The 42,608-nt window shown below is 62.1% G+C and carries 38 protein-coding genes and 1 riboswitch; of the genes, 17 read left to right on the top strand and 21 right to left on the bottom strand.

Annotated features, from left to right (window positions below; genetic code table 11):
- Positions 1-111: 111 nt before the first annotated feature.
- Together QM609_RS11075 and QM609_RS11070 are read left to right on the top strand one after the other, a co-directional pair.
- Positions 112-639 carry a carboxymuconolactone decarboxylase family protein gene (locus tag QM609_RS11075; protein WP_003941136.1) on the top strand — a complete coding sequence of 176 codons (528 nt, stop codon included), beginning with the start codon at positions 112-114 and terminating at the stop codon, positions 637-639.
- Positions 623-1,945, top strand: a complete 1,323-nt coding sequence (locus QM609_RS11070) for an MFS transporter (RefSeq protein ID WP_187781777.1) — start codon at positions 623-625, stop codon at positions 1,943-1,945. The genes QM609_RS11075 and QM609_RS11070 overlap by 17 nt, the downstream gene beginning before the upstream one ends.
- A 79-nt stretch (positions 1,946-2,024) precedes the next feature.
- Here QM609_RS11070 and QM609_RS11065 read toward each other — a convergent pair whose 3' ends face one another.
- A complete protein-coding gene (locus QM609_RS11065; RefSeq protein ID WP_050655999.1) occupies positions 2,025-2,303 on the bottom strand; it encodes a YHS domain-containing protein in 279 nt (92 codons plus the stop codon).
- Between the two features lie 272 nt (positions 2,304-2,575).
- Here QM609_RS11065 and QM609_RS11060 point away from each other — a divergent pair, with 272 nt between their 5' ends.
- Positions 2,576-3,535 carry a DMT family transporter gene (locus QM609_RS11060; protein ID WP_050656000.1) on the top strand — a complete coding sequence of 320 codons (960 nt, stop codon included), beginning with the start codon at positions 2,576-2,578 and terminating at the stop codon, positions 3,533-3,535.
- On the opposite strand, the gene QM609_RS11055 is transcribed toward QM609_RS11060, so the two are convergent.
- Complete coding sequence (locus tag QM609_RS11055; RefSeq protein WP_050656006.1) at positions 3,525-4,199, bottom strand: TetR/AcrR family transcriptional regulator; 675 nt, start codon at positions 4,197-4,199, stop codon at positions 3,525-3,527. The genes QM609_RS11060 and QM609_RS11055 overlap by 11 nt on opposite strands.
- A gap of 158 nt (positions 4,200-4,357) precedes the next feature.
- Here QM609_RS11055 and QM609_RS11050 point away from each other — a divergent pair, with 158 nt between their 5' ends.
- A complete protein-coding gene (locus QM609_RS11050) occupies positions 4,358-5,860 on the top strand; it encodes an MFS transporter (protein WP_050655929.1) in 1,503 nt (500 codons plus the stop codon).
- A gap of 355 nt (positions 5,861-6,215) precedes the next feature.
- Here QM609_RS11050 and QM609_RS11045 read toward each other — a convergent pair whose 3' ends face one another.
- Both QM609_RS11045 and QM609_RS11040 read right to left on the bottom strand, forming a co-directional pair.
- A complete protein-coding gene (locus QM609_RS11045; RefSeq protein ID WP_076948553.1) occupies positions 6,216-7,823 on the bottom strand; it encodes an ABC transporter substrate-binding protein in 1,608 nt (535 codons plus the stop codon).
- Positions 7,824-7,957: 134 nt separating this feature from the next.
- Entirely contained in the window at positions 7,958-8,536 is a 579-nt protein-coding gene (locus tag QM609_RS11040; RefSeq protein ID WP_050655927.1) for a CGNR zinc finger domain-containing protein, read from the bottom strand.
- Positions 8,537-8,599: 63 nt separating this feature from the next.
- Between QM609_RS11040 and QM609_RS11035 the strand changes: the two genes are divergently transcribed.
- Both QM609_RS11035 and QM609_RS11030 read left to right on the top strand, forming a co-directional pair.
- On the top strand, positions 8,600-8,977 hold the full coding sequence (locus QM609_RS11035; RefSeq protein ID WP_050655926.1) for a hypothetical protein: 378 nt from the start codon (positions 8,600-8,602) through the stop codon (positions 8,975-8,977).
- A gap of 93 nt (positions 8,978-9,070) precedes the next feature.
- On the top strand, positions 9,071-9,415 hold the full coding sequence (locus QM609_RS11030; protein WP_050655925.1) for a PH domain-containing protein: 345 nt from the start codon (positions 9,071-9,073) through the stop codon (positions 9,413-9,415).
- On the opposite strand, the gene QM609_RS11025 is transcribed toward QM609_RS11030, so the two are convergent.
- Both QM609_RS11025 and QM609_RS11020 read right to left on the bottom strand, forming a co-directional pair.
- Positions 9,416-10,627, bottom strand: a complete 1,212-nt coding sequence (locus QM609_RS11025) for a saccharopine dehydrogenase family protein (protein ID WP_050655924.1) — start codon at positions 10,625-10,627, stop codon at positions 9,416-9,418.
- Entirely contained in the window at positions 10,620-11,618 is a 999-nt protein-coding gene (locus tag QM609_RS11020) for an alpha/beta hydrolase family protein (RefSeq protein WP_042450570.1), read from the bottom strand. Before QM609_RS11020 ends, QM609_RS11025 begins: the two co-directional genes overlap by 8 nt.
- Before the next feature lie 143 nt (positions 11,619-11,761).
- On the opposite strand from QM609_RS11020, the gene QM609_RS11015 reads away from it, so the two are divergent.
- On the top strand, positions 11,762-12,640 hold the full coding sequence (locus QM609_RS11015; RefSeq protein WP_050655932.1) for a phage repressor protein: 879 nt from the start codon (positions 11,762-11,764) through the stop codon (positions 12,638-12,640).
- Here the strand turns inward: QM609_RS11015 and QM609_RS11010 are convergent.
- From QM609_RS11010 to QM609_RS10975, 8 genes are all read right to left on the bottom strand, one after another.
- Positions 12,619-13,233, bottom strand: a complete 615-nt coding sequence (locus tag QM609_RS11010) for an LLM class oxidoreductase (RefSeq protein ID WP_050655923.1) — start codon at positions 13,231-13,233, stop codon at positions 12,619-12,621. The two genes, QM609_RS11015 and QM609_RS11010, sit on opposite strands and share 22 nt — an antisense overlap.
- A 210-nt stretch (positions 13,234-13,443) precedes the next feature.
- A complete protein-coding gene (locus tag QM609_RS11005) occupies positions 13,444-14,769 on the bottom strand; it encodes an aminotransferase class V-fold PLP-dependent enzyme (RefSeq protein ID WP_050655922.1) in 1,326 nt (441 codons plus the stop codon).
- Between the two features lie 53 nt (positions 14,770-14,822).
- A riboswitch (SAM riboswitch) is annotated at positions 14,823-14,937 on the bottom strand.
- Positions 14,938-14,997: 60 nt separating this feature from the next.
- Positions 14,998-16,533: a PucR family transcriptional regulator gene (locus tag QM609_RS11000; protein ID WP_050655921.1), complete on the bottom strand. Its 1,536-nt coding sequence runs from the start codon at positions 16,531-16,533 to the stop codon at positions 14,998-15,000.
- Positions 16,530-17,588: a DUF917 domain-containing protein gene (locus QM609_RS10995; RefSeq protein WP_283337277.1), complete on the bottom strand. Its 1,059-nt coding sequence runs from the start codon at positions 17,586-17,588 to the stop codon at positions 16,530-16,532. The genes QM609_RS11000 and QM609_RS10995 overlap by 4 nt, the downstream gene beginning before the upstream one ends.
- 6 nt (positions 17,589-17,594) lie before the next feature.
- Positions 17,595-18,704 (bottom strand): S-methyl thiohydantoin desulfurase family protein, encoded by a 1,110-nt coding sequence (locus QM609_RS10990; RefSeq protein ID WP_050655919.1) that lies wholly within the window; start codon positions 18,702-18,704, stop codon positions 17,595-17,597.
- Complete coding sequence (locus QM609_RS10985) at positions 18,701-20,281, bottom strand: hydantoinase/oxoprolinase N-terminal domain-containing protein (protein WP_007727140.1); 1,581 nt, start codon at positions 20,279-20,281, stop codon at positions 18,701-18,703. Before QM609_RS10985 ends, QM609_RS10990 begins: the two co-directional genes overlap by 4 nt.
- 30 nt (positions 20,282-20,311) lie before the next feature.
- Positions 20,312-21,679 (bottom strand): purine-cytosine permease family protein, encoded by a 1,368-nt coding sequence (locus QM609_RS10980; protein ID WP_050655918.1) that lies wholly within the window; start codon positions 21,677-21,679, stop codon positions 20,312-20,314.
- A gap of 151 nt (positions 21,680-21,830) precedes the next feature.
- Positions 21,831-22,562, bottom strand: coding sequence for an SDR family oxidoreductase (locus QM609_RS10975; protein ID WP_042922757.1), 732 nt, complete (start codon positions 22,560-22,562; stop codon positions 21,831-21,833).
- Between the two features lie 244 nt (positions 22,563-22,806).
- Here QM609_RS10975 and QM609_RS10970 point away from each other — a divergent pair, with 244 nt between their 5' ends.
- Positions 22,807-22,947, top strand: coding sequence for a hypothetical protein (locus QM609_RS10970; protein WP_003941170.1), 141 nt, complete (start codon positions 22,807-22,809; stop codon positions 22,945-22,947).
- Here QM609_RS10970 and QM609_RS10965 read toward each other — a convergent pair.
- Entirely contained in the window at positions 22,935-23,261 is a 327-nt protein-coding gene (locus QM609_RS10965) for a hypothetical protein (protein ID WP_039972778.1), read from the bottom strand. The genes QM609_RS10970 and QM609_RS10965 overlap by 13 nt on opposite strands.
- A 39-nt stretch (positions 23,262-23,300) precedes the next feature.
- Here QM609_RS10965 and QM609_RS10960 point away from each other — a divergent pair, with 39 nt between their 5' ends.
- The 7 genes from QM609_RS10960 (at position 23,301) to QM609_RS10935 (ending at position 33,562) form a co-directional block, all read left to right on the top strand.
- Entirely contained in the window at positions 23,301-23,705 is a 405-nt protein-coding gene (locus tag QM609_RS10960; RefSeq protein WP_050655917.1) for a hypothetical protein, read from the top strand.
- A 404-nt stretch (positions 23,706-24,109) separates the two neighbouring features.
- On the top strand, positions 24,110-25,627 hold the full coding sequence (locus QM609_RS10955) for a BCCT family transporter (RefSeq protein WP_502942718.1): 1,518 nt from the start codon (positions 24,110-24,112) through the stop codon (positions 25,625-25,627).
- Positions 25,528-25,986, top strand: a complete 459-nt coding sequence (locus QM609_RS29265; protein ID WP_502942717.1) for a BCCT family transporter — start codon at positions 25,528-25,530, stop codon at positions 25,984-25,986. Before QM609_RS10955 ends, QM609_RS29265 begins: the two co-directional genes overlap by 100 nt.
- A gap of 122 nt (positions 25,987-26,108) precedes the next feature.
- A complete protein-coding gene (locus tag QM609_RS10950; protein WP_054187857.1) occupies positions 26,109-30,002 on the top strand; it encodes a Pls/PosA family non-ribosomal peptide synthetase in 3,894 nt (1,297 codons plus the stop codon).
- An 11-nt stretch (positions 30,003-30,013) separates the two neighbouring features.
- Complete coding sequence (locus QM609_RS10945; RefSeq protein WP_054187926.1) at positions 30,014-31,315, top strand: M1 family metallopeptidase; 1,302 nt, start codon at positions 30,014-30,016, stop codon at positions 31,313-31,315.
- 148 nt (positions 31,316-31,463) lie between these two features.
- Positions 31,464-31,979: a DUF1449 family protein gene (locus QM609_RS10940; RefSeq protein ID WP_054187856.1), complete on the top strand. Its 516-nt coding sequence runs from the start codon at positions 31,464-31,466 to the stop codon at positions 31,977-31,979.
- A gap of 11 nt (positions 31,980-31,990) precedes the next feature.
- Positions 31,991-33,562 (top strand): flotillin family protein, encoded by a 1,572-nt coding sequence (locus tag QM609_RS10935; RefSeq protein WP_050655914.1) that lies wholly within the window; start codon positions 31,991-31,993, stop codon positions 33,560-33,562.
- Between the two features lie 45 nt (positions 33,563-33,607).
- On the opposite strand, the gene QM609_RS10930 is transcribed toward QM609_RS10935, so the two are convergent.
- Both QM609_RS10930 and QM609_RS10925 read right to left on the bottom strand, forming a co-directional pair.
- Complete coding sequence (locus QM609_RS10930) at positions 33,608-34,882, bottom strand: MFS transporter (protein WP_054187855.1); 1,275 nt, start codon at positions 34,880-34,882, stop codon at positions 33,608-33,610.
- A complete protein-coding gene (locus tag QM609_RS10925) occupies positions 34,882-35,526 on the bottom strand; it encodes a GntR family transcriptional regulator (protein WP_007727164.1) in 645 nt (214 codons plus the stop codon). Before QM609_RS10925 ends, QM609_RS10930 begins: the two co-directional genes overlap by 1 nt.
- Positions 35,527-35,701: 175 nt before the next feature.
- Here QM609_RS10925 and QM609_RS10920 point away from each other — a divergent pair, with 175 nt between their 5' ends.
- Positions 35,702-36,823 carry a GGDEF domain-containing protein gene (locus QM609_RS10920; protein ID WP_054187854.1) on the top strand — a complete coding sequence of 374 codons (1,122 nt, stop codon included), beginning with the start codon at positions 35,702-35,704 and terminating at the stop codon, positions 36,821-36,823.
- A gap of 14 nt (positions 36,824-36,837) precedes the next feature.
- Here the strand turns inward: QM609_RS10920 and QM609_RS10915 are convergent, their stop codons facing one another.
- From QM609_RS10915 to QM609_RS10900, 4 genes are all read right to left on the bottom strand, one after another.
- On the bottom strand, positions 36,838-37,635 hold the full coding sequence (locus tag QM609_RS10915) for an SDR family NAD(P)-dependent oxidoreductase (protein ID WP_054187853.1): 798 nt from the start codon (positions 37,633-37,635) through the stop codon (positions 36,838-36,840).
- A 77-nt stretch (positions 37,636-37,712) separates the two neighbouring features.
- Entirely contained in the window at positions 37,713-38,411 is a 699-nt protein-coding gene (locus tag QM609_RS10910) for a class F sortase (protein WP_064688680.1), read from the bottom strand.
- A gap of 129 nt (positions 38,412-38,540) precedes the next feature.
- Positions 38,541-39,986: a hypothetical protein gene (locus tag QM609_RS10905; protein WP_228232416.1), complete on the bottom strand. Its 1,446-nt coding sequence runs from the start codon at positions 39,984-39,986 to the stop codon at positions 38,541-38,543.
- Positions 39,987-40,606: 620 nt separating this feature from the next.
- Positions 40,607-41,065 carry a carboxymuconolactone decarboxylase family protein gene (locus tag QM609_RS10900; RefSeq protein ID WP_007727180.1) on the bottom strand — a complete coding sequence of 153 codons (459 nt, stop codon included), beginning with the start codon at positions 41,063-41,065 and terminating at the stop codon, positions 40,607-40,609.
- Positions 41,066-41,112: 47 nt separating this feature from the next.
- Between QM609_RS10900 and pdxR the strand changes: the two genes are divergently transcribed.
- Complete coding sequence (pdxR, locus tag QM609_RS10895) at positions 41,113-42,507, top strand: MocR-like pyridoxine biosynthesis transcription factor PdxR (RefSeq protein WP_082239044.1); 1,395 nt, start codon at positions 41,113-41,115, stop codon at positions 42,505-42,507.
- Positions 42,508-42,608: the final 101 nt, after the last annotated feature.

Below are 42,608 nucleotides of genomic sequence, written 5' to 3'. Positions count from 1 at the left end.
ACGCTCCTCGACCCTTACAACCACCCTAAAATTCTTCCCAACCTCGGGTGGGGGGTGGGGCGGCCGTTCCCCGGCCCAACCCACCACCGGCGGAACCACCTAGGACTTGCCATGTCGCGCCTTGCATCTCTCACTCCCACCACCGCTGTCGGGGCATCGAAAGACCTTCTCGCCGAACTCGTCAACCGTCACGGACAGGTCGGTGACATGGTCGCGGCGATGGCTCATTCGCCCGCTGTGCTGGGCGGCTATCTGCAACTCAGCCAAGCAATGAAGCGAGCGAAACTGAGCCGCAAGATCACCGAGCGAATCTCTATCGCCGTGCAGGTCCAGCAAGGTTGCGCTGTTTGCCTCGAAGCCCACGTGGCCGCCGCGCACGCCAACGGCGTCGAGGCGGACGAGATCGAGCGTGCCCGCGCGGGCACCTCGGCCGATCCCGCCATCGCGGCAATGATCGACCTCGGGCTTCGCGTCTATCGGGAGCCTGCCTCGATTTCAGACGAACACATCACGGGCCTTCGAGCGCACGGCTACGGTGATCGCGAGATCGCCGACGTAGTCGGAATCGTCGCCCTCAATGTCCTGACCGGAGCTTTCAATCTTGTCGCGGGAGTGAAACCAAATGAACCGGATCGCTAACTCCGCACCGGAACGGAACAGCCTGCGTCTGTTCTTGATTCGCGACTATCGCCTGCTCTTCAGCGCCCAGATCATCGCGCTGTTCGGCACCGGGTTGGCGACGGTTGCGCTGGGTCTACTCGCCTACGAACTCGCCGGACCGAGCGCCGGAGCCGTGCTGGCCACCGCGCTGACGATCAAGATGTCCCTGTACGTCGTGATCGCTCCACTCGCGGCGGCGTACGTAGACCGGTTGCCGAGACGGGCTTTCCTCGTTGTCCTCGACGCCATTCGCGCAGCGGTCGTGATCGCATTGCCCTTCGTCAGCGAGATCTGGCACATCTACGTGCTGGTGGGCGTTCTCCAAGCTGCGTCGGCAGCGTTCACTCCCACGTTCCAAGCGGTCATCCCTGACATCGTGACCGACGAGGCCGATTTCACCCGCGCGCTGTCGGCATCGCAGGTCGCTTACACGATGGAAAGCCTGCTCAGCCCTGTTCTTGCCGCAGTCGCTCTGTCCTTCATGACATTCAACCTGTTGTTCGTCGCCATCTCCGTGGGCTTTGCCGTCTCGGCACTGCTCGTGCTGGCCACCCGAATCCCCAACGCTCGCCGAAGTACTCACCGCAAGGCGTGGGATCGGATCGCGTCGGGGGTGCAGATCTTCGTGACCACGCCGCGACTGCGCGGCATCATGGCACTCAATCTCGTGGTGGCAGCAGCCGGATCGATCGTGGTGGTCAACACCGTCAACTACGTCCGCGACGAGCTCGGTGGAACCCAATCCGACGTGGCGTGGATGCTTGCCGCGTCAGGCACCGGCACGTTGGTGACCGCGCTTCTTCTTCCACGCGTTCTCGACAGAACCGCTGAACGTACCGTGATGACAGCAGGTTCCGTTGTCCTGGTCGTCAGCGCCGGCGCGGCAGCAGCCCTCGCCGTGGCCGGTGTATTCACGTGGATGCTCACTGCCGCAGTGTGGGCGCTCGTCGGCGCCGGGATGGCCATGATCGTCACTCCGACCGGAAAGGTACTTCGGCGCTCCGTCGAACCCGCAGGTATACCGGAGGTGTTCGCAGCCCAGTTCTCCCTGTCGCACCTTGCCTGGCTTGTCACCTATCCGATCGCCGGATGGGTTGGTTCGAGCGCGGGATTTGCGGTCACCTGGAGCATCCTTGCAGCGCTTGCCGCAGTGGGAGCCGTTGCAGGATTTGCACTTTGGCCTCGGGAGACGGTTGCTGAATTGCCCGTCCAAGCGACGTACGAAACCACGCGAGGCGAATGCACCTTGGCGGCTACCCAGTGCGCGTGCGCTCGCACCGTCTGATGTCGACGGTCTGCCCGAACCCCGATTGGGCCTCAACGAAAGTGGTGGTGCAGCCATCGCCTGCACCACCACTTTTCGCTCAGCTCACGTCGGCATACTTCCTGGGATTTGCGTCGAACCGAGGACCACATCCCTTGCAGCAGAACCAGTACCGATTACCTTCGAAGTCACGAAACAGGCCTTCCGCTTCGGCACGCACCTTCTCGATCACGCTGCCGGGCATGACCCGACATTCGACAAGTTCACTACTGCCAGCGGTGAGTAGGTCTTTCCCACCGGTCGGCATCGCCGAACCGACAGCGCTGACATCGCCTTTGGCGTCAGACTTCGGGGTGTTGCCACAGCCACAACTGCTCATTGGGATTCCTGTTCTTTTGCGGGACGGATGCGGCCCGCAAAGCGAGCCCGATACAACCGCCAATATACCCCCTATAGGTATATTTGACTGAGCCTAATGGTGCGTTCAGTTGACACATCGCCGTATAAACCATTGCGGGAGAATGAATAATGCGTCACCAGTCTCGGATCACCTGCAGCATCACGACACAGTCAACCCTATACCTACTGGGGGTATAGGGTAGGTCAGGCATCAACCAACCATGTCCGCGTGGTCGTCGACGAAGAGGAGCAATGAAGAACTGGAAAGCAATCGGCAGCAGCCGATTCGCCGTAGTTGGAGCTTTGCTGTCGGTCGGCATGCTCTGGGGAAGCTCGTTCCCCCTGGTTGCTGTGGCAGCACCAACTCTCGGCGCCGTCGGCACGACGCACGGCCGCTTCATTGTTGCAGCGTTGGTTCTCGCGCTGATAACTGCTTCCAGCAGATCGACCTGGCGCGCGGTCGGTCATCGGTTTCCTGCATTCATACTGCTGGCTGCCCTCAACGTCGCTGGGCCCCTGACGCTTGTCGCAACTGCGATCGTCGGCCTCAACTCGTCGACGGCGTCGATCCTGAACGCCACGACTCCGATGTTCACCGTATTCGTCGCCGCTTTCTGGCTTCGACAAAAGATCACCTGGCGAAAACTCTCGGGGGTCGCGATCGGCATCGGCGGCGTCTCGGTGCTTGTCGGCGGAATTCCGTCAGCGATCGACAGTCGCGCAATGCTGGCCATTGGCGCATCTTTGACCGCGACGCTGCTGTACGCAGTCGGAGGTGTCTACGCACGAAAGTCGTTCCAGGACACTCCACCCCTGACGCTGGCCCTCGGCCAGCAACTTGCCGCGGTCGCCCTCTTGATGCCCGTGTCCGCCGTCGCGCCCCCGCCAGGGCCCATAACCGTCGGTCCACTCATCGCCGTGGCAGCCCTGGGGCTGGGGGCTACCGCCGGTGGCTACCTGGTCTACTTCTGGATAATTCGTCAGGCGGGTCCAGTCGCGGCATCGGCCGTCACTCTTCTCGTTCCGATTTCGGCATCAGCCATCGGAGTGCTGTGGTTGAACGAGCCTGTTACCTTCGCGCTCGTCGGCGGGCTCGTCGTCATTCTTGCCGGAGTCGGCTTGCTCCTGGATCTTCCACCGACGCGAGATCCATCCCGCAGGGTTGCCCCGGGGCGGGCGGCTAGCGCGGACAAACGGCCGGTCAGCGGCTGATCGGAGCCGTCCAAAGCCCGACCAGCGCGTCGACGAGGTCGGTCGTGAAGTCCTCCCATGACGTGACCGCGTCCGGCCCCTCTTCGGCAAGCGTGCGCTCACGTTCGGCGAACATGTGCACGATCGCATTGCGTCCGATGTCCGCGCGGGCGCGTCGAACACTCATCGGCATGTCGGCCAGACAGTCAGAGAGTCCCCGAAGCGTCTCCTGCAGGGTGGGCGAGGCCAGCACCTCGTCGTAGACGATTTTCCGCAGGACCGGGTCGGTGAGAATCTGTGCACTGAACCGCGCGTACCAAGTCGGGCCACCCATTTCGGCGTAGTGATCGGTCGACGCCCGAACCAGACACGAAATCCAGTCACGAACGTTTGTGGACCCTTCGATCTCACACAGCAGTGCGCCACGCTTCTTCTCGACCTGCTGGGAATGCTTGTTCACGATCGCGCGGACCAGATCGGTCTTGGTCCCGAAGTGATATCCGACGGCAGCATTGTTGCCCTGACCTGCCGCCTCGCTCACCTGACGGTTCGAAACCGCGAAGACTCCATGTTCTGCGAACAACTGCTCGGCGACGGCGAGAATGCGGTCTCGGGTTGCAGCAGAGCGCGCGGAATTTGCGGCGCCGCCGACATCGGCCGACGCGTCCTCAGTCCTCGTAGTCATGGACACCATCATCCTCGACCATCCGAAGCTGCTCGGCACCGGAGATATTCGTCACGATCGGAGACACAGCCTTCCGTTAAGTCAGTCACTTGATTTAACTTTAGTTCAAGCAACTGACTTAAACCATTATTCGTTCTTCCTCCGATGGAGTTACCGCAATGTCGTCAACCACTTCACCACCACCGACAACGCCGCCACAGACAACGAAGTCGCCAGCCACCACCGCAGTGGTGGCTGTTCTGGCGTTTTCCGGCATCGTCGTCTCGCTCATGCAGACGCTGGTGATCCCGATCATCCCGCATCTGCCCGAGTACCTGAACGCGCCGGCGTCCGATACCGCGTGGGCTGTGACCGCCACGCTGCTCGCAGCTGCCGTCGCCGTCCCGACCATGGGCCGCTTGGGCGACATGTTCGGCAAACGGCGTCTACTCCTGATCAGCATGGCGCTGTTGGTAACCGGTTCGGTGGTCGGAGCACTCAGTTCGAGCGTTATCCCCCTCGTTGCCGGCCGAATCCTGCAGGGCCTTGCTGCCGGCGTCATTCCGCTGGGCATCAGTGTGATGCGCGACGTGCTTCCGCCCAAGAAGCTCGCCGGCGCTGTTGCGATGATGAGCGCTTCACTGGGAGTCGGTGGCGCTCTAGGTCTTCCGATCGCGGCTTTGATCGCCGAGTACGCCGACTGGCACGTCCTGTTCTGGGCGTCAGCCGTGCTCGGCGCTCTTGCGGCCGTTCTTGTTGTCGTCCTGGTCCCCGAATCGACGGTTCGCACAGGTGGCACGTTCGACTTCGGCGGGGCAATCTCGCTCTCAGCCGCCCTCATCGCTCTACTACTGGCCATTTCCAAGGGTGGCGACTGGGGTTGGACGAGCACGCTCACGCTTTCCCTGTTCGGCGCCGCGATCCTGATATTCGGATTCTGGGCTTGGTGGGAACTACGCACCCCCAAGCCGCTGGTGGATCTACGCGTATCCATCCGCCGCCAGGTGCTCTTCACCAACCTCGCATCGATCGTGTTCGGGTTCGCGATGTTCGCCGCCAGCATGGTCTTTCCCCAGGTAGTCCAGTTGCCTGAAGTCACTGGTTACGGCCTAGGCGGTTCGATGCTCACCGCGGGTCTGGTCATGGCTCCCTCCGGCATCATCATGATGCTGATCTCTCCGCTGTCCTCACGTATCACCAATTCGCACGGCCCCAAGGTGACGCTCATGCTCGGCGCCGTTGTCGTCGCAATCGGTTACGGCATAGGCATTTTCGCCATGCACTCGATTTGGGAACTGATCGTGATCGCCGTGATCATCGGCGCCGGTACCGGTATGGCTTACGGCGCGATGCCCGCTCTCATCATGGGGGCTGTTCCTCCGTCCGAGACCGGTGCAGCCAACAGCTTCAACACCCTGATGCGCTCCCTCGGTACATCATTCGCCAGCGCCATCGCGGGTGTCGTCATCGCCCAGATGACCATGTCCATCGGTGGGGCAACGCTGCCGTCGGAGAACGCTTTCCGCGTCGTCATGGCCCTCGCTGCCGGATCCGCCGTCGTCGCACTCGTCCTGGCCGGTTTCCTCCCTCGGTTCAAGGGCTCCAACTCCCGCAAGGAGATTGGTAGCCAGCACACCGATACGTCCCCGACCACGTCGAAGGAATCCGTTCCGACACACTGAGCCAGCGCGCAATACACACTGCGCTGTACACACAGCCCGGCCCCGGCGGAGTCCAACTCCGTCGGGGCCGACGCGTTTCACACATTTTGCTGTTGATACACCTGCGGACGACAGTTTCGTGACATGCTCCGTTGAGATGGGTGCTCGTTCGATACTCGGGGAAAGGATGCCGCGATCGCCGCTCCTCGTGCTGACGTAGCCCTTGCTGTCGCCGCCGCTGCCGTCCTGGGCATAGGCGTCGGTGTCCTTCTTGCCGATGTCGTCGCCGGCCTGGCTGCAGGTGCGGGTGCTGCGGTGGTATTTCGGTTTGCTCTTCGGATGATCAATACCCGAAAGTGAGCGTTTGCCGAGGGTCCTACTTCAGGACACGGATCGCCGAGCCCGGAAGGATTCCGCTCGATGGCGGATAGATCGACGTTGCCCCGTTGAAGAACATGTGAGCGGGAGTCGTGGATACCGGCAGCAGGTCGACGTCCTTGAACAATGCCCGCTCACTTTCCTCCCAGACCTTGCAGGACTCGTCACCGGGAAGAAGCGAAGCCTCAGTGGACAATTCGATGTACTTCTTGTTGTCGAGGGAAGCGAAGTTCACTCCTTCAGGCTTCGGTGGGCCGGTGAAGTACTTCGCAAAGATACTCGGCGTATCGCTCCCCAGCGTCAAACCGATGGAAACGTCCCACGACGACAGGTCGATGGTGCTGAATGTGTTGGCGATGACAAAACTGTAGTCGCCGCCGGTCAGTTTCACTCTCGCGCCCAGTCCTTCCCACTGTGTTGCCACGTATTCCGCGGCGGCAGAGTTCGTATCGCGTGAGTTGTTGAAAATCACGTTGAGGGCAAGCGGTCGACCGTCCTTCGTCAGGATGCCGTCGGGACCCGCCTTCCAACCTGCGTCGGACAGCGTTTTCTTTGCTGCATCGACGTCGAAATCGGGGATCGTCCCTTCGACACTGTTGTAGTCGCAGGCAAGGGGTTCCGAAACCGCGAGGGCGCGTGCGCGGGTTCCTTTACCGCCGGTGGTGATCTCGGTGTAGTCGTCCAGGTCTACTGCCTGCACGAGGGCCTGCCGCACAGCACGGTCTGCCGTGGGTAGGGCCGCGAAATGATTGAAGATGAACTCGCCGGACAACGTGGTGTAGGTCTTCGAATCCAGACCCGCGGCCAAGACTCGTTCCTCGTCCGAACCGGTGACCGCTGCGGCATTCACTCCGCCGGTGAGAACAAGATTCGCCGTCGTACTGGGATCGGTGACAATCTTGATCGTCACTGTCTTCGGCACTCCGAGAGTGTCGGAAGTGGTCTCGCCGTTCGGACTCCAGGTGTAACCGTCGCGGCGTTCCATCGTGATGTGATCGTTCGGAACAACTTCGGTGACCTTGAACAGACCCGTTCCGTTGCTACTCGAACGGATGCTGGCCGGGTCTTCGAGCGTCGCAGCGCACGGAAGCCGCAACGCGCCGATTCGAGAGAGCAGGAAGGGCGCTGGCTCGGCGGTAGTCACCGTCAGTTCGTCACCGTCCGCTGAGGCCGAAGTCGACATCGGCACAGTGGATCCGCGTAGCGGTGAAGCGTTTTCAGGATCCATGACCCAGTTGATGTCATCGGCCGCGGTCTGTGCGGTGAAGGAAGTGCCGTCGGCACAAGTGATGCCCTTCTTGAGCACGAACTTCAGCGTGTTCCCTTCTTCACTCCAGCTCTCCGCCAGATAGGGACGCACAGTGCGTGTTTGCGCGTCGATGTCGATCAACGAATCGTACGAGTACGCGTTCACGATCTGAGTCGACGTAAGGTTGGTGATCAGAGGGTGCAGATTTCCGGGATCGGCGTTGATGACAGTCGTGAAACTGCCGTCCTTTGCATACTCACCGACTGAACCTCCGGGACTGGATGCGCCGCCACACCCGGCCAGGGTGAAAACGCCAACGCTGATAACTGCTGTCGCGGAGACAGAACGGGCTTTCATACGAGCCGCCATCTACTAGGAGTTGCCATGGCGACAATCGTGCGGGACTGACGTGGTCTGTATCTCGTTGAAGTTCCCCATACAGTCGGCCGTACTCTGTTCGATTGTCACTATCGACCGGGCAAGCGCAGACGCTAAGTACGACGCTGCCGTTGACGGTGATTCGCGACGTTGATTCGGTTGCCGCACAACGCCGGCATGCAGTATCGGCGTCGCCCTCCCCTGCTCGTATCGACAAACACCCCGTTGCACGTCGGCGATGCGCATGGACGGAATCGTTCGTACCCCAATGTGCGCAGAGTCCCCAGCAACGAGTATCCGATCAACAACGTGAGTTCACCCGCGAGATCGATTGTGTTGTCCGGTACTGCATTCCACCGATAGCCGTTCTGGGAATCTGGCGTAAGTCGAACGTGATGCGGGACGGCCTGGAGAAGTTGATGAGTGCGATCGACTAGTTCGCCGGCAGTCGGAGCATCGAGAACCGAACGAATTTCCTCTCTGAGCCCCTGAACGTCCGCAAGTTCACCGCTGGTCGGCCCGCGTCCGTTGGTGAGCGCATCCGGCGAGAGTCCATGTTCGTCCAGTAGATCGTGAAGCGTCTGGGAGTCTGGCAACGCGTCACCAGCCTCCACCCACACTCGGGGTGAGGTGTTGACCAGGTCCGTCGCAAACGACGCACCGGATACGTAATCGTCTAAAACTACTTGCATCCCTTACCTCCCTGCTTTACCGTAATTGAATAACCTAACTTTACACCTTACGGAGGCGACGGGATGGAACACTGCGCAGACCACGGACTGCCCGAGATACTCCTCGACACCCACAACCGATTACGCCGCGCCGGCACCGTGGCGTCGGGGACACCCGTCGTTGCAGCCGATCTCTACTGGTCGATCGGAGCGCTCGCCCAATGCCTGACCGCGATGGACGAGGTCATTTCACAACTGGGAATCAACGCCCGAAAGCAGTTGCGAGCTGGAAAGTTCGATGTCGAGAGCGGACCGTTCGAAGGACAACCCGACGCTGCCCTGCTCACCGCAGTTCTTGCGCTCGCCCGAGCATCGAGCAGTTGTGAACCAGTTCAGACGGCAATCGGCAATGCCCAGATCGCGGTGAGCGATCTCGTCGTCTCAAGGCCCACCAGCGCTTGACGCCCGCGCTCGCAGCCTGTCCCAATAGAGACTGTATGGTTGGTTTTCAGGCAGCCATCGAGAGCATCGACCAGCAGGAACCGGGTTATCACTGTGAGTGCAGGAACATCGACAATCTACGAGGACCGAACCGTCCGGATCGACGATCAGGGCGTCACGATCCGCCACTACTACTTCCCGTTTGTCAGCAACTTCGTCCCGTACTCGCAGATCGAATCCGTCGACCTCGGAGTCATGTCATGGCTGAGCGGACGCCTACGAATCTGGGGAACAACAGATTTCAGCTCGTGGTACAGCCTGGATCTTTCACGCCCGTGGAAGGAGACCGCGGTGGTACTCACTCTCGCCGGCCACGGATCGCCTTCGTTCAGCCCCAAGGACGCCGATCGCGTCGAGACCGAAATCCGCAGTCGCATCGGATCACACGCCGCGAACTGACTAGCGGAACTCGGATTCGACGGTGACGATCTCACTCCAGTCGGTTCGATCGAACAACCGCGCCAGCGCAGTGAACAGAACTTCCGGGTCGACGACGCTCTCGGGTGAGTGCACACCGATCCGATCCGAAATCGTTCCGTCGGCGAGCCGGGACACCACCTGAGCAAGGCCGAGCGCCAAGGGGATTCCGGTTGCACCGGCCATGTCCGACAGCAACTCCGACACCGGTGAATCGTCTGCAATCCGGGCCACGACGCGCATCTCTCGACCTTCGAGCGCCCCTGTCGCCGAGGCGAAGAACAACGGCAAGGATCCGTGGCCGGCGCGCGTGAGCATTCGAGGCGCAGCACGGATCATCCGTCCGAGCGAAGGCTTGCCCAATTCTTCAGCGGCCGAGTCGAGATCGATTCTCCCCTTGTCGATGTCGGCGCGGAGAACGTCGAGAAACGCCACGGTTTCCGGTGTGATGACCATCAGATTTGCCGAATGCCCCGCAGGATTGATGGTCCGATGAAACATCACCGACTCCGGATGCCCGACCACGTAAGCGTTCCCCCGACGTCCGCCGGGCAGTTCGAGTGCGATGGAACGCAACGGTTCTTCGTTGACGATTCGCCCCGCACGAACCACCGGAACCTGGCCGCTGATCTGCTGCATCCAGTGAACGGCGGCTGCACTCAATGTGTCCACCGACTCGTCCTCGCCCTCGACATCAACCGGCCAGGCTGTATACAGATCGTCGACCACGTCCAATCGCGAGACTGCCATCGCGGCCAGGAGGTTACTCATCCCGGGACTTGCGCCCATGCCGACTACCGCACAGATTCCGGCTCCCCTCGCGGCACAGTCCAATTCCAGCATTTCGACGGCCGGCTCCCAGTCGTCGCAGATGTCGAGATAGTGAGTCCCGGTCCCGATCGCTGCCTGGAGAATGCCGACGCCGAAACGGAAAAACGGTCCGACCGTATTGACGACCACGTCTGCGCCGTCAAGCAATTCACGTAGCGTGCGACCGTCCGTGACGTCGATGCTGCGCGCCTCGACTTCCGCTGACGCCTGCGCCAGTTCAACTGAAAGACGCTTCGCAGCATCGATATCGCGATCCGCGACTACTACCTTGCCGATTCCCGGCAATGTTGCGGCCAGACGAACTGCTGCCGAGCCCATGGCACCGGCACCACCCAGTGCGACAACCGTGATTCCGTCAGCCATGAATTCCCTCCAAAAATGCAGTCTGATCCGCTAGATAGCCGGGAGCGAAGATCGAACGGGGAGCAAGGACGGCCACCAGAGCGGACCTCACTTCCGAGTCTTCGAGATCCTTGTCCACGATCGAATGCGTAGCGTCGGGGTACTTCTTGACCACCAATTGCCCTGGAGTGTCCAACAATTCGCGATACACCCTTTCGGTATCAGCCACGTCGACGTTGACGTCTTGTCCGCCGATGATCAAGAGCACCGGAACCTTCACGGTTTCGAGATCGGCTCGCGCATCCGAGAGGTAGTTCTTTCGGATGAAGTTCCACCGGTCTTCGGTGAGACCGTCGGCCTCGCCGGAGGCCACGAGATCGTCGAACGATGCATCACGGGCCAACTGATCCAAGTTCTTCGCACGATCGACCCGCGCTTTCTCGAACTCGTCGGCCGACGCATTTCTCTCGGAAAGTTCGGCTAGGGTATTGAATTCGCCTTGTTGGAGCCAGTTGATCGCGGGACCCACGGCAATGACGAACGCTACGTCCGGGTCGAGGTTCACCACCTTGGGCATCACCCACCCTGCCTGGCTTGCACCCCACAGACCGATCCGAGACGGATCGATATCCGAACGTCCCCGCGCCCACTCGATTGCCGCTTCCGTTTCTGCCGCGCGATCGTCCATGCTCTGGTCGAGCCAATTGCCCGGTGCCCCATTCACCCCCGGCTTGTCCCAGGAGAGTGACGCGTACCCCGCCTTTGCGAACGCCTCCCACACCGGTCGATAGAACGTCTCATGTGTTGCATCGACCGGGCCGTCTCCGTGGACGAAAACCACGAGCCCGAAGGGACCGTCACCGTGTTCGGGCAGTGCAAGGACTCCCTGGAGCGGCACCGATCCCCCGGTGATCGTCACTTTTTCCTCACGGATGTCATAGGTGTTCTGGTACAGCGTCCAGCCCACCAGAGTCGCGATCAGAACAACGACCACCGCCAGGGAAGTAACCATCCACCTGCGTAAACGAGGCTTACTCTTGCCCTCGCTCATCGATTCCGCTGCCATCTTCCCGCCCTAACGTACGAATTTGAAACGATCGTATTGCATTCGATAGTACAGTTGTGGGCGAAGATGTCGAGAAGCGAGGAAAGGACATGGCGATGACCGACAGGGACGTCGATGTACCCACGAGGATCTTGATCGAGGGACTACTGCGCACGGACGGAACTGTCGACGGGCACACCCTCTATGCCACCGCCGACGCCCTCGGCAAAACTGATCAACAGGTTCGGCTGTGCATCAAGCGGTTGGTCACCGAGGGGAAGTTCACTCAGGAAGGTCGCGGGCGGCAGGCCACGCTACGAGCAACGCCGAAAGCCCTGCGCGAGATGGAACCCGACGTCGAATTCGTTCGGCTGGCCTATCGACAAGACCGCGACACTGTGACGCCGTGGGACGGGTATTGGCACCTGGCCGGATTCGCAATTCCGGAGTCGTCACGGAAAGCGCGAGATGCGCTGCGCACCAGGGTCGTTTACCTCGGCGGCGCGCTCGTCCAGGGCGGTCTGTACGTCTCGCCGCACGCCTGGGAACCGTATATTCGCGATGCGGCCGCCGAACTCGACGTCGAACAGCACCTGTCTTCTCTCACCACCCGAGATCTGAAAGTGGGCACTCTCGAAGACCCCGTGAAGATTGCCGCGCAGTTGTGGCCACTGGACCAGATCGCTGACGGATACGAACGGCTACTCGACGTAGCGACCGCACGCCTGCACAAACTGCAGAACAGTCCGGGTACCGATGCTGTCACGATGACCATCGAACTCGCGGCGGAATTCACGCGAGCCATGGAACCGGATCCGCTGTTGCCGCCGGAACTACTGCCCACCAACTGGATCGGCACGAGGGCTCGGTCGATCACTGCGCAGTGCTGGACGCTTCTGGCACAGGTGGACGGTGCCGACGAATTACCGTCGCTGTTCCACCTGTACGCAGATGCAATCGGTGACGATCAGGACGCAAGCGTGCGATGACGGGGCGGCAGTCCGAAACGCCCGAGAACCTCGTCGACTGCGGTGGACGGTGTGACAAGTCCGCGATCCTGAAGCCACGGAATGGTGCTGTCCACCAGATGCTCGAGCGTGCGAGGCAATGCGAGAGGCAGCAACGTAACGCCGTCGGCGACCTCCGCAGCTCGGATATCGGCGATCAAACTGCCGAGACCGGAAGGCGTTCCGACGTAATGAAGCGAAACGGGAACCCGCGGCGAGGTCAACGCGCTGTCCAACTGCGCAAGCTCCTTACGAGCGGAGCGAGCCTCCGGCGCGATCAGAATCTCGAGATCGACCAGCACTGCGACGCTGTCGGGATCGCGTCCTTCTTCAGCGACGGCAGCGCGTATCCGTGCGCGTTCGAGCTGTGCCTCACGCAGATCCGCAGCGCGAATCCGAACCACATTGGTAGGGAATGAAGCCAAATCGAGAGCCTTTTCACCCTCGGTGAGGTCCACCCAGTAGTCGCCGCCGATGATGGGCAGGTTGCCGGGTGCGCCCTCAGCGGCCGGATGGTGACCGGATCCGGTCAACTCGACCGCTACGTGCAGAGAATGCGAAGCGAGTGAAGACATGTGAGACCTCCGAAAATCAGAAAAGTATGGGATGAGCGAGACGAATCGTCAGCTCGAACACATTCCTGAAGAGGTGCGGCACAGATCGACATGGCGACGGCACCACTGACCGAGAGTGATGCTCACTCTCGAAGGGGTGGCGGGAAAATCCGCTGGTGCCATGGCTGCCATGCTAGTTGTCCGTTCGAGTTTTCGGGGACCGAGCTCAGCTCAGACGCACTCGGCTGCGCCGGCATTGTCGTCTGCGGCTCCGAGGAAGGGGCGGGTCTCGGGCACAGGGTTCCACGCACCTGCCGTCTTCGCGTACTTCCAATCACGCTGATTCGAAACCAGGATGTTCACGGCGTCGACCAACCGCGTCACGTCGTCCGAGCTGCTACCGAGGCCGAGGCTGGCGCGAACTGCACCGCCGGAGAGGCCGAGGCGCGCGAGAACCGGATGTGCGCAGAAGCGACCGTCGCGAACTCCGATGCCGTGCTCGGCGGAGAGGAATGCGGCGATCTCGCCCGCTTCGAATCCGTCGACGGTGAAGGTGACGATTCCGACGGCGTCGGGAGCGTCGTTCCACAGTCGCACGAGTGAGACGCCCTCGATGGCGGACAAGCCGTCAGTGAGCTGGGCGGTGAGCGCCTTCTCATGCTCGGCGATCACGTCGAAGTCCAGGGCGTGCAGGGTTTCGCAGGCGGTCGCGATGGCTGCCGCACCGAGCACGTTGGGGGAACCCGCCTCGTGGCGTGCGGGCGCGCAAGCCCACTCGGTGGATTCGACGGTCACCTCACGCACGGCGCCGCCGCCGGCGAGGTACGGCTGAGCTTCGTCGAGCCAGTCACGGCGGCCGACGAGAACGCCGGCGCCGAAGGGCGCGTACAGCTTGTGGCCCGAGAACGCTACGTAGTCGACGCCGCATTCCTGCAGGTCGATGCGACGGTGGGGAGCCAACTGAGCAGCGTCGACGAGGATACGTGCGCCGCAACGGTGAGCGATGTCAGCCAAACGTGCAATCGGCAGGATCTCACCGGTCACGTTGGAGGCCCCGGTGATTGCGAGCAGCGCGGCAGGCTTGGTGCACAGTTCACCGATCAGACGCTCGATCGTTTCTTCGATGGTGTCTGCGGCGGTGACGATACGAGCGTCGTTCCACGGCAACAGGTTTGCGTGATGCTCGACGTCGAGGACGACGGTGCTGCCGGGGACGCACTGCGCAAGCAGGTTCAGCGAATCGGTGGTGTTCCGGGTGAAGACGACAACCTGATCGTCGGCACAGTTCACGAAACGAGCAACGGATTCACGAGCGTTCTCGTAGGTGAGCGTGGAGATCCGGGACGCGTAGCCGGCACCGCGGTGGACGCTGGCGTACGTGGGCAACAATTCGGCGATACGGTCGGTGACCTGGGCCAATGCCGGCGCGCTGGCCGCGTAGTCGAAGTTGGCGTAGGAGCATTCGCCGCCCTGAACCAATGGAACCTGCAGGTCGGCACCCGAAACCTTGGCAATCGCGGTGGTGCAGCAGGTGTCGGCACTCAATACAGCAGTCATCGAAGACAATCCTCACGTTCAAGGACTCGTTCGTCGGGAGATGGCCCCGGAAGAGTCCGCGCTTGCCGCATTCGTTTTCGAACGCAGCCGGGTCGTCACCCGGAGCACCCCACCGCGGAGGAGGGTTGCCGACCAGCAAGCCGGGGCTGAACACTGGTACTCGTGACCTGGCAACGAGGATGGCAGGAACCTCCCGCGCTTGTCAAGACGAAGCTGCGAAGACCGTCGTCACGGCGCGATCGTCCGGCAGGCGAGGTGGAGCGCAAGCCTGGTTTCCGGATCGGCCAGATCGACCGAGAGAAGGCGCTGAATTCTATCGATCCGACTCGATACGGTGTTGCGGTGCAAGCCCATTCGGGTTGCGGTGTGAGCCAGAGACGATTCTTCGTCGAGGTACGTCGACAGAGTCTCGAGCAACTCTCCATTGGAATCGCGTAGCGGTGCGAGCAATGCCGCGGCCGCAGGCTGGAAGGTGTCGGTTCGCGTCCACGCCAGCAGCAACTGCGCCAGCCCGAGGCGGTCCACGTGCAGGAATCGACCTGTTTGAGATCGGGAACCGGCGAGCCGAGCGGCATCCCCGGCCTCCGACAGGGACGAACCGATTCCAGCCGGACCGTCGTGTGCGCGTCCCACACCTACCCAGGTCTCCATCGTGGGTTCCAACCTGGCCTGAGCTGCACGGATGCACTCGGCGATCCTGGTGATCGCCTCCGGTCGCGGCTCGCCTGGCAGAGTCGTCCACGCCGCCCAGCCGTCAGCCTGTTCCACGACATTGGCGTCGATTCCCTCGGCGGCGAGAGCATCTGCAACCTCGCTGCGTCTTGCCACCAGGTCGACCTCACCGACCGCCAGGACTTTGATGCCGATGTGCCATCCGTCCAGCATCCAACCCGCGTCGAGTGCGCGCCGGAGCAGTCCGGGTGTGGCGTCTGCTGACGTGTCGATCAGTTCACCGAGCAACGCGCTACGCCGGCGCGCTTCACGCTCGTCGACCATGCGCGCAACGGCCAGTCGGTGCCCGGCAGCCAACGAGGCCACGTCGAGAACCACTGAGAGAGAAGCCTCTTCGACGCTTTGACGCACCGGGAGCAGCACCGCCAGCCAGGGCTCTCGGGCTGCGCCGGACATCACCGGGCACGCAATCAGGACCGCGCCGGAGTCCAATTCGACCGTGGTGGGCGCCCCGCGACCCGACAACATACCGGCAGCTGCTCGATCAGCGTCTGACAACAGGTCGGCGCCGGTCATCGGACGTCCGGACGTGTCCAGGAGAAAGAATGAACGCTGAAAGGTGTTCAGTAGCACCGACAGAAGATTCTCGACGCTTCCTCCGGCTCGTTGGCCCGCGTGTGTCGCCCGCAGTACTGCGTCGGCCATCACCGCCCGCGAATTCGAGAGAAGATCACGAAGATCCACGCTGAACTGCCACGGGTCGGATACTCCGAGCACCACCAGTCCGAGCCGATCGGCAAGCAACGAGAGATTCGCATCCTCCGCCGCAGCGCTGTGCACAGCGACCACCTGGCAGCCGGTCGCCGCTGTGCGCCGAAGGAGAGCGTCGAATCTCCACTCCCCGATGTCGATTCGATCGAGAATCACCAGAACTGATCCTGAACTCGCCGCACCCGACACGGCCTCGGCCGACTGTGCCGATTCCCCGGTGAGTGCTCCCACTGTCGTCACGACGGGATCACCCTCCCCGGCAAGTCGATACAGCCCGACAAAGGCCGGGTTGTTCAGCAACGCCGAAACACTCGCGCTCATCGCGCCTCCATCAGCACTGCGTCGTGGTCGATCCCGAATGCCCGCGGGCCGACAACTTTCAATCTGCCCACTTTTGCCGCCCACCACTGTGGACCGGGAAGAACCAACACGGCCACATCGTGCCCCTGGTGCACGGATTCACACGAGACGAAGGCGCCGGTCCGCACGTCGAGCAACGTCACGATGTCCGGGCACGTTGCAATCATCTCGCCGTCCAACGCGACGGTCAGGAACTCACTCTCGAATTCGACTCGTATCACCGCAGAATCGTGTTCGAGAATCACGCTGCCCCGACGATCGCCGGTGTCCGGACGACTACGACGGACCGCACGCACCCGGCCAGTCCCCATTACCAGGGCCCCGGAGCTTTCCGCGATCTCCTGCCAACTGCCCAGTGCCCCGATGTGCTGACCCAGTTCGTATGCTCGGGAGAGAGTTCCCGGAATGCACGCCTCCTGCACCGTCCGCGCATCGATCGACGCGATCGCCAGAGCGCCCCAACCGCTGGTTCTCCCGATCAACGCCCGCACTGCTACCTCGGCGCCGAGCACATCCACTCCGTCGACGACGGTAATGAGGCCGCCGGGCTGGGCGAGTGTGACCGGGCACAATTCCAACCCGGCTGCGGCGAGAGAGAAGTGATCGAGCCGCGGCATCGCTCGACCCAGCAGGTCCGCGTCGACCACGGGAATTCCCAACGCCAACGCCGCCGCAATGCCGGAGAGAGCGTTGAGTCCACCGCCTTCGAAAGTCATCACCGCGGTCGGACGCTTCCCGGTCCAGCGCGTCAAAGCTGCTGCAGTATCTGCGAACTCACGCCCGGAGGGCAATTGCTCCTCCAAAGCCAGGGCCGATCCGACGATTCCCACCGGCATCACCAATGCCTCCTCCGGCAACTGGTCCGGCGCGATGACCTCCACCGAAGTAGACGTCATCAGTGGACGCAGCAATTCCACGAACAAGCGTGGATCGCCGCCCCCGCCGCAGCCCAGGACCACCGCCCCCGCTGCGATCGCGTCGAGGTCGGCCTCCCGGACCGCGTGCAGCCTGCTCACGGCTCGCTATTCTGCCAGTACAGGTTGCTCGAGTGTCTCCACCGGCAGGAACGGGCGATCGAGCCCGAAGCTAGCCGGGCCGAAGACCGCCAGTGCCTCCGGGGTTCTCATGATGGGTGGGGTCGCGATCCCGATGACCGCAACGCGCTGCCCGTACCGCAAGCCCTCGGTGGTGATGGGTTCGGCGGTATCGGCCTCGACGATGCAGATCAGGTCTGGCACGATCGCCACCATCACTCCGGATTGGACGGCGATCAGATTTTCGTTCTGGAACTGAACTTCCAGCTCTTCGTCTCCGACGCCGGCGATCCGCACCGAACCGCGAGCGAACCCCTCATCGGTTCGCCTGTCGACATCGATAACCTTGCCGTGAAAGAGAACTCGCCCGTATCCGTAGAGCGTGTCGGCGAGACTGTCGACAAGCGCCTGCACCGGGTCCACCCGCTGCTCACGTGAAAGTCTGATGGACCGGCCGATGGTCATGGCCAACGACAGAGTCCGTGGGATCGCCGTCCGCTTCACATCTGCACCCGTCATCGAGTACTGCGCGATGTGCGCCATCCCACCGAACCTCGACGTCACCCCGCGGGCGAGGCCCTCCAATCTGCTGTTGTCACTTCCGGTGTCGAAGATCGCCACCTCGTCGTGCTCGTTCGCCATGGCGAGCGGACTCGCCGAAATCCCGTACACCGAGAAGGTTTCCATCTCGAGCTGAGGAAAGGCTCGTCCCATCCCGTCGGCGTCGACAACCGGCAGGCCGCGCCGCGCGGCCACCAGCAACGGAATCATCGAATTGATTCCGCCGCACTCCATCGGCATCGTGGCATCTGCAGTTCGACCCGTGTGCTTCTCCAACGTGATCAGCGCCAGCTCGGGTTCGGTTCCGCGCGGCATCTTCTCGACCACGACGGTCGGGGCACCCATCTGCGCGACGGGAATCACCCATGCGTCGTCGTCAAGCTCCTCCGGATCGAGAATTGTGATTTCACCGGCCTCACCGAGCGCCTGCGTGACCAACATCTTGCCGACGAACGGATCTCCCCCGCCGCCGGTGCCCAACAAGGCTGCGCCCCTGGCGAGGTCGTCGAGGTCCGCCGTTCGTAGTGTCCAACTCATCGTGAGCCCTCCTGACCGATGGAGACCAAACCACTGTGCAGTGCCAAGTCACCGACTGCCTTCACTCGAATACGCGTTGCGTTGCCCGGCAGATACGGAATCGGGACCTCGTCGAACTCCACGATCTGCACCGACTCGGGCCGTGCGCCTGCGGCGACTGCCCGATCGATCGCCTCCTGGCGAGCATCGTCGGCAAAAACCTGCCGGTGCCCGTCCCGCACCGCTTCGACTCGATCTACCTCACCACTGACCTGCGCGATCGCAGCGCCGATCGCATTGGCAACATCGAAGCGCTCAGGACGAATCACCATTCCCAGGCCCGGGAGTTCACGCTCCAGCAGTACCGATCCCCCGCCAACCGCCACAACGGGAAGTGGATCCGACGTGGTCCGCATCTGTTCCACGGCGTCGGCGACTCGGCGCGAGATCCGGTCGAGTGCCGTCGACACCAGGCCGCGGTCGAGGTGCGCCACCGCACTGCGATCTCCGACGTCGGCCAAGCCTGCCGCGACGGCTATGTCGGTGGCCGTCAACGTGTCACCGCCGAATACGAGTGCCTGTGAACCCAATTCGTATCCCACAGATTCGGGTCCGACTGTGAGTCCGTCTGCATCCACCAGCGAACCACCACCGATACCGATCGAGAAGACGTCCGGCATACGGAAATTGGTCCGTACCCCGGCGACCGTCACCTCCGTGGTGGCTTCTCGCGGGAAACCGTTGGTCAATACGCCCACGTCGGTAGTGGTACCTCCGATGTCGATCACCGCACAGCTGGCCAGACCGGACAGCACAGCGGCGCCTCGCATGGAGTTGGTCGGCCCCGAAGCGAAAGTCGCCACCGGATAACGCCTCGCGTACTCGATGTCCATCAAGGTTCCGTCGTTCTGGCTCAGGTACAGCGGCGCGACAATGCCGTGCTCGACCAAAGATCGGGCAAGACCGTCGACGATGTGATCGGCGAGCTCGCGCAGCGCAGCATTGATGATGGTCGCGTTCTCCCGCTGAAGTAGACCCACTCGACCGATCTCGTGCGAGAGCGAAATTGCGACGTCCGGGCCGAGTTCCTCACGCACGATCTCCGCGGCGGCCGCTTCGCATTCGAGATTGACCGGAGAGAACACCGAAGATATTGCGACCGAACGAGTACCGCTGCGAGCCATATCGGCGGCATGGCGGCGAATCTCGTCGGGGTCCAGCGACGAAATACGACGACCGTCGAACTCGTGCCCACCGTGAGCGAGGTAGCGCCTTCCTTGCACAGCGGAGACCAGGTCTCGCGGCCACCCCACCATCGGCGGAAGCGCCGCGGTCGCCGGAAGCCCCAATCGCAGAGCCGCTGTCGGTGCAAGTCCGCGTTGCTCGATGAGAGCGTTGAGAAAGTGCGTCGTGCCGATCATCACTGCTTGAACAGCGCTGGGAGAGAACGAGTACTGCTGCTGCAGCGCCGTCAGAGCTCCGCCGATTCCGCCGGTGATGTCCTTGCTGGTCGAGTGTTTGACATGCCCGATGACGGTGGTCCCGTCCATCAGGACCGCATCGGTGTTCGTACCACCGACGTCGATTCCGATTCGCATCGCGAACTCCCTTCTACAGTGTGTGCCGTGCTAGTGCGTGAGCGCAGATTTTCCCGAAGTCTCTTGCGGCGCTTCGGTTGCGGTGCGTCCAACTCCGCGAATCAGGCCGAGTCGACCCGCGACGACGTAGAGAACGAAGGCCGAGGCCACCGCGTTGATCGACGGCAGGCCGAAGGTGCTGTAATGACCGATCAGCGCCGAGACGATCCAGATCACCAGCGTGGCCGGTACCCAAGTGGGTGCCGAGTTCGGGAGGGTACCCGCAGCTCGACTCTCCTCCAGATCCTTGCGCCATGTCTTGACGATGAAGTATTCCGCCACCATGATCCCGGCGATCGGCGGGAATCCGACGCCCAACAGGATCAGGAAGTCGGTGAACGAGTTGAGGATTCCGGCAGCCGCGAGGACCGAACCGGTGATGCCGACAACTGCTGTGACAACTGCGCGATTGATCCGTCGACCGAACACGACGTCGATGAAGTTCACGACGCCGAGCCCCGAGCTGTACAGGTTCCAGTCGTTGATCTTGAAGGTGCCGAGAACGATGATCAGAACGCCGACCCAACCGACCGACGAGAGAATGATCGTGGCGATGTCGGAACTGCGAACGGCATGGGCAAGAAGAACACCGGTCAGCCCGATCACGTATTCGCCCAACGTTATTCCGACGAGCGTCTGCTTCACGACATCGCCTGCCGTGCGGTTGAAGCGCGTCATGTCAGGTGTGATCACTGCTCCGGCAATGAAACCGCCTGCGACGATGGTAGTTCCGGCGAGGAAGCTGAGCTCCGGCCCGGCTGGAGCAGATGTCATCAGATCTGACAGCGAGTGATTACGCAGTTCGGCGACGACGGCCCAACCGACCAGGATCAGGAACAGCGGAACGGTGATGTTGGCGATCAGTTGCATGGATCCGAACCCGCGAAGGACTATCGCGGTAATCAGGAGACCGAAGGCCAAAGCCCACGCCCACTGCGGCAGAAACGGCATGATTCCGTGCAAACCTGATGCAGAGACAGCAGATTGAATGCCGAACCAACCGATCAGGCTGACCCCGATCACCAAACCGATCACCGCGGAACCTGCGTGCCCGAATCCACACCAGCGTGCGACCACCGATGTGTTGAGCCCTTCACGAACCCCGATGATGCCGATGAAAATACAGACGACCTCGAGAATCACCGCCCCGACTGTCAATGCCCAGAAGGCATTCCAGAACGTCATACCGTAGCCGAGCGTCGCACCGAGCAAGAACTGTGCGAGTGCCGATACCTGACCGAATCGCTGTACTGCCACCGAGAACCACGAATATCGTGCTTCGTCGGGAACGCGGGTGAGCGCGTAGTCGTCACCGTCGGACACTTCACCGCCGGCGGCGGTCGTTGACGTGTTTTTCATGACGGACTCCTCGAATAGTTGGGAAGTGTTCTCGGAGAAGACGGTACGAATGTGGCAGGGGTCACGCCTATGGGCGAATTGGCGTTTCTTCGTGTTACGACAATGCATTTCGCACAGTCGTCATTTCACACAGTCGCCAAATGGCACGGGTCTAACGCAACGCGTACCCGCCGTCGGGGTACAGCGTGGAACCCGTTGTGTACGTGTTGGTGAAGAGATAGAACACCGCTTGTGCAATCTCGTCTTCGTTCCCGACGCGGCCGAGCACGTTGTTCTCGGCACTCCAGGTGAACGCGGCCTCCCGAACCTCCGCCGGGCGCTGAGCCCACAGATGCCCGTCGATGGTTCCGGGAGCGACAGTGTTGACGCGGATCGGCGACAGTTCGACCGCCAGCCCCCGCCCGAGCCCCTCGATTGCCGCGTTGGCTGCAACGTATGCCGCGGCAGCTGCGGGTGGCCGCACACTGGCAGCGCCGGACATGAGGACCACCGATGCGGTGGGTGTCAGCTTGTCGAGCGCAGCGTGCACGACGCGGTACTGCCCCCAGAACTTGGAGGTGAACGGCGACGCCGCTTCCTCGACGCTCTGTTCACGGAACGAGCCGACCTGGTAATCGGCAGCCGTCGTGAAGAGAGCGTCGACGCTGGGGATGTTGGTGAAGAACGCTTTCACCGAGTCGTCGTCGGAGGTGTCGACGGTGAACCAGTGCGCAGCCTCACCCAGCTGCGCGGCCGCTGCTTCGAGCTTGGATGCGGTTCGGCCACCGAGAACTACCTGCGCGCCGGCGTCGACGGCAAGCTGCGCCACTCGCAGCCCGATGCCTGTTCCGCCGCCGATCAGTACGACGGTCTTGCCTGAGAGAGGAGAAGGTGTCGTTGTCATGCAGCGACTGTAGGGCTCACCAAATTGTCCCGACATGTGCAGAATGCACAGATTTCACTACGGCACAGTGCTAAGTATCGAGACTTAGCTGTTAGAGGACACCGCCCCCGGGGATCTCGCTTGACGACGTTTGCTGCGTCGAAACTGCCTTCGCATGTACCCCTCCTTCGAGTTCGCTTGTAACAAAACAACTCCCACGACCGAAAATGTCGGTGAACCACAACAGCGAAGGGAAGTAACGACTATGGGATCAGCAGACGTCATGGCCTGGCTCGCCGAGGGTTACCTCGCCGGCGATCCGATTCGCTATCCGCTCTACGTCGGATCGATGTTCCTCGCGATGCCGTTCCAACTGATCGGCGTAATTCTGGGTCACCCCTTCTGAATCGTCACATCAGGCCAGGGCGGTCGACGTAGAACGGCCAGAGTTGCGATCACTGCGGCCGCCAACCCGATGAACTCCCCCATCAAAGCCGCCCTGGTGTGATCGACGGCCGGTGACCACGACGGCTCACCCTCGTGGATCGAGAACACTCCCACTGGCACCGGTATCGGGTCGCGGCGCCACCGCCGGTGTAGACGCGAAACCGTGATGATCGTCGATCCGTCGCTGGTCTGGTGCGGTTCTCCGAAGATCGTCGAGGTCCCTGATTCCCCTCGAAATCGCTCCACCGCATCACGAATCTCCATGATCTCCATCGTCGCATCGAAACCGCAGCACTGTGCGAGTATCGATCGATGGCCGAGTGGTGGAATCCGAGCAGGCGCGTCGAGCGATGGTGGCAGACGATCGTGCTGGTTTGGCTACTCGTTTTCTTCGGCCCAAGCACCATCGACAAGGTCATCACAGAACCCACAGCTTGGAATTGGACATTCCTCGCAATCTGGCTTTTCGCGACGGTCGGGTCTGCGTACTACGCAGGCCAAGCCTGGCGAAACAGGAACAAACCTCAGTCGGTGTGGTGGGAAGGGACGACTGCCCCCACCGAAATACCCGCCGACGACGTCCGTAGCGCACTCGCGTCGACTGACGACCGTATTCCGGCAATCAAGGCACTACGCGAACTGCATCCGGGCTTGGGTCTGAAGGATGCGATGGATCTGATCGACGCTCAGCGGGGCGAACAGGGCCCGCATCACTGATAGTTGCGACCATCACAATCACAGTTAGGTATCGACACCTGACCGCCACGATCGGGCAAGCACACCAGGAGTTAACCACCTGACAGACAGGCTGTTTCGCCGAGTTTGACAAATGTGGTCAATCGGTGAGCGTCGACTCGACCGATTCAACTCACCGTACCAATCGAATTCGCCGTTCAGCATTCCACTCATGGCCCAATGCCACTATTACCCAACGATTTACAACCGGAACTACGGTATCCAGTGAGAACTTTCGCGACAGTGCAGCATCTTTCGTCCAGTTGAGTTGACCGAAACTTGACGTTACGTTGAATTTCAAAGCAATAGCCCGGTCTTGACCTGCGATGGTGTGAGCGCAACGCCCACCTACGCGTGACACGTGGCTGCCCGTATGGGCGCTGTGAATGCCTGAACGTTCGAGGAGTGGAATGACTGCGGTCAAAACTGCGTGGCGTGAACTACGGAAACCCGTGTTCATCCCCGCGTCGATAGTGATCTTTGCCCTGATCGCCTTTGCCGTGATCTATGCGGGAACCGCTGCGGATGCTTTCGAAACTCTCAACAACGTGATCAGCGACGGCGTCGGCTGGTGGTACATCCTCTCGGCTACCGGTTTCGTGATCTTTGCGCTGTACTGCGGAATCAGCCGCATCGGCAACATCCGATTGGGGCGCGACGACGAGCAACCCGAGTTCGGCATGCTCTCGTGGTTCGCGATGCTCTTCAGCGCCGGGATGGGCATCGGCCTCGTGTTCTACGGAGTGGCAGAACCACTTTCGCACTATGTGAACCCTCCCGTCGCCGGGCAGATCGCGGGATCCACGGACGCCGCAGCCAATCAAGCGATGGAACTGACGCTGTTCCACTGGGGCCTTCATGCATGGGCGATCTACGTCGTCGTCGGCCTTGGTCTGGCGTACATGACCTACCGCAAGGGTCGGCCGCTCTCGATCCGTTGGTTGCTCGAGCCGCTCCTCGGACGGGCTCGCATCGAAGGAAAGATCGGCCACGCCATCGACGTCGTCGCCATCGTCGGCACGCTGTTCGGTGTCGCGACGTCGCTGGGCTTCGGTGTCCAGCAGATCTCGGCCGGCCTCGACTACCTCGGCTGGGTGGAGACCGACAACTGGTTGGTCATCACCATCATCGTCATCGTGACGGGCATGGCCACCTTCTCGGTCGTCTCCGGCGTCACCAAGGGCCTCAAGTGGCTCTCCAACATCAACATGATGCTCGCTGCCGCGCTGGCACTGTTCGTCCTGATTCTGGGACCGACGCTGTTCCTCATGCAGTCGTGGGTGCAGAACCTCGGCGGATACGTCCAGGCCTTGCCCGAACTGATGCTGCGTACGTCCCCGTTCGCCGAAGACGGCTGGCAGGGCGCATGGACCATCTTCTACTGGGGTTGGTGGATGAGCTGGGCACCGTTCGTCGGCATGTTCATCGCGCGCATCTCACGCGGCCGCACCATCCGCGAATTCGTCTTCGGTGTGCTGCTGGCCCCGACGCTGGTCGGTTCGTTGTGGTTCACGATCTTCGGTAACTCCGGCATTCTGCGTCAGCGCAACGAGGGCACGATGCTCGACGCATCCGGCGCAGTGGACACCAACACGTCGTTGTTCACGCTTCTCGACGGACTTCCGCTCGGAACGATTTCGAGTGTTCTCGCGATCGTCGTGATCGTGTTCTTCTTCGTCACGTCCGCGGACTCCGGCTCGATCGTCATCGACATCCTCGCGACCGGTGGCAGCTTGGAGACCTCCAAGATCACGCGTGTCTACTGGACGTTCCTCTCCGTGCCGCGGCCGCAGTTCTCCTCATCGTGGGTGGCAGTGGATCGCTCACGGCGCTGCAAACCGTTGCCATCGCCACGGCGGTACCGTTCTCGGTCATCATGGTGCTGGCATGTCTGTCGATGCTGAAGGCGTTCCGATACGAGGTCGCGTCGGCACCACGCTACCTGCGGGTTTCTACAAATGCCTCGGCATCGACCGACGTTCCGCAACCCACCGAAAAGCGGCTCCGCGATCTGAAGATCTCGTCGACCTTCGCCGGGCTGACCCCGTCACAAAGCGGAATCATGACGGATCCCTCCGACGCCCACATGCTCGTCGCGGTCCACGAAGTCCCCGCCCATGCGGTCAACATCGACCCGGATACCGGCGCCGTCGACTTCTCCGAGGAATCGAAGGTCGTCGATCCACTGGGCGGAGAGGTGTTCGACACACCCGAGTTCGCCGACTCGGCAGAAGGCCACGCGCAAGCTGCCAGTACGGACTGACCGGCACGTTCGGCATGTTGCATTAGGCATATCTGTTCACCAACTCGCAAACTTGTCATGAGACTTTCAACTCGACAGTTCGCAGGACTCTAAGTTTCGTGAGTAGAACAGGACCAACGGGTTTGCCACTCCAGTCGCAGTCGGAGACGGAACAATCTTTCGGGATTCCGTCCGTATTCCTACGGTCGGCGCATGCACCTGCGCCGCGCACGCTCATCGACATCGTGCGGGCCTCAGCCGAGGCCAACCCGGAAGCACCTGCCATCGACGACGGCGACACCACACTGTCGTACTCGGAGTTGCTCGACGAGATCGAGCTCGGTGCGCGCTGGCTCGGTGATGCCGGCGTCGGCGCAGGTGACCGCGTCGGAATCAGGATGCCGTCAGGTTCGCGTTCGCTGTACGTCGCGATCCTGTCGATCCTCGCGGCGGGCGCCGCCTACGTTCCCGTCGACGCCGACGATCCGGAAGAGCGCGCCGAGTTGGTGTTCGGCGAGGCGCAGGTAGCGGCGATCATCACCGGCGACGGAATCCAGCCGGGGACGGCGCCGAAGCGGCTCGAACATCCACCGGTTCGCGAACCCGAACCCGAGGACGACGCCTGGATCATCTTCACCTCAGGATCCACGGGCACCCCGAAGGGCGTCGCGGTCACTCACCTCAATGCCGCTGCCTTCGTCGACGCCGAGGCGCGCATGTTCCTCCAGGACGAGCCCATCGGGCCTGGTGACCGCGTCCTCGCGGGACTCTCCGTGGCATTCGACGCGTCCTGCGAGGAGATGTGGCTCGCGTGGCGCCACGGCGCCTGCCTCGTCCCGGCTCCTCGTTCGCTGGTTCGCAGCGGCATGGACCTCGGCCCGTGGCTGGTCTCGCGTGACGTCAGCATCGTCTCCACTGTGCCGACGCTTGCGTCTCTGTGGCCGGCCGAGGCCCTCGAAGCCGTTCGACTCCTGATCTTCGGCGGCGAAGCCTGCCCACCCGAACTGGCCGAACGCCTGGCCGTCGAGGGCCGCGAGGTCTGGAACACTTACGGCCCCACCGAGGCAACCGTCGTCGCCTGCGGCGCACTGATGGACGGCAAGAGCCCCGTCAGCATCGGCCTCCCCCTCGACGGCTGGGACCTTGCCGTCGTCGACGCCCAGAGCAATCCCGTCGCGGTCGGCGAGGTGGGCGAGCTGGTGATCGGCGGCGTCGGCCTCGCCCGTTACCTCGACCCCGCGAAGGACGCCGAGAAGTACGCGTCGATGCCCTCGCTCGGGTGGGAACGCGCCTACCGAAGCGGCGACCTGGTCCGGCTCGAGACCACCGGCCTGATGTTCCAGGGCCGCGCGGACGATCAGGTCAAGCTCGGCGGCAGGCGCATCGAACTCGGTGAGGTCGACAACGCCTTGCAGAACCTGCCGGGTGTGAGCGGCGCTGCCGCAGCCGTGAAGAAGACGGCAGCCGGCAACCAGCTCCTCGTCGGATACATCGCCAGCACGGATCCCGACTTCGATCTCAAGGCCGCTCATGCGCTGCTCAGCGAGCAGCTACCAGCAGCCCTCGTGCCGCGTCTGGCGTTGATGGACGAACTTCCGACGCGTACGTCAGGCAAGGTCGACCGCAATGCGCTGCCGTGGCCGTTGCCCGGCGCCGGTGAAGATGCGGGGGCCGCGTTGGGCCTCGACGGCACCGCTGCCTGGGTTGCCGGCCTGTGGGGATCGATCCTGGGCGCGCAGATCACCGGACTCGACGACGACTTCTTCGAAGTGGGCGGCGGATCCCTCTCTGCGGCTCAGCTGGTAACCGCCCTGCGCGAGCGGTTCCCCGAAGTGACCGTCGCACAGCTCTACGACCACCCACGGTTGGGATCGCTCGCCGAATATCTCGACGAATTGGCACCCACCGAAACTGTGGAGCCGCGCATCGTCGCTCCGACACCCTTGAAGACTCAGCTCGCGCAGATCGCCGTCACCGTTCCGCTCACGACGCTCACCGGACTGCAGTGGGTGACGTGGCTGGCGATCGCGAACAACGTCCTCGGCTGGTTCGTCGACGTCAGCTGGGCGCCCACGGTCTCGTGGTGGTGGATCCTGTTGGCATTCATCCTGTTCATCACACCGATCGGCCGTATGACCATCGCCGTCGTCGGGGCGCGCCTGCTCCTACGCAAGTTGGAGCCAGGAACGTACCCGCGAGGTGGTAGTGAACACCTGCGTCTGTGGATAGCGCTGCGACTCACCGAAGCCAGTGGCGCAGCCAACCTTTCGGGCGCACCGTGGATGCTCTACTACGCCCGCGCCCTCGGCGCCGACATCGGCAGCGGCGTCGATCTCCACACACTTCCTCCCATCACCGGCATGCTCGAACTCGGTGACGGCTGCTCCGTCGAACCCGAAGTCGACCTCTCGGGCCACTGGATCGACGGCGACGTCATCCACATCGGCGAGATCAAGATCGGCGACGGCGCCTCCGTCGGTTCACGCTCGACGCTTCTGCCCGGCGCGCGTATCGGTCGCGACGCCGTCGTCGAACCCGGATCTGCGGTGTTCGGCCGAGTGAAGGCAAACCAGCAGTGGGCCGGCTCCCCCGCCACCAAGGTCGGGAAAGCGAATCATCCTTGGCCGGCCGAACATCCGAAGCGCGCACCCGGCTGGGTGCCGGTATACGGCGTCACCTCGGTCTTCCTGGCCGGTATGCCGATCTTCGCTCTGATGGCCGGAATCGCCTTGATCGGTTGGTGGATCCGCGACACCGACACGCTCGCGAGTGCAGTGCTCCAATCGCTGATCATGCTTCCCGTCGCGACCATCCTGAGTTTGCTCGTCTTCGCAGTCATCACCCTTGTGGCCGTTCGTCTTCTCTCGATCGGGCTGACCCCCGGCTACCACCCTGTCCGCAGCCGCATCGGCTGGCAGGTGTGGGCGACCGAACGCCTGCTCGACTCGGCCAGAACCTTCCTCTTCCCGCTCTACGCGAGCCTGCTGACGCCGGGATGGCTCCGCCTCCTCGGCGCCAAGATCGGCAAGAACGTCGAAGCATCCACCGTGCTCCTCCTTCCCAAGTTCACGACGGTCGCCGACGGCGCATTCCTCGCCGACGACACCATGGTTGCGAGCTACGGCCTCGGCGGCGGCTGGATGCACATCGAACAGGCCAAGATCGGCAAGCGTGCGTTCCTCGGCAACTCCGGTATGACCGCCCCCGGTCGACGCGTCCCCAAGAACGGTCTCGTGGCGGTTCTGTCGGCCACCCCGTCCAAGGCCAAGTCCGGATCATCGTGGCTGGGTAGTCCACCGGTACGTCTGAGAAGGGCTGCCGGGGACACCGACGCCGCCCGCACGTTCAATCCGCCGATGCGACTCAAGATCGCCCGCGGAGTGGTCGAAACCTGCCGACTGATCCCCGTGATGGTCACGTTCGGCATCGGTCTCGGTGTTCTGTTTGCACTCGAAGCACTGGTCGGCGCCGTCGGATTCTGGTTCGCGGCTCTGTTGAGCGGCGTAATTCTGCTCGTCGCCGGAGCAGTGGCGGGCGCGATCACCATCGCCGCCAAGTGGATCGTCGTCGGGCGCATCGCCAAGGTCGAGCATCCGCTGTGGAGTTCGTTCGTCTGGCGCAACGAGGTAGCCGACGCGTTCGTCGAAACCGTCGCGGCGCCGTGGTTCGCTCGCGCAGCGACTGGTACTGCCGTACTGAACATCTTCTTGCGTGGGCTCGGGGCCAAGATCGGCAAGGGCGTTTGGTGTGAGTCGTACTGGCTACCCGAGGCAGATCTTGTGACTTTGGGCGACGGAGCGACAGTGGAACGGGGGTGCGTCGTGCAAACTCATCTCTTCCATGATCGGATCATGTCCATGGACACCGTCACCTTGGGAGCAGGAGCAACGCTGGGACCGCATTGCGTCGCGCTACCCGCAGCCGGCATCGGCGCGGGAGCGACGGTAGGGCCTGCATCTCTGGTGATGCGAGGTGACACCGTTCCGCCCTCCACCCGCTGGCAGGGCAATCCGATTGCACCGTGGGTGGCGTCGTGAAGCCGAACAGAATGCTCGAGGAGCCGCTCGATCCGTACCTGCCACACAACGGCAACCGCGGGTACCGCGTGTCTCGGTACGAACTGGAACTGACGTACAAGGTCTTCAGTAACCGTCTCGCCGGCAAGGCAGTCATCACCGCTGTCACCACCGAGAGCCGATCCAAGTTCAGCTTCGACCTCGCGCAGAACCTGCAGGTGTCCAAGGTGTCCGTCAACGGTGCCCGCGGCACCAAGTACGCGCACTTGAACAACAAGCTGATCATCACGCCGTCTACCAAGATCCCCGCGGGCGGTGCCCTGTCGGTCACCATCGCGTACAGCGGCAACCCCGAGCCGATCAAGAGCCTGTGGGGCGAAGTCGGCTGGGAGGAACTCGACGAAGGAACTTTGGTCGCAAGTCAGCCCAACGGCGCGGCGTCCTGGTTCCCGTGCGACGACCATCCGATTTCCAAAGCGTCGTACCGCGTCTCGATCACCACCGATTCCCCGTTCTATGCCCTCGCCAACGGCAAGCTGATCCGCAAGCAGACCCGTGCGAGTCAGACGACGTGGGTCTACGAGCAGACCGAACCGATGGCAACCTACCTGGCGACGATTCAGATCGGTCAGTACGAGCACCGACAGGTGAGCGCCGGGCCGGTACCGGTCTTCGCCGTTCACCCACCTCGGCTGCGCGCAGCGTTCGACGTCGACTTCGGGCGCCAACCCCAGATGCTGGAGGTCTTCGGAAAGCTGTTCGGCCCGTATCCCTTTGCCGACTACACCGCTGTGGTCACCGACGACGAACTCGAAATCCCCATCGAAGCGCAGGGACTCTCGATCTTCGGAGCCAACCACTGCACGGGTAGGCGCGGTTCCGAACGTCTTGTCGCACACGAGCTTGCCCATCAATGGTTCGGCAACAGCCTCACTCTCGGGCAGTGGTGCGACATCTGGCTACACGAAGGCTTTGCCTGTTACGCGGAGTGGATCTGGTCCGAGAATTCCGGTGGCCCATCCTCGAACCAACTCGCGACCAACGCCTATCAAGGGCTCGGGCGTAAATCTCAGGACTTGATCGTCGCCAATCCCGGGCCTGCCCTGATGTTCGACGATCGAATCTACAAGCGGGGCGCCTTGACTCTGCACGCCCTGCGCGGCGTTCTCGGAGACGAGAAATTCTTCGAACTGATCCGCCAGTGGACCACGAAGCATCGGCACAGCACGGTCAGCACCGAGCAATTCACCGATCTCGCTTCACGTTTCACCGACACCCCACTGCGCCCTCTCTGGGATGCATGGCTGAATCAACGCCCGCTACCTCGGCTTTGACGCTTTCCCCCAGCCGTAGCACCACGCCGAAACATTCCGAATGCGCCGATTATCTTTGTCTTACCTTTACTATAGAGGTGGGCCGAGGGACGACCCCGACAACACAATTCTCAGGGCACGCTTCCTCGACAGGTAGATCGGGGGATCGATGTTCGTTGTATTCACAATATGTTTCGTGATCGGGGTCGTCGCCCTGATCGGAGCCTTTGCCGTCGGCGAGGTTGCAGATCTGGGCGGCGGCCACGCAGACGGGCTGCCATTTCTGAGCCTGACAACCTTGGCCACAGCACTTTTCGGCTTCGGCGCCGGCGGCGTAGCTGCCACTCTCGCGGACGCTCCGACATTGGTAGCGGCGATTGCAGCACTCGCACTCGCCGCCGTTCTCGTTGTCGTCACGCGCGGCCTACTTCTCCCCTACCTCCTTGAGCAACAAGATAATTCGCACATCGGACGAGCTTCGTACTCCGGGCTATTGGGCACGGTCACCCTCACCATTGCAGCCGAAGGTTGGGGAGAAGTCTCGTTCGTCGACGCCGAAGGCAATCGCGTGCAGGCCAAGGCCGTCAGTGCACAGCCGATGGCGCTCACCACCGGCACCACCGTCTACATCGCCGATGTAGACGATCAATACCTTCACGTCGTCACGGTTGACGACGCGATCTAAGGACTCGATACATGCTGCCAATCATCATCATTGCGGTTGTAGTCGCAGTAATCATCTTCATCGTTCTCCCCGCGATCTACGTGAAGAACTACGTCAAGGTCCCGCCGAACGAAGTGGCGGTTTTCACCGGACGAGGCAAGCCGAAAGTCGTCCGCGGCGGAGCCCGGTTCAAGATTCCGGGAATCGAACGCGTCGACATCATGTCGCTCGAGCCGTTCAACGTCAGCATCAATCTCAAGAATGCACTCTCCAACGACGGTGTTCCGGTCAACGTCGAGGCAGTCGGCCTGGTACGAATCGGTTCCGCCGACGAAGCGGTTCAGACAGCGGTGCAACGATTCCTGACCTCCGACCTGGACGAACTCCAGCAGCAGATCAACGAAATCCTCGCCGGCAGTCTGCGCGGAATCACCGCGACCATGACGGTCGAGGATCTGAACTCCAACCGCGATTCGCTCGCACGCAGCGTGGTCGAGGAGGCAGGTGGCGACCTCGCACGCATCGGCATGGAAGTCGATGTCATCAAGATCGCGGGAATCTCCGACTTCAACGGCTACCTCGAATCGCTCGGTCAGCGCCGCATCGCCGAGGTCAAACGTGATGCCGCGATCGGAACTGCTGAAGCAGAGCGTGATTCGCAGATCCAGTCGGCAAAGGCGCGACAGGCAGGCTCCGTCGCACAGGCCGAGGCCGACACTGCGATCGCGAGTGCAAATCAGAAGCGCGACGTCGAACTCGCTCGCCTTCGAGCACAGACCGAAGCCGAGAACGCCGAAGCCGACCAGGCCGGACCACTCGCGCAGGCAACGGCCGAGAAGGCCGTCGGCATCGCACGTGAGCAGGCCGAGGCGGCCCGCGTCGAAGCTCGCACCGAGGTCGAGCGTCGTCGCGCCCAGCAATCGGAAGCGGCATTGCAGGCAGATGTCATTGCACCGGCCGAGGCCGAACGCCAAGCCTCCATCGCACGCGCAGAGGGTGAGCGACAGGCCGCGATCCTCCGCGCCCAGGCACAGGCCGAGTCAGCAAGGCAGGCCGGCGGGGCTCAGGCCGATGCACGAAAGCTCGTCGCCGACGCTGTTCGCTCCGAGCAGCAGGCTGATGCCGACGGCCTTCGAGCACGTCTGGAAGCCGAAGCTGACGGCCGCAAGGTAGCGGCCGACGCCGTTCGCGCCGAACAGCAGGCCGAAGCGGATGGTTTGCGCGCCAAGCTCGAAGCCGAAGCTGCCGGTAAGCGTCAGATCGCCGAGGCGCTCAATTCCTACACCCCGCAGGCCGCGCAGTTGCTCACTCTGCCTGACGTTCTGGCAGCACTGGTCGACGCCACCGCAGCAGCAGCGAAGCCGGTCGGCGACATCGATCGGATCTCCATCGTCGGCGGCAGCGACGGGGCGCAGGGTTCGATCGGCTCGATCCTGGGCATCAGTCCCCAGGTGATTGCCGGTGTCATCGAAACTCTCGAAAGCTCAGGCGTCGATATCACCGGTTTGCTCAACGGCCTGAACAAGACCGCATCGGTTCCGGCTGGTTCGGTACACAATTCGGTCCACAATTCGGAAAACGGTTCCGCAACCGTAGACGCGTGATTTCGCCCCGGTCCGCCGACTCTCGCAGGAGTCGGCGGACCGGCTTCACGCGCTCGGAAGGTGTGAACGCGACTTGAAGAGAATCAGAATCAAGCAGGCAGCGGCGGCGGCTGATCCGAACAGAAGAGTCACCGTGTAGCTCAGCGCCGGAATGCTTTCCGACAGCATCGCCAGCAACGCAGGCACCGCGAACCCGATGTAAGTGATCGAGTAGAACACCGCGGTCAATCCTGCCAGATCGTCCGGCCCCGCGATTCGCTGGATCTCCAGCAACCCGGACACCAGTGCCATGCCGTACCCGCAACCGAGGATCGCTGCAGCCACGATCGCGATCGCCACGGTCAGCGTCGACGCAACCAGAGCAGCACCGGCCATACCGACCACCAGAAACACCAGAGCCACAACGGCGCCACGAGCACTGCGGTCGGTGTCGATCTTGCGCCCCAACGACTGAATCGCGAATCCGCATGTCAGCGCGACCATGCACAGCAGAGCCGAAAAAGCCACGGGCGCATCGCCACTGTGCCCGGTCATGAGCGCCGGAATAACTGCATACGCGACACTGGCGGCACCGAACACCCACGGCGCCAACGGAACGACGACGTAGAGGAATCTGGGGTGACCTGCCGAGGGGATCTTGAGGTCGTCGATCAACCTGCGACGGTCGGATTTCGCCTGTGCCGGTCGTGTTTCGGGCGCACGCCACAGCGCCATGGCGGCGAGGACGGTGATCGCGATGTGCAACAAGTACGCCAACACACTCGGCATGGGCGCCCACTGCGCCAAGATTCCCGCAGCACCCGCTCCCAAGGCGAAGCCCGCGGTCAGACTCATCGCTGCTCGCCGAGCACCTGCGCCTTCCGACGCCGTCGGGTCCCAAGGTTGCGTGGACAACTCCTTGACCCAGGAGCCGCCGACGGCCATACCGATCCCCAAGGCAATGCCACAGAGGATTCTTCCCAGGATGAGAGCAGCGGCGGAGTCCGCCCCGAAAGCGAGCAGCGTCGAACCGGCGATCGCGATGATCGGCGCGGGGAGCATGATCGGGCGTCGACCCAATCGATCGGACAGCGGGCCGCCGAGCAGCAGGGCCGGCACAATTCCGACGACGTAGGCGAAGAGGAAGAAATCGACCATCACCGGCGAATAGCCGTGGTCGAGTCGGTACATCACCAGCAGTGGGGTGAATTCGTTTCCGCCCCAGGCAGCGGCGAACATACTGGCGGCAACGGTCAGCCACAGCCACTTTCCGCCGGAGAGGCGTTCACCCTCGAGACGAGTTTCGGCCGCGGTCCCAGCGCCGATCGTTTGGGTGCTCATCACAGAGTTCCTTCGAAGCCGAGGCCGTGGACCTGGCGCATGTGTGTGAGGACGGCAGTGTTGTATCCGTCGGCATCGCCTGTGTCGACGAGGTCGGTAAGCGCGGTGTGATCGGCAAGGATGCGCGAGAGTTGGCCGGGGTCGCGTGAGATCGACCGGGCTGTCATCCGTCGTTGCCTGTCGCGCAGACTCGCGTAGAACGAGTCGAGCAAAGGGTTCCCGCCGGCGGCAACGATCATCTTGTGGAAGTCTGCATCGATTGCGCTGAACGCGGCCACGTCCCCGCGATCAGCAATCTCACGTTGCTCGATCAGATTCGCGCGCAACGCTGCGACAAGCGCTTCCCGTGCGTGCGGTCGGACCGACACGACTCGAACGCTCTGAGTCTCGACGAGCTGTCTGGCACTGACTACGTGTTCCGCTTCCCCATCCGCGACCGGGACGATCAGCGCCCCCTTCTTCGGATAGAGGCGCATCCAACCTTCCGACTCGAGACGCAGAAACGCCTCACGCACCGGCGTTCGGCTCACATTGGTCCGTGCAGCGATGTCACCCTCACTGATCAGCTCCCCGCCGGCGAGCTCGCCGGAAAGGATCAGCTCCTTGACTTCGCGGAAGACGGTTTCGGAAGCGGAATACAACATAGACACAAGATGTATTTATACTCCACGCTGGCGCAACGCAGACATCCGGGTCGCCGATCCGAACATCTCGGTCCGATGCGGCATCGATCCAGTTAGCATTGCAAGGTGCCAGACAGAAGAGGAATCAGTTCGCGATGAATGGCGCACGCTCCAGCCTTCGAGGACTGATGCACTCATGACATCGCAGATGAAGTCGATGAGGACGCTGACCCGCGAGTGGTTGATTCTTCCCGATCAATACGACCGCTTCACTCGCTATCTCCGCGACAACGGCCTCACGACCGCCACCCGGCTATTACTTGGCATCATTGTCATCGGACTGGGAGTGTGCGCACTACTGAACAGATTCAGCCCTGCCGGTCCGACAAGCACGATTGCGCTGTTCTTCAATACTGTTGTCGTGATCTCGTGCTTCGTAGTCGGAGTCTCATGGTGGGTCTTCGGCCCCACAAAGCGTCGCTCGTTCGGTTTCGTGGTCTTCTGCGACATCGCGGTCACGATCTCCGTCGTTGGAGATTCCTCCCAGCTCGCACGATTGCTCACCTGTGTCATTTTTGCTCTGGTCGGCATCTACATCGCCTACTTCCACAACCCGAAGTTGCAGATCGCGCACATAGCTTTTTCGCTTCTTGTGATCGCGGTGGCTGCGCAGCCAATTCTGTTCGGGCCGGATCGCGATCCAGCCCTTGGTGTTTCGAAAGTACTGGTCGTCATCACCGCGTTGGTGGTCTGCGCATTCATCTCGCAGATCGTGCTGACGATGCTCAGCATGGATGCTTCCAGTTCCGACCTCGATCCTCTCACCGGCCTCTTGAACCGTCGTGGCCTCGACCGCCACGTCGAGAAGGTACTCGAGGGGTTCCAGCGTCAAGAATCTGCGGCTCTACTCGTGATCGCGATCGACATCGACCGGTTCAAGACGATCAACGACGTGCACGGCCACGACGTCGGCGATCGCATCATTCTCCGGGTATCGCAGCGGTTATCCGCCTGGGCACACGCTGATGCTGTCGTCGCGCGGGTCGGCGGCGACGAATTCATCCTCGTTCAAAGACTTTCCGTGCCAGCCATCGGACCGATGCTCAACTCGATCGGACCGGCAATGCACTCGAATTCCGACGAGATACCGTCGACTTCGAGCATCGGAATCGCCGTGCGTACCCACAAATTCGTCGCCGGAGAAGACCGCGCAGCAGCGTTCACGGACATGCAGAAAGTCGCCGATTCGGCGATGTACGAAAGCAAGAGACTCGGCGGCGGACGCGTTCACACGATCGTCACCACCGCCGGCAGGTAGCAGTACGCACAATTTCAGTAGTAGACCGGCCCTGGCACTCCTCCACCCGCTGCCACTGCGTCACCGGTGATCGCGATGCTTCGCGGCGATGCCAGGAAGGTCACGACGTCGGCTACTTCTTCGGCATCGATGATCCGATGTATCGAGTTCGTCGCGATACCACGCTCCACCTCTGCCTGCGAGCGGCCGGATTCTTCCGACTCGCGCGTAATCCGTGCGGTCAACCTCTCGGTCCTCGTCACGCCCGGATGGACGACGGTGACGTTGATTCCCTTGGGGCCCAGCTCGTCCGCAAGATTCTTGGTCAGTGCAGACACACTGACGTTGCGGATCGTGTGGGCGATCGAAGTGGCCTGTCTGGCACCCAAACCGCTGATGTTGATGATCCGACCCCAACCCTGATCAATCAGATACGGCGCCACAGCGCGCGCAGTTCGCAGGTACCCCAGCACTTTCACTTCGACTTCGTCTCGCACGACGTCGTCGGTGGTCGCCTCGAAATCCGTCGGCTTTCCGGCGCTGAACGGCGTCGCTGCCGAATTGACCAGAATGTCGACACCGCCGAACTCCATTACCACTTGCCGCACCGACGCCTGAACCGCGTCGTCGTCTCGCGTATCCGTCACGACTCCGATCGCACGAATTCCGAACTCCGAAACCAAATCTCGTGCAACGCTTACGACGGTTCGCTCAGTGCGCGCGAGTATCGCGATGTCGACCCCTTCAGCGGCCAGACCTCTGGCGATTGCCAGACCGATCCCCTTGCTACCACCGGCAACGATCGCACGCTTTCCAGACAAGTGAAGATCCATACCTGCGACACTATCCAACAGGCGGTCCCCGATCTCTACGAAGAGGGATCGGGGACCGTCGGAATCATTCCTGTGTCTCAGACCATCAGATCCGCGTACAGGTAGACGTTGTCGGCGTAGTTGCCCACACCGTCCTCGAATTGCAGTTCGCCGCCGCAGGTTACGACTGCCAACTTACGAGGGCCTTCCGGGCCGGCCAGCACGCTTTCCTCCACACCATCGGCCTTCGGGCGCGTCGTCACCGCAGTCACCTTCCACGACGTGCTCTTACCCGTCGCGTCGGATGTACGGATCACTTCACCCGGCTCGATCGTGCCCAGGTCGAACAGCGCGCCGTTACCCTGGCCGGTCAGATTGACGTGTCCGGCAATCAAGGTCGTGCCGGTGGCGGAATCGAGAGATGCACCGTCGAGCCAGATTCCGACGTTCTTGACGTTCTCCGGCGGAGTGAGAACTCCTTCCGGCACGGTGGCGTCCACGATCGGCGCCTGAACACCGACCGGGTCGAGCGAAAGGGTGTTGGGAGTCATCAACGCATCCGTAGGCGTTGCCGGATTCGCGGAGTGCGACATGACAACTCCCGGACTCGGCGGGATCGCAGCATCGCCATCGGAGGATCGCAGGCCGACGAAGGCCATGGAAGCACCGGCGGCCAACACCGCGATGAGAGCCAGAATGAACGCGACACGACGCCCTTTGCCTGGACTCGCGGGCTGATCGTGGTTGGGATCGTCGTATGGATTGGATGGATTGGGATCCGACTCGTACATGGTCATCGAACTGTCTCCTGCGGGATGAGGCGCCCCCGGCACCTCGTGCGAATTGACGCCCCCTGCGTCTGATCAATGTCGGCACCGATCACACGAAGCGTGATCGGTGCCGACGTCTACTACACGTGCCTGGTGTCAGGATCGCTTGCGGCGGAGAGCAACTGCTCCGGCAGCAGCCATTCCGACAAGCCCGAGGCCCGTCACTGCGACGGCGACGTTGCGGCCTGAATTCTGTTCAGCAGCACCACCGTCGATGGCAACCGGGCGGGGGCCAGTGGCCGGCTTCGGAGCCGACGGCGCCGGAGTTGCGGGAGTTGCAACCGGCTGCGACGGAACAGGTGCACCCGGAACTACAGGCACAATCGGCACGATGGGCACGATCGGAACAATCGGCACGATCGGAACGACCGGGGTTGCAGGCGTCGTGGTGGCCGGTGTGGTCGTTGCCGGTGTCGTTGTTGCCGGCGTGCTCGTTGCCGGTGTCGTCGTGGGTGCTGCTGCATATCCGACGCTGGCAGATGCATTCATCGAAGCCGGCCGAACGGTGTCGAACGACGCGAAGATCTGGCACTGTGCGCCTGCCGTGTTCCAGTGCAGGTTCTCGACCGAATCCGGAATGACGCTTGCAGTCACCGAGTAGTCCCCGCCGGCCGCAGCGGTGAGGCAAAGATCAACAGCAGTCGGTGCGTCGCCGCGGCCGTCGACCGTCAGTTGATTTGCAGTCAACGTCGCCGTGGCGTTGTCACCACAGACGGTCAGTTCGGTGCCCGCCGAGGACTGAACAGTGATCGGCTTCCGGTACATATTCGTATTCAGGGTGAAAACGGCAGTCTCGCCGGCCTTCAGAGTCCCCGTCGCGGGTGTCTTGCGAACGAGGTCGAGCGTCTGCGTGACGTTCATGATCTCGACGATGCGAGCTCGCTCGTCGTCGCCGATGTTCCTGTCGCACAGGCTTTTGAAATCGGCCATCAGCGGATTGTCGTAGTCCGAGACACACCACACAAGCGTCTGCCGCGCCGAACGTGCATCCTCGCTGCCATTTCCCGAAACGACACCGTCGAGTTTGGCGGGATTCTGCAGCAACCAACTGATGACAGCGAGATCGTCGGCTGACAGATCGGGATTGCCCGAAGACGGCACCGTCGCACCCATCTCGTCGTTGTGCTTGTCAACCGGCAAACAGTTCTCGTCGACACCGGCACACGGATCGAGATCGAAGTCCGTGCAGTACATCCATTCCGACTTCGCAATTCCGTCGACGTCGCGGACACCGCAGACCGGAGCATCCACCGCGGCCGAGGTACCCCGATCGGTGGTGCCGTACATCGGCACGATGTTGCCGTCGTTGTAGTGATCCAGCCGAATGCCGGAGATGTCGAGCATCTGCTCCGAGGGCGTGTACTCGGTGCCCTCACACAACCCGGCGGTGAACGCCGGAGCGGCCGCGGTTCGCACCGGCATCGGCGCGGACACAGCTGGCGAAGCAAAAGCAACGCTACTACCGGCGACCGTTACGGCAATAGCTGCAGTTAGCGAGAGCCGGAGAACAAGCGGCCTACGCCGTGAACCAGACACAGTCATCAAAGCTTCCCTTTCAAGACATTTCGGTAGCGGGACGGTTGCCTGGATTCCCAATACCACGCCACCCAGCGCTCACTTCCGAGAGGATCAGCCGATCACTTTTGGCAATCAGCCAGTTACTGAATGGCAATGTAGTGCATGTTTCAAGAAAGATCACCCAATCGTCGAGCACCCAGGGCGCAGCTTGGACATTCGGATGACGAGTTAGCCATGAAGGTGACTGAACCTTTGTCCAACCGCACAACAATCGCGATCCCCCCAAAATCTGCTCATCCAACCGCGACGTTCCCGACATTTCGCCAACGCTAGCCAGTCGGTAACTTGGACATCCTGGGGAAACTCACAGGAAGGGGCGTTTTCAGCTCGCGCGCAAAAGAAGGGGCCCGCTATGCGGACCCCTTCGCCGGAAACTTCCGACCGAGACTGCTTTGTCGGGATTCGGGCAACTTGTAGATGACCCAGAACAATCTCCACTCACATTATGTGATTTGCCTCACATTCAAAGAATCTGTTGGTTTTGTTCACATCCTGAACCAATCTTTTGGTCCTCTTTGCGCCGATTACCCAGATCTCCGACGGCGGAACCCTGCCCTGCCGGAGAGCGGAGCACGAGCCTCGGATCAGTCTCGGACCGGAGGCGCCTTCCTTGTGGTAACCGCAATGCGATTCCACGCATTGATCGTCAAAATGACGCTGATGAGCTGAGCCAGTTCCACGTCCGAGAATTCGCCGGCAGCCTCGCTGTACACCTCGTCCGGAACGAAACCGTCGGTGAGGACTGTCACGGCCTCGGTCAAGGCGAGCGCGGCACGTTCACGATCGGAGTACATCCCTCGCGCTTCTTCCCACGCGTTCAGTAGGTAGAGCTTCTGCTCCGTCACGCCGACCTTTCGTGCGTCGCGAGTGTGCATGTCCAGGCACCATGCGCAATGATTCAGCTGCGACGCACGCGTGAGGACCAGCTCGACGAGCGTCGGCTCCAGCCCCTTGCGTGCAGCGGCATCCAACGCAATCATCGCCTTGTAGACCTCGGGCGCCAGCTTTGCGATATCCAGTCTTTGTCCTGTTGCTGTAGTCATAACTCAAACGGTAATCCCGGAAAGACCCGGAAACATGGTTCAATCCGGTGGTGAATTCGTGGGCCAATCTTGGGTTCGATCTACATATCGAGCTGCCACAGGGAATCGGGGTTCGCGCTGCACTGCTTCAGACCCTTCGCGACGCGATCGACAGTGGACTGCTGAAGCCCGGCACCAGACTCCCACCTTCCCGCACCCTCGCGCTCGACCTCGGAGTTGCCCGAAACACCGTTGCGGACTGCTATGCCGAGCTCGCCGCAGCTGGGTGGCTTGTCACACGGCCTGGTTCCGGGACCCTGGTCGCCACGCTCGCCAGCACACACACCCGCGAGGTCGAGCCATCACCGACTCGACGACGCTGGACCTACAGCCTTCTCCCTGGATCGCCCGACGCGTCGGCGTTTCCCCGCACTGCATGGATTTCGTCCGCCAGACGTGCTTTGACCACCGCGCCGACCGACGCGTTCGCGACTACTGATCCCAGAGGCCGAGTCGAACTCCGAAACGCCCTCACCACATACCTGAGCCGCACCAGAGGCGTTCGCGTCGATCCGAACTGCATTGTGATCAGTGCCAGCTCGGGTCACGGGATCTCCCTCCTTGCCCGCGCACTCGGAGGAACGATTGCGGTCGACGCTTTCTGCCTTCACCTGCACCGGCAGTTGCTCGCCGACGAAGGGCTGCTGACAGTTCCCATATCGGTTGACCAATCAGGCACTTGCACAGACGAATTGGCGTCTACTTCTGCTGAGAGTGTTCTGCTGACGCCGACCCATCAGTTCCCTCTCGGCGGTCCCCTCACACCGGCGAGGCGCGCGACCGCTCTCGAATGGGCCACGACTACGGGCGGCGTCATCATCGAGGACGACTACGACGGCGAATTCCGTTACGACAGAAAACCTGTCGGTGCACTCCAAGGAATCGCACCGCAGCACGTTGCGTACCTGGGCACTGTCAGCAAGACACTGTCGCCGGCAATTCGCATCGGATGGATGGTGTTGCCGGACAGGCTGATCGAACCTGTCCTCGCAACAAAGGGACCCTACGAACGCTGGGTAAGTTCAACGGATCAATTGACCTTGGCGGACTTCATCGAATCCGGAAGATTCGACAGCCATATTCGAAAGATGCGCACCTCGTACCGACGACGACGCGATCAACTGGTTGCGACACTTGCGCAGCAAGTACCCCAGGTCAGGGTCGAGGGGATCTCCGCGGGACTTCACGCTGTGATCCGTCTGCCCTCCGGCACCGAACAATCTGTTCTTGCAGCGGCCCGGGCGCGCGATCTCGGGCTCGAAGGGCTTTCGGTCTTCCGACATCCCGACGTGTCGTCAGTCGGCGGTGACGGCATCGTCGTCGGCTACAGCACGCCGACGCAGTCGCAGTACTCGAGGACGCTGGACGTGCTCTGCGAGGTGCTGCAGGCAGCTCTGCCATAACGCCTGCCAGCTTTGCCCAGCCGCTCACCTGCCCTGCCCTGCCCTGCCCTGATGGTGTGAACGTACCGTTCCCCTCGCCCAAGAGGGTGAGCGTGTCGTTC

Source organism: Rhodococcus sp. IEGM 1302 (assembly GCF_030056935.1).
Lineage (GTDB): Bacteria > Actinomycetota > Actinomycetes > Mycobacteriales > Mycobacteriaceae > Rhodococcus_F > Rhodococcus_F qingshengii.
Note: the sequence above shows the minus strand (reverse complement) of the source record. Positions and strands in the feature narration are given on the sequence as shown.

Excerpts from the sequence above, each read along its gene's own strand:
- QM609_RS11075 (WP_003941136.1), top strand. The coding sequence starts at position 112 with ATGTCGCGCCTTGCATCTCTCACTCCCACCACCGCTGTCGGGGCATCG.
- QM609_RS11070 (WP_187781777.1), top strand. The coding sequence starts at position 623 with ATGAACCGGATCGCTAACTCCGCACCGGAACGGAACAGCCTGCGTCTG.
- QM609_RS11065 (WP_050655999.1), bottom strand. The coding sequence starts at position 2,303 with ATGAGCAGTTGTGGCTGTGGCAACACCCCGAAGTCTGACGCCAAAGGC.
- QM609_RS11060 (WP_050656000.1), top strand. The coding sequence starts at position 2,576 with ATGAAGAACTGGAAAGCAATCGGCAGCAGCCGATTCGCCGTAGTTGGA.
- QM609_RS11055 (WP_050656006.1), bottom strand. The coding sequence starts at position 4,199 with ATGACTACGAGGACTGAGGACGCGTCGGCCGATGTCGGCGGCGCCGCA.
- QM609_RS11050 (WP_050655929.1), top strand. The coding sequence starts at position 4,358 with ATGTCGTCAACCACTTCACCACCACCGACAACGCCGCCACAGACAACG.
- QM609_RS11045 (WP_076948553.1), bottom strand. The coding sequence starts at position 7,823 with ATGAAAGCCCGTTCTGTCTCCGCGACAGCAGTTATCAGCGTTGGCGTT.
- QM609_RS11040 (WP_050655927.1), bottom strand. The coding sequence starts at position 8,536 with ATGCAAGTAGTTTTAGACGATTACGTATCCGGTGCGTCGTTTGCGACG.
- QM609_RS11035 (WP_050655926.1), top strand. The coding sequence starts at position 8,600 with ATGGAACACTGCGCAGACCACGGACTGCCCGAGATACTCCTCGACACC.
- QM609_RS11025 (WP_050655924.1), bottom strand. The coding sequence starts at position 10,627 with ATGGCTGACGGAATCACGGTTGTCGCACTGGGTGGTGCCGGTGCCATG.
- QM609_RS11020 (WP_042450570.1), bottom strand. The coding sequence starts at position 11,618 with ATGGTTACTTCCCTGGCGGTGGTCGTTGTTCTGATCGCGACTCTGGTG.
- QM609_RS11015 (WP_050655932.1), top strand. The coding sequence starts at position 11,762 with ATGGCGATGACCGACAGGGACGTCGATGTACCCACGAGGATCTTGATC.
- QM609_RS11010 (WP_050655923.1), bottom strand. The coding sequence starts at position 13,233 with ATGTCTTCACTCGCTTCGCATTCTCTGCACGTAGCGGTCGAGTTGACC.
- QM609_RS11005 (WP_050655922.1), bottom strand. The coding sequence starts at position 14,769 with ATGACTGCTGTATTGAGTGCCGACACCTGCTGCACCACCGCGATTGCC.
- QM609_RS11000 (WP_050655921.1), bottom strand. The coding sequence starts at position 16,533 with ATGAGCGCGAGTGTTTCGGCGTTGCTGAACAACCCGGCCTTTGTCGGG.
- QM609_RS10990 (WP_050655919.1), bottom strand. The coding sequence starts at position 18,704 with ATGAGTTGGACACTACGAACGGCGGACCTCGACGACCTCGCCAGGGGC.
- QM609_RS10985 (WP_007727140.1), bottom strand. The coding sequence starts at position 20,281 with ATGCGAATCGGAATCGACGTCGGTGGTACGAACACCGATGCGGTCCTG.
- QM609_RS10980 (WP_050655918.1), bottom strand. The coding sequence starts at position 21,679 with ATGAAAAACACGTCAACGACCGCCGCCGGCGGTGAAGTGTCCGACGGT.
- QM609_RS10975 (WP_042922757.1), bottom strand. The coding sequence starts at position 22,562 with ATGACAACGACACCTTCTCCTCTCTCAGGCAAGACCGTCGTACTGATC.
- QM609_RS10970 (WP_003941170.1), top strand. The coding sequence starts at position 22,807 with ATGGGATCAGCAGACGTCATGGCCTGGCTCGCCGAGGGTTACCTCGCC.
- QM609_RS10965 (WP_039972778.1), bottom strand. The coding sequence starts at position 23,261 with ATGGAGATCATGGAGATTCGTGATGCGGTGGAGCGATTTCGAGGGGAA.
- QM609_RS10960 (WP_050655917.1), top strand. The coding sequence starts at position 23,301 with ATGGCCGAGTGGTGGAATCCGAGCAGGCGCGTCGAGCGATGGTGGCAG.
- QM609_RS10955 (WP_502942718.1), top strand. The coding sequence starts at position 24,110 with ATGCCTGAACGTTCGAGGAGTGGAATGACTGCGGTCAAAACTGCGTGG.
- QM609_RS10945 (WP_054187926.1), top strand. The coding sequence starts at position 30,014 with ATGCTCGAGGAGCCGCTCGATCCGTACCTGCCACACAACGGCAACCGC.
- QM609_RS10940 (WP_054187856.1), top strand. The coding sequence starts at position 31,464 with ATGTTCGTTGTATTCACAATATGTTTCGTGATCGGGGTCGTCGCCCTG.
- QM609_RS10935 (WP_050655914.1), top strand. The coding sequence starts at position 31,991 with ATGCTGCCAATCATCATCATTGCGGTTGTAGTCGCAGTAATCATCTTC.
- QM609_RS10930 (WP_054187855.1), bottom strand. The coding sequence starts at position 34,882 with ATGAGCACCCAAACGATCGGCGCTGGGACCGCGGCCGAAACTCGTCTC.
- QM609_RS10925 (WP_007727164.1), bottom strand. The coding sequence starts at position 35,526 with ATGTTGTATTCCGCTTCCGAAACCGTCTTCCGCGAAGTCAAGGAGCTG.
- QM609_RS10920 (WP_054187854.1), top strand. The coding sequence starts at position 35,702 with ATGACATCGCAGATGAAGTCGATGAGGACGCTGACCCGCGAGTGGTTG.
- QM609_RS10915 (WP_054187853.1), bottom strand. The coding sequence starts at position 37,635 with ATGGATCTTCACTTGTCTGGAAAGCGTGCGATCGTTGCCGGTGGTAGC.
- QM609_RS10910 (WP_064688680.1), bottom strand. The coding sequence starts at position 38,411 with ATGACCATGTACGAGTCGGATCCCAATCCATCCAATCCATACGACGAT.
- QM609_RS10905 (WP_228232416.1), bottom strand. The coding sequence starts at position 39,986 with ATGACTGTGTCTGGTTCACGGCGTAGGCCGCTTGTTCTCCGGCTCTCG.
- QM609_RS10900 (WP_007727180.1), bottom strand. The coding sequence starts at position 41,065 with ATGACTACAGCAACAGGACAAAGACTGGATATCGCAAAGCTGGCGCCC.